44 protein-coding genes are annotated in these 40934 nt (G+C 64.9%); 17 read left to right on the forward strand and 27 right to left on the reverse strand.

From position 1 onward, the window contains the following. Positions 1-626 precede the first annotated feature (626 nt). The gene (locus YU9_RS0131895; RefSeq protein ID WP_027576435.1) at positions 627-1151 is read left to right on the forward strand and encodes a FecR domain-containing protein; all 525 of its coding nucleotides are present in this window, start codon (positions 627-629) and stop codon (positions 1149-1151) included. 60 nt (positions 1152-1211) lie between these two features. Then, positions 1212-3101 carry a CHASE2 domain-containing protein gene (locus tag YU9_RS0131900; RefSeq protein WP_027576436.1) on the forward strand — a complete coding sequence of 630 codons (1890 nt, stop codon included), beginning with the start codon at positions 1212-1214 and terminating at the stop codon, positions 3099-3101. Between the two features lie 6 nt (positions 3102-3107). Here the strand turns inward: YU9_RS0131900 and YU9_RS0131905 are convergent, their stop codons facing one another. The 4 genes from YU9_RS0131905 to YU9_RS0131920 form a co-directional block, all read right to left on the reverse strand. Then, positions 3108-4610, reverse strand: coding sequence for a glycosyltransferase family 39 protein (locus tag YU9_RS0131905; protein WP_027576437.1), 1503 nt, complete (start codon positions 4608-4610; stop codon positions 3108-3110). A gap of 6 nt (positions 4611-4616) precedes the next feature. Further along, entirely contained in the window at positions 4617-5744 is a 1128-nt protein-coding gene (locus YU9_RS0131910; RefSeq protein WP_027576438.1) for a glycosyltransferase family 2 protein, read from the reverse strand. A 240-nt stretch (positions 5745-5984) separates the two neighbouring features. Then, a complete protein-coding gene (locus YU9_RS0131915; protein WP_027576439.1) occupies positions 5985-6182 on the reverse strand; it encodes a hypothetical protein in 198 nt (65 codons plus the stop codon). Between the two features lie 150 nt (positions 6183-6332). Beyond that, positions 6333-6713 (reverse strand): hypothetical protein, encoded by a 381-nt coding sequence (locus YU9_RS0131920; RefSeq protein ID WP_027576440.1) that lies wholly within the window; start codon positions 6711-6713, stop codon positions 6333-6335. 104 nt (positions 6714-6817) lie between these two features. Between YU9_RS0131920 and YU9_RS0131925 the strand changes: the two genes are divergently transcribed. Further along, positions 6818-7654, forward strand: a complete 837-nt coding sequence (locus YU9_RS0131925; protein WP_156952257.1) for a DUF72 domain-containing protein — start codon at positions 6818-6820, stop codon at positions 7652-7654. Positions 7655-7663: 9 nt separating this feature from the next. Further along, positions 7664-8125, forward strand: a complete 462-nt coding sequence (locus tag YU9_RS0131930) for a DUF488 family protein (RefSeq protein ID WP_027576442.1) — start codon at positions 7664-7666, stop codon at positions 8123-8125. Positions 8126-8208: 83 nt separating this feature from the next. On the opposite strand, the gene YU9_RS0131935 is transcribed toward YU9_RS0131930, so the two are convergent. The 10 genes from YU9_RS0131935 to YU9_RS43065 form a co-directional block, all read right to left on the reverse strand. Next, positions 8209-9123, reverse strand: a complete 915-nt coding sequence (locus tag YU9_RS0131935; protein ID WP_027576443.1) for a PhzF family phenazine biosynthesis protein — start codon at positions 9121-9123, stop codon at positions 8209-8211. A gap of 121 nt (positions 9124-9244) precedes the next feature. Continuing rightward, positions 9245-10138 (reverse strand): amidohydrolase, encoded by an 894-nt coding sequence (locus YU9_RS0131940; RefSeq protein WP_027576444.1) that lies wholly within the window; start codon positions 10136-10138, stop codon positions 9245-9247. Positions 10139-10158: 20 nt separating this feature from the next. Then, positions 10159-11400: an MFS transporter gene (locus YU9_RS0131945; protein ID WP_027576445.1), complete on the reverse strand. Its 1242-nt coding sequence runs from the start codon at positions 11398-11400 to the stop codon at positions 10159-10161. A gap of 48 nt (positions 11401-11448) precedes the next feature. After that, on the reverse strand, positions 11449-12180 hold the full coding sequence (locus YU9_RS0131950) for a GntR family transcriptional regulator (protein WP_027576446.1): 732 nt from the start codon (positions 12178-12180) through the stop codon (positions 11449-11451). A gap of 113 nt (positions 12181-12293) precedes the next feature. After that, a complete protein-coding gene (locus YU9_RS0131955) occupies positions 12294-12503 on the reverse strand; it encodes a hypothetical protein (RefSeq protein ID WP_027576447.1) in 210 nt (69 codons plus the stop codon). 145 nt (positions 12504-12648) lie between these two features. Beyond that, positions 12649-13956 (reverse strand): adenylate/guanylate cyclase domain-containing protein, encoded by a 1308-nt coding sequence (locus YU9_RS0131960; RefSeq protein WP_027576448.1) that lies wholly within the window; start codon positions 13954-13956, stop codon positions 12649-12651. Positions 13957-14086: 130 nt separating this feature from the next. Continuing rightward, entirely contained in the window at positions 14087-15250 is a 1164-nt protein-coding gene (locus YU9_RS0131965) for an ABC transporter permease (RefSeq protein WP_027576449.1), read from the reverse strand. Then, a complete protein-coding gene (locus YU9_RS0131970) occupies positions 15247-16179 on the reverse strand; it encodes an ABC transporter ATP-binding protein (protein WP_027576450.1) in 933 nt (310 codons plus the stop codon). Before YU9_RS0131970 ends, YU9_RS0131965 begins: the two co-directional genes overlap by 4 nt. Beyond that, positions 16176-16964, reverse strand: a complete 789-nt coding sequence (locus tag YU9_RS0131975; RefSeq protein WP_036018646.1) for an HlyD family secretion protein — start codon at positions 16962-16964, stop codon at positions 16176-16178. Before YU9_RS0131975 ends, YU9_RS0131970 begins: the two co-directional genes overlap by 4 nt. Beyond that, positions 16961-17656: a TetR/AcrR family transcriptional regulator gene (locus tag YU9_RS43065; protein WP_027576452.1), complete on the reverse strand. Its 696-nt coding sequence runs from the start codon at positions 17654-17656 to the stop codon at positions 16961-16963. Before YU9_RS43065 ends, YU9_RS0131975 begins: the two co-directional genes overlap by 4 nt. A gap of 108 nt (positions 17657-17764) precedes the next feature. Here YU9_RS43065 and YU9_RS0131985 point away from each other — a divergent pair, with 108 nt between their 5' ends. From YU9_RS0131985 to YU9_RS0131995, 3 genes are read left to right on the forward strand one after another with little or no spacing between them, the layout of a single operon-like run. Then, entirely contained in the window at positions 17765-18100 is a 336-nt protein-coding gene (locus YU9_RS0131985) for a metalloregulator ArsR/SmtB family transcription factor (RefSeq protein WP_027576453.1), read from the forward strand. Beyond that, positions 18097-18558, forward strand: a complete 462-nt coding sequence (locus tag YU9_RS0131990) for an SRPBCC domain-containing protein (RefSeq protein ID WP_027576454.1) — start codon at positions 18097-18099, stop codon at positions 18556-18558. The genes YU9_RS0131985 and YU9_RS0131990 overlap by 4 nt, the downstream gene beginning before the upstream one ends. Before the next feature lie 15 nt (positions 18559-18573). Continuing rightward, complete coding sequence (locus YU9_RS0131995) at positions 18574-18987, forward strand: GFA family protein (protein ID WP_027576455.1); 414 nt, start codon at positions 18574-18576, stop codon at positions 18985-18987. 133 nt (positions 18988-19120) lie between these two features. On the opposite strand, the gene YU9_RS0132000 is transcribed toward YU9_RS0131995, so the two are convergent. The 10 genes from YU9_RS0132000 to YU9_RS0132045 form a co-directional block, all read right to left on the reverse strand. After that, the gene (locus YU9_RS0132000) at positions 19121-19531 is read right to left on the reverse strand and encodes a DUF2000 family protein (protein WP_027576456.1); all 411 of its coding nucleotides are present in this window, start codon (positions 19529-19531) and stop codon (positions 19121-19123) included. A gap of 125 nt (positions 19532-19656) precedes the next feature. Beyond that, positions 19657-20046: a DUF4189 domain-containing protein gene (locus tag YU9_RS0132005; protein ID WP_027576457.1), complete on the reverse strand. Its 390-nt coding sequence runs from the start codon at positions 20044-20046 to the stop codon at positions 19657-19659. A gap of 196 nt (positions 20047-20242) precedes the next feature. Continuing rightward, a complete protein-coding gene (locus YU9_RS0132010) occupies positions 20243-21847 on the reverse strand; it encodes an NTP transferase domain-containing protein (RefSeq protein ID WP_027576458.1) in 1605 nt (534 codons plus the stop codon). After that, positions 21844-22545 (reverse strand): XdhC family protein, encoded by a 702-nt coding sequence (locus tag YU9_RS0132015; RefSeq protein WP_027576459.1) that lies wholly within the window; start codon positions 22543-22545, stop codon positions 21844-21846. Before YU9_RS0132015 ends, YU9_RS0132010 begins: the two co-directional genes overlap by 4 nt. Before the next feature lie 2 nt (positions 22546-22547). Further along, positions 22548-22871 carry an XdhC family protein gene (locus tag YU9_RS0132020; RefSeq protein WP_007602422.1) on the reverse strand — a complete coding sequence of 108 codons (324 nt, stop codon included), beginning with the start codon at positions 22869-22871 and terminating at the stop codon, positions 22548-22550. A 10-nt stretch (positions 22872-22881) separates the two neighbouring features. Continuing rightward, positions 22882-24084, reverse strand: coding sequence for a VWA domain-containing protein (locus tag YU9_RS0132025; RefSeq protein ID WP_027576460.1), 1203 nt, complete (start codon positions 24082-24084; stop codon positions 22882-22884). Between the two features lie 115 nt (positions 24085-24199). Further along, positions 24200-25123: a MoxR family ATPase gene (locus tag YU9_RS0132030; protein WP_027576461.1), complete on the reverse strand. Its 924-nt coding sequence runs from the start codon at positions 25121-25123 to the stop codon at positions 24200-24202. Positions 25124-25183: 60 nt separating this feature from the next. Further along, complete coding sequence (locus tag YU9_RS0132035) at positions 25184-25990, reverse strand: xanthine dehydrogenase family protein subunit M (protein ID WP_027576462.1); 807 nt, start codon at positions 25988-25990, stop codon at positions 25184-25186. 27 nt (positions 25991-26017) lie between these two features. Next, on the reverse strand, positions 26018-26503 hold the full coding sequence (locus tag YU9_RS0132040) for a (2Fe-2S)-binding protein (RefSeq protein WP_027576463.1): 486 nt from the start codon (positions 26501-26503) through the stop codon (positions 26018-26020). Between the two features lie 135 nt (positions 26504-26638). Continuing rightward, positions 26639-27085: a carbon monoxide dehydrogenase subunit G gene (locus tag YU9_RS0132045; protein WP_027576464.1), complete on the reverse strand. Its 447-nt coding sequence runs from the start codon at positions 27083-27085 to the stop codon at positions 26639-26641. A gap of 171 nt (positions 27086-27256) precedes the next feature. On the opposite strand from YU9_RS0132045, the gene YU9_RS0132050 reads away from it, so the two are divergent. The 3 genes from YU9_RS0132050 (at position 27257) to YU9_RS0132060 (ending at position 29970) form a co-directional block, all read left to right on the forward strand. Further along, the gene (locus YU9_RS0132050; protein WP_027576465.1) at positions 27257-28612 is read left to right on the forward strand and encodes a 3-carboxy-cis,cis-muconate cycloisomerase; all 1356 of its coding nucleotides are present in this window, start codon (positions 27257-27259) and stop codon (positions 28610-28612) included. A 74-nt stretch (positions 28613-28686) separates the two neighbouring features. Next, positions 28687-29469 (forward strand): 3-oxoadipate enol-lactonase, encoded by a 783-nt coding sequence (gene pcaD / locus YU9_RS0132055; protein ID WP_027576466.1) that lies wholly within the window; start codon positions 28687-28689, stop codon positions 29467-29469. Positions 29470-29577: 108 nt separating this feature from the next. Next, positions 29578-29970 (forward strand): carboxymuconolactone decarboxylase family protein, encoded by a 393-nt coding sequence (locus YU9_RS0132060; protein WP_027576467.1) that lies wholly within the window; start codon positions 29578-29580, stop codon positions 29968-29970. Here YU9_RS0132060 and YU9_RS0132065 read toward each other — a convergent pair. After that, complete coding sequence (locus tag YU9_RS0132065) at positions 29932-30471, reverse strand: hypothetical protein (protein WP_027576468.1); 540 nt, start codon at positions 30469-30471, stop codon at positions 29932-29934. The genes YU9_RS0132060 and YU9_RS0132065 overlap by 39 nt on opposite strands. 267 nt (positions 30472-30738) lie before the next feature. Then, positions 30739-30912 carry a hypothetical protein gene (locus YU9_RS49310; RefSeq protein ID WP_198028333.1) on the reverse strand — a complete coding sequence of 58 codons (174 nt, stop codon included), beginning with the start codon at positions 30910-30912 and terminating at the stop codon, positions 30739-30741. 262 nt (positions 30913-31174) lie between these two features. On the opposite strand from YU9_RS49310, the gene YU9_RS0132075 reads away from it, so the two are divergent. The 5 genes from YU9_RS0132075 (at position 31175) to YU9_RS0132095 (ending at position 36273) form a co-directional block, all read left to right on the forward strand. Beyond that, positions 31175-32092, forward strand: coding sequence for a branched-chain amino acid ABC transporter permease (locus YU9_RS0132075; RefSeq protein ID WP_027576469.1), 918 nt, complete (start codon positions 31175-31177; stop codon positions 32090-32092). Between the two features lie 12 nt (positions 32093-32104). Continuing rightward, positions 32105-33424, forward strand: coding sequence for a high-affinity branched-chain amino acid ABC transporter permease LivM (livM, locus tag YU9_RS0132080; protein ID WP_027576470.1), 1320 nt, complete (start codon positions 32105-32107; stop codon positions 33422-33424). Then, positions 33421-34254, forward strand: a complete 834-nt coding sequence (locus tag YU9_RS0132085; protein WP_027576471.1) for an ABC transporter ATP-binding protein — start codon at positions 33421-33423, stop codon at positions 34252-34254. Before livM ends, YU9_RS0132085 begins: the two co-directional genes overlap by 4 nt. After that, the gene (locus YU9_RS0132090; protein ID WP_027576472.1) at positions 34251-34994 is read left to right on the forward strand and encodes an ABC transporter ATP-binding protein; all 744 of its coding nucleotides are present in this window, start codon (positions 34251-34253) and stop codon (positions 34992-34994) included. Before YU9_RS0132085 ends, YU9_RS0132090 begins: the two co-directional genes overlap by 4 nt. A 160-nt stretch (positions 34995-35154) precedes the next feature. Next, on the forward strand, positions 35155-36273 hold the full coding sequence (locus YU9_RS0132095) for a branched-chain amino acid ABC transporter substrate-binding protein (RefSeq protein WP_027576473.1): 1119 nt from the start codon (positions 35155-35157) through the stop codon (positions 36271-36273). A gap of 65 nt (positions 36274-36338) precedes the next feature. Here the strand turns inward: YU9_RS0132095 and YU9_RS0132100 are convergent, their stop codons facing one another. Beyond that, on the reverse strand, positions 36339-36725 hold the full coding sequence (locus tag YU9_RS0132100) for a response regulator (RefSeq protein WP_027576474.1): 387 nt from the start codon (positions 36723-36725) through the stop codon (positions 36339-36341). Between the two features lie 244 nt (positions 36726-36969). Between YU9_RS0132100 and YU9_RS0132105 the strand changes: the two genes are divergently transcribed. Next, on the forward strand, positions 36970-39780 hold the full coding sequence (locus tag YU9_RS0132105; RefSeq protein ID WP_027576475.1) for a PAS domain S-box protein: 2811 nt from the start codon (positions 36970-36972) through the stop codon (positions 39778-39780). Between the two features lie 58 nt (positions 39781-39838). After that, positions 39839-40837 carry a P1 family peptidase gene (locus YU9_RS0132110; protein ID WP_027576476.1) on the forward strand — a complete coding sequence of 333 codons (999 nt, stop codon included), beginning with the start codon at positions 39839-39841 and terminating at the stop codon, positions 40835-40837. Positions 40838-40934 lie beyond the last annotated feature (97 nt).

The following is a 40934-nucleotide window of genomic DNA, read 5'->3' on the forward strand; positions in this document are numbered from 1 at the left end:
CCCACCGCGCAGAACCAAGGATTCTCCCGATACGCCAGGAGCATCTGTGCTCGCGATACCCGGCTCGCCAGCTCGGTTCTCGACCGCGAAAGAGCCGCCAAAGTCGCTATCTCTTCATCACTCATTGCCAGTTCGACCGCTCGCCGCCATCCTGCCATGGTACAGCTCCTCGTTTCGCCGACCGCAAACGAGGAATCCGCCAACAACCCGTCCGTTCCACCAATTCAGCCCGCTCCATGTCCGCAGGTTTCACGGAATCGGTCGTCTAGGAAGTGTTGCGCGAGGCTGGTGTGCTCGGGCTCAGCCTTCCTCTCCCCGCTTGCGGGGAGAGGCCGGAAGTTGCGCAGCAAATTCCGGGTGAGGGGGACTCTCCGCGAATGCGACTCTCACCGAATTTGCGGCGACGGCCCCTCACCCTAACCCTCTCCCCGTAAGAACGGGGAGAGGGAGAAGGTCGGCGCACGCCGTGCCACGGCGCCGTGACTGAAAGTTGATCATTTCGGTTCTGGACATCGCAGCCACGAGAAAATAGCTGCGAACTCGGCACTTTTCAGCAGCCTCTGCGCGTGATACGGTACCGTATCATCCCGCCTTGAACTGTGCCGAGCACGCAAACGGAGGCTGGCATGAGAGGGATCGCGCGCGCGGGGTTTTTTGCCCTGGCAGGGTCGTTTCTGTTGATTGGATCTGCGACTGCACAGCCTGCGGCCAATGCGGGCTGCACGGCGTCGCCGTCGGCCGCCGGGACACAGACATGGCGCTGTGACAACGGCATCACCATCGTTGCGGAAAATGGCGCCAAGTTTGAACTTAAGGACGCCAACCGCGACGGACATATAGACTCCGTGGAGTTGAGCAGCAAAGCCCTGCTGGTTGAGGTGCCCAGGAAGCCGCGGGGCAATCCGTTCAAGGTGCTGACGCCGCAAGCGATTGCCGCAGTGCGCGGCACGAGGTGGGCGGTCGATGTCGCTGACGCCAAGACCTCCGTGTTCGTCGCTAACGGCCGGGTCGGCGTGGCCCGCAGGGCTCGTGGACGCAGCGTCGTGCTTGGACCCGGCGAAGGCGTCGACGTCGAGCCAACCGGCCCGTTGACCGTCAAGACATGGGGCCAGCCGCGCGTCGACGCGCTCATGGCGAGACTCGCGCAATAAGACTGGATCGATAAGGCCGGCCCATGAGATTTGGACAATAGAAGATTGCAAGACGACCGCATGCGCAGCCGACGCGTTCAGATCCTGGTGGCACTCGTCCTCACCGCGTTGTGGGGCGCGGGCATCTATGCCGCGCACGCCAACGGCAACTTGCGCTTTCTCGACCGCCTCGAAGCCACGCTGACGGACTGGCGGACGCAGGTCCGCGGCGTGCAGCGTCCGCCGGATCTCGTCACCATCGTCGCGATCGATGATACCGTCGTGAAGCGCGGCGGCAGCTATCCGCTGCCGCGCGCCGATCTCGCCCGCGTCGTCGACACCATCGTGCAGTTCAAGCCGAAGGTCGTCGCGATCGATCTCCTGCTCGTCGACCGCAGCGCTGCGATCGGCGATGCCACGCTGGCCAACACGCTCGCCACCGGTCCTATGGTGCTCGCCGCCGCGGCGATCTTCCCCTCCGCCAGCGAAACTGTGGCACCCAGCAGCGAAGGTCCCCTCGCCGTTCTGCCGCAGGCCGAACGCTTCCTGCAGCCGTTGCCCGCATTCGCCGAACACGCCGACGTCGGCGTCGTCAACGTCGCGACAGGACAATCGGGCTCACCGCTCTCGGTGCCGATGCTGTTCCGGACGCACGACAAGGTCGAGCTGTCGTTTCCCTTGCGCGTCGCGGCCCGCGCGCTCAACAAGCCGCTGACGGTCGCGCCCGACCGTCTCATGCTCGGCGATCGCGCGGTGCCGACCGACAGCGATTTCGCGCTGCCGATCACCTATTACGGCCCGCGCCGCACGATCCGTACCGTCAGCGCGCAGAGCATCTTCGACGGCACGCTCGATCGGGCGGCGATCGAGAACCGGATCGTCGTGATCGGCGCCTCTGTCGCCGGTGGCGGCGACTTCTATCCGACGCCGTTCGATTCCCTGATGCCCGGTGTCGAGGTGGTCTCGACCGCGATCACGCATCTCGTCGCCGGCGACGGCATCGTGCGCGACCGCCGGGTCCGTATTGCCGGCGCGCTCACTGCGACCCTGCTGCCGATGCTGCTGGTCGGCCTGCTCGCCTGGCGGCGTAGCGCGCTCGGCATCATGGCGGCTGCCGCGGTGATGATCGCCTGGGCCGGGCTCAACCTGTTCGCGTTCACGCATGGCGTCTGGCTGAACGCGGCCACCACACTCGCCGCAGCAGTGCCGCCGGTTGCGGTCTTTGCCGGCGTGCAGCTTTGGGCCGGGGGCCGCCGCACGCAATATTTCGCCGCCAAGAGCAGGTCGCTTGCGCAATTCCAGGCCCCGGCGTTGCAGGAGTGGCTGGCACGAGATCCGAACTTCCTGTCGAAGCCCGTCCGGCAGGATGCCGCCGTGGTCTTCGTCGATCTCTCCGGCTTCACCGGTCTGAGCGAGCGGATTGATCCGGACGAACTCAGGGATCTTCTGAAAGCGTTTCATGCGCTGATCGACAAGGCCGCGATCGATTGCGGCGGCATGATCACCGGCTTTCTCGGCGACGGCGCCATGATCCTGTTCGGGCTGCCGCGCGCGATGCCCGATGACGCGGCGCGCGCGCTGAGATGCGCGATCGACCTGCACCGCGGCGTCGAACGCTGGATCGCCTCGCTGCCGCCCGCGATCGCGGGACAGCTCGGCTTCAAGATCGGCGCACATTGCGGCCCCATCGTTGCGTCGCGGCTCGGCGAAAGCCATCAGCACATCACGGCGACAGGCGACACCGTCAACGTCGCGAGCCGGCTGATGGAGATTGCCGCCCAGAACGATGCGCGGCTCGCGTTGAGCGATACGCTGCTGGATGCGGCCGACTTCCAGGGCGCGCCCGACGGCGTCCTGTCAGGTCCCCTGCTCGCCCAGGTCCGCGGCCGCTCCGGTGTCGTGACCGTCTGGTTCTGGCGCGATCGGGATGGGCCGGGCCAGGCTGTTGCAAAGGCCGAGATGATCGGCTGAGGTCCGCTACCGCGCCTCCGGCGGCGGCGAGCGATCCAGCACCTCGCCCTTGGCGCCTTCGAGCAGATCGATGCCGTAGGTCTCGACCACCAGCGGCCCACGCTTGCGCTGCAATTGCGCAACCTGTGTCACCTTTGCAAAGAGCTCGTTGAGGACGGGATGCCCGTCCGGATGCAGCTCGTCGACATAGAGCAGCTTGCCGGCAAGCAGCTTGGGCTCGGGCTCGCCCATGTTGACCCAGCGGATGCGCTGGCTTTGCTGCGCGACGCAGGTGCCGCGCGGCAGGTAGAACGCGAGCCAGCTCGTGGTGCCGTAGTCCTGTGCGAGCACACAAGTCGCACCGCTGCGCGCGCGCACCGCTTCGATCTCTGCGGCGAGCTCGCGCCAGCCGACACCGACGCTGCGCACGGTGGCATCGCGACGATAGCCCGACAGCCAGCCGGTATTGGCCTGCACGATCAGCGCCGCAAACATCACGATGCCGACGGGGGCGGCCCAGCGCAGGCAGAAGTCGACGAGGCGCCGCTGGCGCGGCTTCCACTGCGCGAGGTTTGCTGCCGCGGCCGCGGCGACGACGAAGGGTGGATAGACCGGCGCGAACCAGTTGGCTTCGACGCGGGCATGCAGCGAATGCCAGACGAAATAGGCGACGATGGTCCAGAACATCGTCTCGATCAGCACGCGCGAGGCCAGCGCGCCCGCGCGCTGCCAGGTCAGCGCGTGCAGGCCCATCGCGCCGAGGATGAAGACCAGCGGCGTTGCGAACGCGATCTGGGTCGGGATCAGCTCGGCGATGAAGACGGGGCGGAAGTCCTCGATCTTGGCGCGGCCGAGCTGCTTTGCGAACGAGACCCATTGATGGTCCGCGTTCCAAAGGATCACCGGCGAGAACAGCGCTAGGGCAACGAGGCCGCCGAGATACGGCCACGGCGAGAGAAACCAGCGCCTGAGTTTTGGCACGGAAGCGAGCCAGATCAGGATCGCTGGTCCGAAGAACATCGCGGTGTATTTCGATAGCAGCGCCGCGCCGACCGCCACGCCGACCCCGAGCCACCAGGCGCCCCGGCCGGTCTCCAGCACCTTGGCGAGGAAGAACAGCACGAAGCTGGAGGCGACCAGCAGCGGCGCATCGGGCGTCACGATCAGTGTGCCGACGGAGGCCAGCAGTGTCACGTTAAGCAGGATGGCGCTGGTTGCAGCCACGCGCGCGCCCCCGAACAGGATTGCGGCTGAGCGATAGACCGCGTAGCTCATCGGCAGTGCGAGCAGGATCGAGACCAGGCGGACGCCGAGCTCGGTGTCGCCGGCAATCATGGTGCCGGCGCGGATGACGTAGGCGACCATCGGCGGGTGGTCGTAATACCCACCGGCGAGGTTCTTCGACCACATCCAGTAATAGGCTTCGTCGAATGTGATCGGCGTGAACGCGGCCGCGACGAGCCGCAGGGCCACCAGCGCAAGAATCGCCAGCGCGGTGTTGCGGACGATCCGCGCGTCAGCTCCGCCCATTGTGAGCTATTTCTTGCGCCAGACGAACAGTCCGGACATCGCGTAGTTCCACACCACGCCCATCAGCGCGCCGGCCATCCCGGCCAGCCACCAGATCGGCTCCTGGTCGTAGACCGAGAAGGCGACGCCGACATTGGCGAGCAGGCCGACGCTGCACACGATGTAGAAGGCGATCAGGCCGCGCAGCAGCGCAAAGCCCTTCAGCCGCTGGTCGCGATAGGTGAGGAAGTTGTTGAGGATGAAATTGCTGGTCATGGCGACGATGGCGCCGGCGGCCTGCGCCTCCGCGAACGGCGCCTTGAACAGCTGAAGTGCGATGAACAGCGTGGTCAAGTGCACCACGAGCCCGATGCCGCCGACCATCGCGAACAGGATGAAGCGCAGCGAGACGATGTCGTTGGTCAGCTTGGCGAAGACGAGACCAAGGAAGTCGAGCGCGACCATGGAATCGAGCTTGCTCTCGCCGTGCTGGCGGGCGCCGAAGGTGTAGGGAATCTCGACCGCCCGCAAGCTGCCGTGCGCGGTCGCGACGATGTCGAGCAAAATCTTGAAGCCGTGCACGGAGAGCTTTGACGCGAGCTGCTCGAAACGGTCGCGGCGGATCATGAAGAAGCCGCTCATGGGGTCGGCAATCTCGACCCGCAGCATCTTCTTGGCGACCTCGGTCGCCAGCGCACTGGCGCCGGCGCGCTGCTTGTTGAAACCTTCCCTCTTGTAGCCCTCGATGTAGCGGCTGCCGACCACGAGGTCTGCCTGATCGCTTGCGAGCAGCAACAGCATCTTGGGTAGCTGCGTCTCGTCGTGCTGGAGGTCGGCGTCGATCACGGCCACATAGGGCGCGCTCGAGGCGAGGATGCCCTCGATGCAGGCACCCGACAGGCCGCGCCGGCCGATGCGGCGGACGCAGCGCACACGACTGTCGCGCTGCGCCAGCGCGCGCACGACGTCCCAGGTGCCGTCGGGCGAGTTATCGTCGACGAACACGACTTCCCAGGCGACGTTGGCGAACGTCGCCTCCAGCCGCCGGTACAGCACCGTGACGTTGTCGCGCTCGTTGAAGGTGGGGACGATGACCGACAGTTCCGGCCCTTCTTGAGCCTGGTTGTCGACGCCCGGTCTGATCGCTTCATCCATGACGGCAGCGTATATCCGCCGCGTCCTGCGCTGCCAAGCCGGGGGTCTCTGGGGAACGGCCGAAAAGGGGCCTTAAATGCCAACGACCCCGGAACGGCGGACCGCGCGTACATCCGGCGCAGGTCTGAGCTATTCCAAGGTCGTCCCAGCGACGGAGTTCTTCACTCAACGTCGCCGTTAGACGCCAGATGGGGACGGCAAAAGCGCTTCGCAAGGGGCGGAAACCCTATTTTTCGCACCCTATTGGTTGGGCACTTCCCGGATGATCGGCCCGCGCGGCGCGGGCGCGGCGGGGGCTGCCGGCGCCGGGGCCGGCTCGACTTTCGCCGGCTTGGGCGGTTTGCCGTACTGGCCGATCGGCCCGAACACGACGGCGACCGCAAGCACGATCGCCGCGACGATCGCCCCCAGAATGCCACCCAACGACTCAGACGACATGCAAGTCCATCCCTGCTCCAGATCGGCCCACTGATACCATGGATGAGCGCGCGGCCGGAAGAGCTGCCGAAGCGGCAAATAGCGAGTGGCGAGTAGCGAATGAGTCGACCCGGGCTCCTGCCCTACTCGCTATTCGCCACTCCCAATTCCCTACTTCGCCGGCGGCCGGTGCTTGACGAAGGCCATCACGATGTCCTTCTGCGCCGCCTCCACCGCCCTGTTCGCGGTGGCGAGATGGGCGCCGGCATCGATGTTCGGATACTGCGTGGTGAGATAGTCGAGCAGCGCCACCCGGTAATATTGCCGCTCCGATGGACAGGCGCCCGCCACCGAGCGGCCGAAATCCTGCTCCGACAGACCCTGATTGGAGTCCCGCGAATATTCCCGCGCCAGGCAATGCCAGTAATCGTCGCGGCCCTGCTGGGCGAGCTTCTGCGCGCTTTTCGCATCGTCGTCATCTGCCAAAGCAGAACATGTCATGGCAGCAGATGTCATCATGACGAGCGCGGCTCCCATCAACAGCATCCGCATTGTTGTTCTCCTTCTTCGCGGGTCCGGTCGCGAGCTTAGATAGGACGGGCCAACTGGCCAATCACATCTGGTTTGATTAGGATGCAGCCCTCCTCCCCCCGACGATGCGAGATCCTCCCGTGGCCAAAGCAAAAACCGCGTCAAAGAAATCCGGCAACATCTTCATCGGCATCGGCGGCTGGACCTTCGAGCCCTGGCGCGGCGTGTTCTATCCGGAGAAGCTCGCGCAGGCGAAGGAGCTGTCCTATGCCGCCTCGAAGCTGACCTCGATCGAAATCAACGGCACCTATTACGGCTCGCAGAAGCCGGAGAGCTTTCGCAAATGGGCCAGCGAAGTTCCTGATGGCTTCGTGTTCTCGGTGAAGGGACCGCGCTTCGCCACCAACCGCCGCGTGCTGGCCGAGGCCGGCGATTCCATCAAGCGGTTCTATGATTCCGGCGTGCTGGAGCTCGGCGACCATCTTGGGCCCGTGCTGTGGCAGTTCGCGCCGACCAAGAAGTTCGACGGCGCCGATTTCGGCAAGTTTTTGGAGCTGCTACCGCGCAAGCTTGAGGGGCGCGCGCTGCGCCATGTCGTGGAAGTGCGCCATGACAGCTTCTGCACGCCTGACTTCGTTGCATTGATCCGCGAATTCGAGACGCCCGTGGTGTTCGCCGAGCACGGCAAATATCCTGCGATCGCCGACGTCGCCGGCGATTTCGTCTATGCGCGGCTTCAGAAGGGCAATGACGAGATCAAGACCTGCTATCCGCCGAAGCAGCTCGATGCCTGGGCCAAGCGCTTCCAGGACTGGGCTTCGGGCGGTGAACCGGACGACCTGCCGAAGGTCGACAAGGCCAAGCCGAACAAGGAGCCGCGCGACGTGTTCGCCTATGTCATCCACGAGGGCAAGGTGCGCGCGCCGCATGGCGCCATGGAACTGATCGCACGGGTGAGCTGAGGATGGTTCATGGCAAAGGCGAAGAAGCTGTTCACCATCGGCTATGAGCAAACGCCGCCCAAGGCGGTGCTGGACGAGCTGGAAGAAGCCGGTGTCAAGCTCGTGGTCGACGTGCGCGCGGTGACGTCATCGCGCCGGCCGGGCTTTTCCAAGAAGCAGCTGGCGGCGGGCCTCGACGAGCGCGGCATCGCCTATATTCATCTCGCCGCGCTCGGCACGCCCAAGGAGGGACGCCTCGCCGCCCGCAGCGGCCAATACGACGTGCTGGAGAAGATCTATTCGAAGCACCTGAAGACGCCCCAAGCGAAGGAAGAGATGGACGAGCTCTCGGCGCTGGTGAAGAAGGCCGGCCCGGTGTGCCTGCTCTGCTACGAGCGCGACCACACCCACTGCCATCGCCAGATGATCGCAGAGCTCATCGAGGAGCGCGATGGGGTGACGGTGAAGAATCTGGCGGGACGGCAGGCCTGATTGTCGTTCCGGGGCAGCCCGCGGGGCTGAACCCGGAACCTCGAGATTCCGGGTTCGCGCTGACGCGCGCCCCGGAATGACAATCACGCCTCTCCCTCCAACCTAAACGTCCCCTCCATCATCTGCACGCAGCTGCCGCCGACATGGGCGGAGACGATCTTGCCTTCCTGCTTGCGCACGCGGGTGAGGAGGATGCTCGGACGGCCCATGTCAAAGCCCTGGCCGATCGTGAGCTTCAATTCGCCGTCAGGCGTGGGATCGAGATCGGCGAACAGCGCGGCGGCGGCAACCGTCGCGCTGCCGGTCGCGGGGTCTTCGATCAGCCCGCTTGCGCCGGGAAAGAACATCCGCGCCTGACGCTCGCAAGATGCTTCGGCTGCCGGCACATCGCGCGTGTAGAAATAGACCGAGAAAGCGCCGTCGCGCGGCAGCATCCGACTGAATGCCGCGGCATCCGGCTTGGCCCGGCGCACAGCCTCGCGCGATCGCACCTCAGCGACCACGAACGGCGTTCCGACGCCGACGACTTGCGGCGCATGATGATCGATCTTGATGTCATCCGCCGTCAGAGAGATGCAGGCCGCGACCTCTTCGGCAGAACACTGTGCAAGCCGCGACAGCGGCTGCGGTGCGGTGAGCTCGGTGCTGACCACCCGGCCCTGCTCGCGCACAATATCGACCGGCACGAGGCCCGCCTTCTCCTCGAACAGCAGGCGCGGCTTGGGCTCCCTGGCAAGGCTCGCCAGCACGAAGGCGGTCCCGACATTGGGATGCCCCGCAAAGGGAAGCTCCCTCACCGGCGTAAAGATGCGTACCTCGGCATCACTGGTCTTGTCGCGCGGCGGCAGCACGAACGTCGTCTCGGAATAGTTGAACTCGGTCGCGATCGCCTGCATCTGTGCGGTCGTGAGCCCGCCGGCATCGAGCACCACCGCGAGCTGGTTGCCGCCGAAGGCGCGGCCGGTGAACACATCCACGGTGACGTAACGGCGCTGCATCTGCACTTCCCCATGCAAGTCGCGGCCACGACCGGCCGCATCGCGCAGCAGTCTACAAGCCGGCAACATCGCCCGTCATGCCCCAAAATTCGGAGCAATCGGAGCAATCGCGGGAAAGATTTTAGAAGCGGAAGAGCGAACGTGGCGAGGCCAGCACCTGCGCGCGTTCGCCGTTGTCGACGATCAGCGCGTCGAGAAACAGCCGGTTCTTCGTGTAGCTCTGCGTCGCCTCGAACTGCGTGTGGGGCCAGTCGCTGCCCCACAGCAGGCGATCGAGCCCGTAAGCATCGCGCAGCAGCGGATAGGCCGCGCTTGCAAAGTCCTCGCCGGCAGCGCCGTTGCGGTATGGCGCCGATATCTTGACCCAGACGTTTGTCGTCGCCCCCAGTCTCAGGGCCGACTGGAAGCCGGGATCGGCGACACCGAGTTTCGGGTCGGGCAACGCGTAATGATCGAGCACAATCGTGACGCCGTGATCGAGCAGCTGCGGCGCGAGCACGGCGAGATCGGAGGCATTGCGCTGAATCTCGACCTGCCAGCCCATGACTTTCAGATTTCCGAGCAGCGCCTTCCATTCTCCAGCAGCGAGATCGGGTAAGGGCTGGCCGATGAGATTGAGGCGAATGCCGGCGACGCCGGCGCGATCGAGCGCGCGTAGCTCGTTGGCAGATACGGCGGGATCGACCACGGCGATGCCTCGCAGGCGCCCATTCGCTTGTTTCAGGCACTCGACCAGATAGGAATTGTCCGTGCCGAGAAAGCTCGGCTGCACCAGCACGCCATTGCTCATGCCATTGCGGTCGAGCTGCTCCAGATAGAGCGCGAGCGGCGCGTCGGAGTCAGGTGCATAGCGCCGGCCCGGCGCAAGCTTGAGGCCGCGGTGAAACACATGAGCGTGGGTATCGATCGTCGGCAAAGCGGCCTCACTCCTGACTGTGGTCGCGACTGCTGTGGCGAGCGATGCGAGACCCGCGCCAAACTGGCGGCGCGTCAGGCCGCCCTGGGAGAATGTCATGGCAAATCTCCCATCCCGCTTCACGCACGCGTCGCGGCGGTCTGTTCGAAGACTTTGCCGCGCGTCTCGGGCAGCAGCAGCACCGCGATCAAGACCAGCGAATAGGCGAAGGCCGCATCGATGCCGATCGCAGGGCCAAGTCCGATGTGATCGCTGAGGAAGCCGACAAGGAACGGGAACGCAGCGGAGACGATGCGGCCGAAATTGTAGCAGAAGCCGACGCCGGTGCCGCGCACGCCGGCGGGATAAAGCTCGCTGAACAGCGCCGCCATGCTGGCGGGAATGCCGGCGGAGAAGAATCCGAGCGGAAAGCCGAGCGCCAGCATCTCGCCATTGGTCAGCGGCGCGAAGATGTAGATCAGCACCGTGATGATGCAGGCGGTGGCGAAGAACGCGACATTGGCCCGGCGCCCGATGCGATCGCTGATAATGCCGCTGGTCACGCAGCCGCAGAAGAAGGCAACGATGATCACGGCGAGATAGCCGCTGGAGCCCAGCACCGACAGATGGCGTACCTCACGCAAGAATGTCGGCAGGAAGGTTGTCAGCGCGGCGTAGCCGCCATGGGCTCCGATGCCGAACAGACCGCCGATCAGGGTGGAGCGCAGCACGTCGCGGTGGAAGATGCCGGAGAGCGTTGCAAAGAACGGTGTCTTCTCGGCCGCGGCTGCTCGCGGCGGCTCCTTCAGACCGCGGCGGATGAAGATGATGAGGAGTGCTGGCAGCAACCCCAGCGCGAACAAAAGCCGCCAACCGATGTCCGCCGGCGCATAGGTGAAGACGAGCGCGGAGAGCAGCACGGCGGCGCCCCATCCCACCGCCCAGGCGCTCTGCACCGAGCCGAGCGCCGTGCCGCGATGCACGGGACGGATGATCTCGGCCATCAGCACCGCGCCGCAGGCCCATTCGGCGCCGAAGCCGAGGCCCTGGATCGCTTTCAAAACCAGAAGCTGGGTATAGGTCATCGCGAAGGCGCAGGCGAAGGTCGCGAGCGCAAAGGTGGCCACGGTGATCTGGAGCGCCCTGACGCGGCCGAAGCGATCGCCGAGCGCACCGCCGAACCAACCGCCGAAGGCCCCGAAGAACAGTGTGATCGAACCGAGCAGACCGGCATCGGCCTTGCTGATGCCGAATGCCGCGATCAGCGCCGGGATGGCAAGACCGAACATCTGGACGTCGAGCGCATCGAGCGCCCAGCCGCCAAAGCTTGCCCAGAACGTGCGCCGCTCCAGCGGCGAGCTTTCGCTGTACCAGTTTGACATTTTCCTACCCCTGTACTCGTTATTGCTTGATGACGTGGAAAGGCCGCTTCACCGGATCTCGGCGTGATAGCGGAAGCGGTCGGCCGGCCCGCGCGACCTGCGCCACTCGATCGGTCGGCGCTCGAGGTCGAGCGCGAGGCGCTCGATCACGATCAGCGGGGCATGAGGCGCGAGTCTGAGCAAGCGCGCCTGCATCTCGTTGGCGGTCTCGACGGTGAGGATTTCCTCGGCCGAAACCACGACCTCGCCGCAGCGCTCCTCATAGAGCGGATACAGGAGGTCGCCGAATTCGGCGGTGTCGATCTCGAGGATCTTTGCGAAACGCGATTGCTGCAGCCAGATCTCTTCCGCGAGCAGCGGCACGTCGTCGATCAGGCGCAGGCGCGACAGGCTGATCACCGGCTCGCCGACCGGGATGCGTAGCGCGGATGCGACCGCCGATGTCGCCGGCACGCTCTTGCGGCGGATGACCCGGCTCTTCGGCACGCGCCGCTCGCCGCTCTCGGACTGGAAGCGGAAGAAGCGGAACAGCGATGAATTGAACCGCGCGCGGCGCACGAAGGTGCCGCGGCCCTGCTGCCGCTCGAGCACGCCGTCGCTAACGAGCTGGTCGATCGCCTTGCGCACGGTGCCGATGGCTACGCCGTAATGCGCAGCCAACTCGGCTTCCGACGGGATCGACTCGCCCGGCCGCCACTCATTGCGATTGATCCGCGCCGCAAGGTCGTCGCGCAGGCGCTGGTAGCGTGGCAGACGGTCGTCGAGCGGGGCGGAATTCATCTAGTCATATAGATGACTAGATGACGCGAAAGCTATCGACGACAAAGTTTGCCGTCGCCGGCCCGACGCCGGGCTGGCAGACCTCGCCAGCCCGGCTTCATCTGATGCGAGCGCTAATACGGGTACGCGTAAGCCGTGTTCGGCAGGCAAGGCGGCTGCTTGTAGGGATCAGATGCAAACGCCCCCTCTGCCGGAGCCCTGACGCAGTCCGTCGTCACGTGAGTTGCGGCGTGCCGCTCCGTGACGTTGCGGGCGGCAGCGGCTTCGGTTTGAAGGATGGCGCCGGCGATCAGGGCGGCCGCAACAAGGGTCAATCGGGTCATTGGCTTTCTCCGGATAACGAGTGAAAGCCGAGACGCTTCGGCTTGCACAGTGCAGGACCCGAAAACTAGCAGGGATATTTCATCACGCCGTCTTCAACGCAGCGCGACCCGCTTCAACGACGCGCGACTCACATTTGAAGACGCGCTACCCCAGCTGAAACACCGGCACTTTCTGCTCGTAGCCGCGCACCTCGATTTCGCCGAGTGCGACGGCATCGCGGCCGTCATCGCCCAGCGCCTCGCGCACGGACGCGGAGATCAGGAGCTGCGAGCCGAACTCCTTGTTCAGCGCCTCCAGACGCGAGGCGAAGTTCACGGTATCGCCGATGACGGTGTATTCCTTGCGCCGGGGCGAGCCGATATTGCCGGCGACGACCTCGCCGAAATGGATGCCGATGCCGATGCGAAGCGGCCAGCTGCTCTCTGCGTTGATGCGATCCATTGCCATCAGCATCTCGCGACCCGCGGCGACCGCGCGATGCGCGGCGTCCGACGCTTCCAGCGGCGCGCCGAACAGCGCAAGGAAACCATCACCGAGAAACTTGTTCACGATGCCGCCCTGACGGTCGAGAATGTCGACCAGCACGGCGAAAGCGCCGTCGAGCCGGTCGACCACCTCCTGTGGCGTGCGCGACTGCGCGCCGGCCGTGAAGCCGCGGAAATCGACGAACATCACCGCGACGCGGCGGACGTCGCCGCTTGCGCTCGTTCCCGCCGCCATCAGCCGCTCCACCACCTGCGGGGAGACGTGCTGGCCGAACAGATTGGTCACCCGGTCGCGCGCGGTCGCCGCCGCGATGCTCGCGGCAAATTGCCGCCGCAACTGCGCGCCGACGGCGCCGGCCAGCACGCCGCAGATCAGGATGACGATGCTGCGTACGGCGTGAAAATAAATCAGGGGCTCGTCGGCCTCGCCAGCCGAGTTGTAATACAGCGCGACGGCCAGAAGCCCGGCTGCGGCCACGAAACCTGTGAATGCGGAGAGCCAGAAATCGAGCCGCAGGGTCGAGAGGATGACGAAAATGAAGTACATCAGCGGCACGGCGAAGCCGAGGGCCTGGGGCGCGCCCATGGTGCGGATTTGCAGGATGAGAATCACCGTGGGCAGCGACGTCTCGATCAGCGTGCCGATATAGCGCCTGATCACCGGCACGTCGCGGTCGAGGCGGAGGTTCTTCCTGATCTGGGTGTGGACCCAGACCTCGAACAGGATGAAGCCGATCAGAAGGCCGTATATGTCGATGATCCCCTCCGTTCCGCGCCAGACCCGGTTCACCACGGCGGGATCGATCAAATAGATCGCAGTGAGGAACAGCATCATGACGCACCCCGTCATGATCAGGGCGCGCACCCGCAACAGCTCGGTGCGCAGCACCTCCCGCGTCAGCTCGCGCTCGAAGTCCTGCGATAGCACGGCATGATGCCGGACTCTCCTGCTTGCAAACCTGACCATTTCACCCCCTTGTCATTCCGGGGCGCGGCGAAGCCGCGAACCCGGAATCTCGAGATTCTCAGGTGCGCAATTGCGCACCATAGTTCACGCTTCGCGTGCCCCGGAATGACGCTCAAGGAGGCATTGTGCCTCAATCCAGCGTGCGGCGGAAGCGCGTCACGGCGATGGTCATGGCGAGCAGCATCAGAACCCCCAGAGCCAGGGCATCGAAGCGCAGGTTCTCCATGGTTGCGCCCTTCAGCATGATCGCACGGACGATGCGCAGATAATGGGTCAGCGGCAGGCATTCGCCGAGATATTGCGCCCAGGTCGGCATGCCCGCGAACGGGAACATGAAGCCGGACAGGAGAATGCTCGGCAGGAAGAACATCATCGACATCTGCATGGCCTGGAGCTGGTTCTGCACCACCGTCGAGATGGTGTAGCCGATCGACAGATTGGTGGTGATGAACAGCGTCGAGAGCAGCGCCAGCAGGATGAGGTTTCCGAGCACGGGCACGCCGAACAGACCGACGCCGATGCCGATGATCAGGAAGGCCTGGACGAAGCCGACCAGCACGTAAGGCACGATCTTGCCGAACATCACCTCGACCGGCTTGATCGGCATCGACAACAGGCTCTCCATGGTGCCGCGCTCGACCTCGCGCGTGACCGACAGCGCGGTGAAGATCAGCATGGTCATGGTCAGGATGGTGCCGACGAGGCCCGGCACGATGTTGAGGCTGGAGGCCGCGGCCGGATTGTAGCGGGCATGCGCGCGGATCTCGAACGGCATCTCCGGAGGATCGCCGATAAAGAGATCGTGCTTGAGCGCGGTCTGCACGACCATGCCGAGCGAGCCGAGCGCCGCGCTCGCCGCAACCGGGTCGGTGGCATCGGCGGCGACCAGCAGCGCCGGCCTGTCGCCGCGCCGCACCGCCCGCTCGAAGCCGCGCGGGATCTCGACGCCGAACAGCACCTTGCCGGACTTCAGCAGGTTGTCGAAATCGTCGACATCGTGCACTTCATAGAGGAAGCGGAAATAGGCGGTGTTCTCCAGCGCCTTCAGAATCGAGCGGGTGAGATCGGAATCCTCCTGGAGCAGCACGGCACTCGGCAGATGGTGCGGCGTGGTGTTGATGGCGTAGCCGAACAGCATGAGCTGCATCACCGGCAGCATCACGATCATCGCGAACGAGACGCGGTCGCGCCTGAGTTGGATGAACTCCTTGATCAGCATCGCATAGGAGCGCCGCAGGAAGCCGAAGCGCTCGCGAATTTCGCGGCCTGGAGCTGGACGATCAACGACGCTCATTGGAAATTATCCTTGGAGCGCCCCATCAGCTCGATGAACACGTCTTCGAGCGAGGGTTGCGACTTCTGCCAGTGCAGTCCGCCCTTCGCGCGCCAAGGCGCGATGCTGTCTTCGAGCGCCGCGACGTCGCGGCCGGAGACGTGCAAGGAGGTTCCGAACGGCGCCACCATGTCCACGCCCGGCTTGCCGGTGAGCGCGGCCGCGAGCCCGTTCAAATCCTCACCCGTGACGGTGTAGGTCGTGAGCGCCGACTTCGCGATCACCTCCTCCACCGTGCCGTGCGCCAGCAGATGGCCGTAGGCGATATAGGCGATTTCATGGCAGCGCTCGGCTTCGTCCATGTAGTGGGTCGAGACCAGCACCGTGAGACCGTCGGCGGCGAGCGCGTGGATCTCGTTCCAGAAATCGCGCCGCGCCTTGGGGTCGACGCCGGCGGTCGGCTCGTCGAGCAGCAACAATTGTGGATTGGGCAGCGTGCAGGCCCCCAGCGCCAGCCGCTGCTTCCAGCCGCCGGAGAGCTCGCCTGCAAGCTGCTCCTCGCGCCCAGACAGCCCGAGCCGCGTGATCATGTCACGTGCGGCGCCGCGCGCGTCAGCGAGGCCATAGAGCCGGGCGACGAATTCGAGGTTCTCGCGCACCGAGAGGTCCTGGTACAGGCTGAAGCGCTGGGTCATGTAGCCGACCTGGCGCTTGATCTTCTCGGCATCGCGGCGGATGTCGTAGCCGAGACAGGTGCCCTCGCCGCTATCCGGCGTGAGCAGCCCGCAAAGGATGCGGATGGTCGTGGTCTTGCCCGAGCCGTTGGGTCCGAGGAAGCCGTAGATCGAGCCGCGCTTCACTTGCATCGACAGATCGTGCACGACCTCGCGGCCGCCGAATGACTTCGTCAGGCCTTTGACGTCGATCGCGATGCCGTTGCCGTTGCTCATCGCTTGTCCGCCACCGGGGTCTTTGGATTGAGATGGACGTCGATTGGCTGTCCGACGCGCAAAGCATCGGGGCGCGAGGGCCGCGCCTGGATCAGGTAGACCAGCTTATTGCGCTCATCGAGGCTGTAGATCACAGGCGGGGTATACTCGGCCGAGGTTGCGATGAAATAGATCTTCGCAGTGAGATCGGCCGCGCAATTGTCGCAAGAAACACGCACCGTGTCGCCAATTGCAAGCTTCGGCAGCTCGGTCTCCGGCACGAAAAAGCGCAGCTTCATGTTGCCGGGCGGCATGATCGACAGCACGGGCCGCTGCGCCGCCACCATCTCGCCCTCGCGAAAATAGATCTGCTGGATCGTGCCGGCGACGGGCGCAAAGCCCTTGCGTCGCGCCATCCGCGTCTCCGACGTCGCCACCCGAGCTTCCGCGACGCGCAAGGCGGACACGGCGGAGTCGAGATTGGCCTGCGTGCCCGAGCCGGTCTTGCTCAGCGAAGCCGCGCGGTCATAGGTCTGCTGCGCGTTCGCGAGTGTCGCCTTGTTCTGATTGAGATCGGCGCGCTGGAGATCGTCGTCGACGGAATAGAGGTGATCGCCGACCTTGACCTCGTCGCCTTCGCGGACGTTGAGCTTGGTGACCCGACCCGCTTCGTCCGGGCTGACGAAGATCATGTCGGCCTCGATCCAGCCCTGGAAGCCGGGATCGCGCTTGTCGTTGCAGCCGGCCAGCCCGGCCGCGAGCACGATCGTCAATGCAAGACTGAAAATCGCTTGTGACGACCTCATGTCGTCCTCCGTTCGCCAAAAATCAAATCGAGATGGACGCGCAGCATATCCTGCGCGTCGAGCGGCGCATGCCGTGCAAACAGGCTCTGCCAGATCACCGCGATCATCGCGGGCGCGACCAGGATCTGCGGATAGCGAGCGAGATCCTTTTCGCGGATCTCGCCGCGGGCGATACCGAGCTCGATCAGCGCGCGCATGGCCGCGATCCCGCGCGAGACCACCTCGCGGTAGTAGAAGTCGGCGACCGACGGAAAGCGCGGGCCCTCCGCCACGATCAGGCGCACCAGATCGCCGCGCCTCGTGCCGATCACCTCCTTCAGGAAGTTGCTGGCGAAGGTCTCTATCAGCTCGCGCACCGTCCCGGTCGGCGGCGGCAGCGTCGTCAGCCGTGCGACCACGGGCACGATGACGATGCGCACCAGCTCCTCGAACATCGATTCCTTGTCCTTGAAGTGCAGGTAGATCGTGCCCTTGGCGACGCCAGCGCGCTTTGCAATGTCGTCGAGCCGCGTCGCCGCAAACCCGCGCGCGATGAATTCGTCCATCGCCGCTTCCACGATCGCCGCACGCCGCTCCGCCGCACGCGTGGCGCGGTTCGAGGCAGGCGCCTCCTCGCTGCGAGCAGGGATAGGGTCCTTCGCGCCGGCGCGAGTTGCCGATGGCAAGGCGGTTTTGGTCGGTTTCTTGGTCATTTGAGGAATATGACTGACTGGTCAGTCATGGTCAAGTCAGCGACGCAGCCCTATTCCGGGAACTAAATTAGTGTTGACTAATGCATTAGTCCCCACTAATTTAACTTCATGACTGAAGCCGCCCCGAACCCCGTCACCACCGTGATGCGCGCGCTCGCCGATCCGACCCGCCGCGCCGTGTTCGAGCGCGTGTTCGAGAGCAAGGAGATCAGCGTCGCTGAGCTGACGCGCGGCAGCGGAGTTACTCAGGGCGCGATCTCGCAGCACCTGAAGTCCCTCAAGCAGGCCGGCCTCGTCGCCGAGCGTGCAGAGGGCCGCAACGTCTATTACCGCGCCGCGCCTGAAGGACTGGAGCCTCTGGTCACTTGGATGGACCATTACGGCGTCTTCTGGCGCGAGCGCTTCCAGAACCTGCGTGACCTGTTGAAGGAGATCGATCCGTGAGTACTGCAGCATTGAAAGTCGAAACAAAGGACATCGTCGTTGACGAAGTGCTCCCTCATGCGCCGGAGACGGTCTGGAAGGCGCTGACCAGTGCCGCGTTGATCGCGCGCTGGCTGATGAAGCCGACCGGCTTCGAGGCGATTGAAGGCAACACCTTCACATTCCAGACCACCCCGGGCGGGAATTGGGACGGCGTGATCCATTGCCGGGTTCTGGAGGTCGCGCCGCACCGCCGCCTCGTCTACGCCTGGAAGGGCGGCGACGAGCGCAACACCGGCTATGGCGCACCGCTCGACACCGTCGTGACCTGGTCCCTCACCCCGGTCGAAGCCGGCACGCGGATCCGCCTGGTCCATGCGGGCTTCGTGCTGCCCAGGAACGAGGCGGCCTACACGGTCATGAGCGGCGGCTGGAAAAAGGTCGTCAGGCAGCTCGACGAGATCAGCGGCGAAGAGTGAGTGGGAGATATCGCGATGGAAAAGCCTTTTACCGGCGGCTGCGCCTGCGGCGCGATCCGCTATTCGATTCTAGGGGAGCCCCTGTTCAGCAATCATTGCCAGTGCCGGGACTGCCAGCGCGAAAGTGGCAGCGGCCATGGCTCGTACGCGACATTCGCGCGCGCCGGCGTCACGCTGACCGGCGAAGCGAAGCATTGGGACATGGTCGCCGACAATGGCAAGGTGAAGACGCGCGGCTTCTGCACTCAATGCGGTGTACCTGTGTACATGACCTTCGCAGCGCAGCCCGACGTCTTCACGATCCGGGCGGCAAGCCTCGACGACCCCGCCCGCTACAGGCCGGAGGCGGTCACTTTCGCCGCGCGCGGTCATGACTGGGATCGTCTTGATCCTGGCCTGGTGAAATTCGAAGGCATGCCGCCGGGCTGAGGTGCGCCCCCTCCCCGCTCAGTGAGAGGGTTGGGAGAAGTGCCTCCACAAAGGGCCCGTTCCTGAGAAAGCCCTCACCCGGCGCTTTGCACCAACCCCTCCCGCAAGCAAGCGGGAGAGGTGAGACCTACATTCAACTATGAAACTTCAGGCCGTCGACGATCTTGTCGATCACCTTCCGCTCGGCGCGCATCGCAACGCCGACGAGATTGAGGTCGGTGCGCGCAACCGCCCTCACCGCCTCGCGGTTGGCGGCATCGTGCGTGGTCTTGAACATGTCCTCGGTATAGACGGCTGGCGTAACGTTCCGCGTGAGCGCGCGGTCCAGCGCACGCGACAACGCCGGACCGTCGGCGCCATAGATCAGGATCGGCTGGCCGATCAGCGCGTGATATTTCGTGCCTGAGGCGTCTTCATAGGCCTCGCCGATGCAGTCCGGAAAGGCCGCGGCGATGCCGCTGGTGAGAAAGGACGCAACGTTGAGCTTCTGCCAGGCCTGAAGATCGGTACGGATCACAACCGCGATCTTGGTGTCGAACTGCATGGGATTCCCTCGGTTGTCATTCCGGGGCGATGCGCAGCATCGAACTATGGTGCGCGCTTGCGCACCTGAGAATCTCGGGATTCCGGGTTCGCGCTGCCACGGGCCCCGGAATGACAATACAAGAATCAACCCTTGGCGTCGCAGGCCCAGGCGCGGATCACGCATTCCTTGCCGCCATATTTGTAGCATTCGCGCGTGGCGGCATTGAGCGAAGCCGAGATCTTCGGCTTGACGGCGTAGCCATAGGCGCCGCAGGGGTTTGTCATATCGACCGACATCGCAGCGCAGGCGCGCTTCATCGTCACGGTCGTGCAATCGCCCTTGCATTGCTTCTGCGCCGCCGCACGCGCCTCGTGCTCGTGGCCGTAGTCAAAGGCCTGGCCATACGCGCCGCACTTGCCGACCGCAAACGCGCCGGCCGCGTGCGCATCCGTGATGTGGCGAGCGCCGGCGATGCAAACGGACAGCGCAAAGAAAAACATCGCGCAACGGCGCGCGACGACGTTCGAAGCCATGGAAAAACCCCTCCCCCCAAGGCAGGTCGGGGGAACTCTAAGCCCCGGTCGTTTCCAGATGGTGAATGAGGCGTTGAAATCGAGAGGATGGGGAGGTGCGGTAGGGCGGGCAAAGCCAAGCGTGCCCACGAATTGTCGATCGCAACGACGAGCGGTGGGCACGGCGCTGCGCGCCTTTGCCCACCCGACGGCAGCGTCATCCGTGTCTTGCCGCTTCCAGCGCCTGCGGCGTGTCGATGTCGAGGAAGGCGCTCTCGCCGTCGACAGGCACTTCGGCCACCGCCTCGGTGTGCTTGGCGATCAGATGGCGCGCGCCGATATCGCCTTCGAGCGTCATCAGCTCCTTGAAGAAGCGGCGCGACCACAGCACCGGATTGCCGCGGCGGCCTTCGCTGACGGGCACGACGATGAGATTGCCACGGTCCGGCGCAAAACTGTCGATGAGACGGTCGATCAGGCCGGCATCGATCAGCGGCATGTCGCCGAGACAAACTACGGCGCCGTCGCAGGTTTCGGGCACGGCCGCGATGCCGGCCTTGACCGAGCTGGCGATGCCGCCGGCGAAATCCGGATTCCTGACGAACTTCACCTTCAGGCCTTGAAGAGCCTGCTCGACCAGCTCCGCCTGATGCCCCGTAACGACGATCACCTCGGATGCCTTGGAGGCCAGCGCCTGCTCGGTCGCGAGGCGCACCAGCTTCTTGCCGTCGAGCTCGGCGAGCAGCTTGTTCGTCCCGCCCATGCGCGTGGAACGGCCGGCCGCGAGTACGATGGCCGCGACCTGGCTGTTGCCCTCGGTCTCCGGCTGTGCGCGCGGCTGCGGCCGCGTCACGATCTCCATCAGCAGGCCGCCGACGCCCATGCCCATCAGCTCGGAGCGGGTCACCTTGATGCCGGCGAGGAGCCGCATCAGGACCCAGTCGAACCCGTTCTCGACCGGCGAGCGTGCGCAGCCCGGTGCGCCCAGCACCGGCACATCGCCGGCGCGGGCAATCAGCAACAGATTGCCGGGATCGACCGGCATGCCGAAATGCTCGATCTCGCCGCCGATGCCGCTGACGGCCGCCGGGATCACGTCGCGACGGTCAGCGATGGCAGAGGCGCCGAACACGATGACAAGCTCGGCACCGAGGCCGAGCAATTCCTTGATCGCGGCCGACAGCTCGCGCTCGTCGTGCTGGACCCGCCGCTCCGCGATGATACTGGCGCCTGCCGGCGCGAGCCGCTCTGAGGTCACGCGCAGCGTCTTGTCGACGACCTTGGATGAAAGGCCGGGCAGCAGCGTCGAGACCACACCGACGTGCTTGATCACATAGGGCGCGACCTTCAGCACGTCCTTGCCCGCCGCCTTCACCGCGGCATCGCGCAAGGCGCCCTCGACGCCGAACGGGATGATCTTGACGGTGCCGACCATCTCGCCCTCGACCACCGGCTTGAAAGCGGTGAGCGTCGCAAAGGTGATGGCCTCGTCGATATTGTTGATGCGGTCGACCGCGGCGCGGTCGATCACCAGCACGCCCGCTCGCGCGGCGAACAGATTGGCGCGGCCGGTGAAGGCGCGCTCGACATGAATGCCCTCGCCGCCGACCGCAAGCGCGATGCTGGCGGCCGCGACGTCCTCGGAGACGTCGCCCTCCTCCATGCGCACCACGACGATGTCCTTGATGCCGGCGCGCGTGAGCGCCTCGACCTCTGCAGGTCCAATGGTCGTGCCCTTCTTCAGCACCAGCGGTCCCTGACGCAGGGTGTGGACGGTCACCCCGCCGATTGCATCCCTGGGACTCGCCGGGCCGAACTTCATGCCGCTTCTTCTTTTTCTTTTGGTGGCAGCCGGAGCACCGCCGTGATCTCGGCCATGATCGCCACTGCGATCTCGGATGGCGAGACCGCGCCGATCGCAAGGCCAATCGGCGCGTGGATACGCGCGATGTCACTTTCCTTGGCGCCCTGCGCCCGCAACCGGTCGCCGCGCTTGGTATGCGTCTTCCGCGAGCCGAGCGCGCCGATATAGAAGCAGTTGCGCTCGAAGGCGTGCAGCAGCGCGGGATCGTCGATCTTGGGATCGTGCGTCACCGCAACGAACGCGGTGTAGGCGTCGACATTGAGCGGCGGCAGCGCCGTGTCCGGCCATTCGGCGATCAGCGGAATGTCGGGGAAACGCTCAGGGCTCGCAAAGGCCGTGCGGGGGTCGACGACGGTGACGTCATAGCCGAGCGAGCGCGCCAGCGGCGCCAGGGCCTGGCTGATATGAACCGCTCCGACAATCACGAGCTTTGCCGTCGGCGCGTAGACGTTGAGAAACAGCTTCTTGCCGGCAACTTCGACATTGGCGCTCTTGCCCATGCGAAGCTGCTTCTCCAGCTCGGCGCGTAGCGGGTCCTTGGCAAAGTCTGCGGCCTTCACCAGGCGCTGCTCGCCAGTCTCGGTATCGGTCACCAGGATCACGGGCCGGCGCGCGGCGCGCTCGGCGTTGAGTTCGTGCAGGATCGCGAGCTTCACGGCTAGCCGACCTTCTCGACGAAGACGCGGATGGTGCCGCCGCAGGACAGCCCGACATTCCAGGCGGTCTCGTCGGCAACGCCGAACTCCAGCATCCTCGGTTTGCCGCTCTGGATCACATCCATGGCCTCGGTCACCACGGCGCCCTCGACGCAGCCACCGGAGACGGAGCCCAGGAAGGTGCCTTCGTCATTGATGACGAGGCTTGAGCCCGCCGGGCGCGGGGCCGAGCCCCAAGTCTCCACCACCGTCGCCAGCGCGACGCCACGGCCGGCCTTCTGCCAGTCCTCCGCCGCCTTCAGAATATCCTCGTCGCGATCGAGCATGGGGTGCCTCTCAAGCTGCGGAGCGGATCAGGCTGCGGTGATGCGGCGGCAGCGGCTGGGAGAGCGTCGTGATCAGCTCCTGGATCGAACTCAAATTATGTACCGGGCGGAATTCGTCAACGTGGGGAAGCATCATTTTGATGCCCTGCGCCTTGGCCTCGAAGCCGCCAAACCGCAACAGCGGGTTGAGCCAGATCAGCCGACGGCAGGAGCGGTGCAGTCGGTCCATCTCGAAGGCGAGCCTCGAATCGGCCTCCCGCTCCAGCCCGTCGGAGATCAAGAGCACGATGGCGCCCTGGCTCAGCACGCGCCGGGCCCACAATTTGTTGAAGTTGTGCAGCGAGGCCGAGATCCGCGTGCCACCGGCCCAGTCCTCGACCGAGGCCGAGCAGCTCGCCAGCGCCTCGTCGGGATCGCGCTGGCGCAGCGCGCGGGTGACGTTGGTCAGCCGCGTGCCGAACAGGAACACCGAGACGCGCTTGCGCGCGTCGGTGATCGCATGCAGGAAATGCAGGAACAGGCGGGTGTATTCGCTCATCGAGCCAGAGATATCGAGCAGCGCGACGATCGGCGCCGGCTTCTCGATCCGCCCAAGCCGATGGAGGTCGATGATGTCGCCGCCGGTGCGTAATGACGCGCGCAGCGTCCGGCGCAGGTCGAGGCGCAAGCCCCGCGGATCGGGCCGCTGCCGGCGCGTCAGGAGCTCGGCCTGCGGCAGATGCATCCGCTCGACGGCTTGGAGTGCCTCGGCGATCTCCGCCGCACTCATCTGCGCAAAATCCTTTTTCTGAAGGATCTCCTTGTCGGAGACCGACAGGCGCAGGTCTTGCTCCTGATGCTGCGGCGTCTCGGTCATGCGCGGCTGCGACATCGCCTCCTGGACGCGGCGGGCGCCGGCCTGCGGCTTCTTCTTCGCCTGCTCCGGCAGCGGCACCGAATCCAGCATGTGCTTCCATTCTTCCGAGGCGCGGAAGAACAGGTTGAAGGCTTGGCTGAAGATCAGCGCATGCTCATGGCGCTTGACGAAGATCGCCTCGAGTGTGGTGAAGACATCCGACCGGTTGCCGATGTCGATCACCTGCAGCGCGCTCATGGCATCGATGACGGCGCCCGGCCCGACCGGCATGCCGGCCGCACGCAGCGCGCGGGCGAATCCGACGATGTTGTCGGCGAACTGCTCGGTCCGCTCGGGGGCAAGGTGGTTGATGGCCATGGTCTATCCTCGCTCCGTCATTCCGGGGCGCGAGTGAAACGAGCGAACCCGGAATCTCGAGATTCCGGGTTCGCGCTGACGCGCGCCCCGGAATGACGAACTCAATGGACGCGTATCAATTCTCGCTCGTCGCTTCCTTCAGCACCTTCTGCAAGGCGTCGCCCTGCATGCGGGTAATGTCGTCCTGGTATTTGAGCAGCGCGCCCAGCGTGTCGCCGACCACTTGCGGGGTCAGCGAGCGGGCATCCAACTCCGACAGCGCGGTGGCCCAGTCGATGGTCTCGGCGACACCCGGCGACTTGTAGAAGTCCTGGTTGCGTAGCGCCTGCACGAAGCGGACGACCTGCTGCGACAGCTTGGCGGAGATGCCGGGCACGCGCGTCTTGACGATCGCAAGCTCGCGCTCGGCGGCGGGATAATCGACCCAGTGATAAAGACAGCGCCGCTTCAGCGCGTCGTGGATCTCGCGGGTGCGGTTGGAGGTGATGATGACGATCGGCGGGTGCGGCGCCTTCACGGTGCCGAATTCGGGGATGGTCACCTGGAAGTCACTGAGGATTTCGAGCAGGTACGCCTCGAACGCCTCGTCGGCGCGGTCCAGCTCGTCGATCAACAGCACCGGCGGGCCGGCGACATCGGGCTCCAGCGCCTGGAGCAGCGGCCGCTTGATCATGTAGCGATCGGCAAAGATGTCGCTCGAGAGCTGCTCGCGATCGGTGTCGCCGGCGGCTTCCGCCATCCGGATCGCGATCATCTGCGCCGCGCTGTTCCACTCGTAGACCGCGGAGGAGACGTCGAGACCTTCGTAGCACTGCAGGCGGATCAGCTTCCGCCCCAGCGCCGCCGAGAGCACCTTTGCGATCTCGGTCTTGCCGACCCCGGCCTCGCCCTCCAGGAACAGCGGCCGGCCCATGCACAGCGACAGATAGGTTACCGTCGCCAACGACCGCTCGGCGAGATAGCCGCGCGACGTCAGGAGTTCGAGCATCGCATCGACCGATGCCGGCATGGCACCGGAAGTATTGGCCGCTGAATTCATGAAAAGCCAGTCTCGTTTACGCCCGCACCGGGCAAATATTGGGCCGATGAGTGAGGCCCATCATTCCTTGGCATTGGCAGCGTCGACGGCGCGCCGCGTCATCACCCCGATGAGGTGCGCGCGGTATTCGGCGCTGCCGTGGATATCGCTGTTGAGGCCTTCCGCCGGCACCGCGATGCCTTCCAGCGCCTTCGAGGCGAAGCGCTTCTTCAGGGCCTCCTCGAATGCGGTGACACGGAACACGCCTTCAGACCCGGCGCCGGTGACGGCAACACGCACGTCCGAAGGACGCCGCGCCACGAACACGCCGACCAGCGCGTAGCGCGAGGCCTGGTTGCGGAATTTGATGTAGGCCGCCTTTTTCGGCAGCGGGAACATCACCTTGGTGATGATCTCGTCGGCTTCGAGCGCCGTCGTGAACAGGCCCTGGAAGAACTCTTCCGCCTTGAGACGGCGCTTGTTGGTAACGATGGTGGCCCCCAGCGCCAGCACCGCAGCCGGATAGTCCGCGGTCGGATCGTTGTTGGCGAGCGAGCCGCCGATCGTGCCCTTGTGACGCACGGCGGGATCGCCGATCCCGCCGGCAAGGTTCGCCAGCGCCGGGATCGCCTCACCGACGACCGCGGAGGTCGCGACCTCGGCGTGCTTGGCGGTGGCGCCGATCACCAGCGAGCGGCCCTTCATCTCGATCGTGTTAAGCCCCTCGATGTGGGAGAGGTCGACCAAATGCGGCGGGCTTGCGAGGCGCTGCTTCATGACGGGAATCAGCGTGTGACCGCCGGCGATCACCTTGGCGTCCTCGTTCTTCACCAAGAGGTTGGCCGCCTGGCGAACGGTCCCAGGGCGATGATATTTGAATTCGTACATCTGAATGTCCTGATCGCGGGATGCGCGTTACGCGAGATCGGATTTCGCCATCGCCTTGGCGCCGGCGGAGATCGAGGTGACGATGTTCTGATAGCCCGTGCAGCGGCAGAGATTGCCTTCGAGCTCCTCACGAATTGTATGGTCGTCGAGCTCGTGGCCCTTGCGGTGCACGATGTCGATCGCGGTCATGATCATGCCTGGCGTGCAGAAGCCGCATTGCAGGCCGTGGTGCTCGCGGAAGGCCTCCTGCATCGGATGCAGCGGCGCGCCGTCGGCGGCCAGTCCCTCGATCGTCTTGACCTCGTGACCATCGGCCATCACGGCAAGCGTGGTGCAGGACTTCACGGCCTTGCCATCAAGATGCACGACGCAGGCGCCGCACTGCGAGGTGTCGCAGCCGACATGGGTGCCGGTCAGCCGCAGATTCTCGCGCAGGAACTGCACCAGAAGCGTGCGGGGATCGACATTGGCCGTCACAGGATTGCCGTTCACGATGAGGGAGATTTTTGCCATAAGCACTCTCTATCAGCGCCCCGACGGGTCCCGTCGAAGCGGTTCTTATAATTATTCCAACCCATCATATGGGCCATTGTCCCCTGGGGCAACATCACCCCGGACGCAAGCCGCCATGCCGAAAGGCGATAGGTTTCAGCCCTGTACCGCCTTGGCGAAGTTCGCAAAAAATTCGTCGGCCAGCTTCTTGGCGGCACCATTGATGAGGCGCTGGCCGAGCTGCGCCAACTTGCCGCCGATCTGCGCCTCGACGTCATAGGAGAGCAGCGTACCGCCGTCCTTCTCCGCGAGCTTGACCGCGGCCCCGCCTTTGGCAAAGCCGGCCACCCCACCCTCGCCTTCGCCAGAGATCTTGTAGCTGTTCGGCGGGTCGAGATCTGAGAGCATCACCTTGCCCTTGAAGCGCGCCGACACCGGACCGACCTTCATTTTTGCCGTTGCGCGAAAGCCGCCGTCGTCGGTCTTCTCCAGCTCCTCGCAGCCGGGGATGCAGGCTTTCAGGACCTCGGGATCGTTGAGCTTGGCCCACACGGCCTCGCGCGGCGCCGCAAGCTGGACTTCGCCGTTCATCGTCATGGCCATGAGGTGCCTCCCGGATCGCGTAACTATAGTGCTGATCAAGTAACGCAGGGACGCGGCAAAGGAAAGGGCGCGGCCGGGTCACGTGCAATGCATATTCGCAACTGCAAAAAGACGTGTGCGGGCGGTTGGGGATTGGCACAGCCGGGCCTTGATGATTAGGTCGCGCGCACCATGAGCACATCCCTCTCCCCCCTGCTCGCGCCGATGCTGTCGAGCGCCGCCATGCGCGCGGTCTGCGACGATCGGTCTACCCTGCAGAACATGCTCGATTTCGAGGCAGCCTTGGCACGCGCCGAGGCTGCCACAGCTGTGATTCCGGCATCCGCAGTGGGCCCGATCGAGGCGGCGTGCAAGGCCGATTCCTTCGACATGGCCGCACTGGCCGAGGCCGCGACGCGATCGGGCAATCTCGCGATTCCCCTGGTCAAGACGCTGACCGCCAATATCGGCAAGAAAGATGCGGAGGCCGCGCGCTACGTGCATTGGGGCGCGACCAGCCAGGACGTCATCGACACCGCAACCATGCTGACGCTTCGCGCCGGCATCGCGGCGCTGGACGTCGACCTCAGCCGCGCCATCAAGGGCTTTGCCGCACTGGCGCGCAGCCATCGCAACACCGCGATGGTGGCGCGGACCTGGCTCCAGCACGCGCTGCCGATGCCGTTCGGGCTGAAGGCGGCGGAATACGCGTCAAGCCTCGCCCGCGCGCGCTGCCGCCTGCGGCGGCTCTCCCGTGACGGCCTCGCGCTGCAATTCGGAGGTGCTGCCGGCACGCTCGCCGCACTCGGCGGCAACGGGCTCGCGGTGGCCGAACGGCTGGCGCAGGAGCTCGATCTGCCGCTGCCCGAGGCGCCCTGGCATACCCATCGTGACCGCGTCGCTGAGGCTGCCTCCTGTTTCGCAATTCTCGCCGGCAGCTGCGGCAAGATCGCACGCGATGTCTCGCTGCTGATGCAGACCGATGTCGCCGAGGCGTTCGAGCCTGCCGGCGAAGGTCGCGGCGGCTCATCGACCATGCCGCACAAGCGCAACCCGGTCGCCGCCGCAAGCGCGCTCGGCGCAGCCAACATGGCGCCGCAGCTCGCCGCGACGATTTTCGCTGCGCAGGTGCAAGACCACGAACGCAGCGCCGGACCCTGGCACGCGGAATGGCCGACGCTGCCGCAATTGATGCTGGTCACCTCGGGCGCGCTGGCCGCCATCGTCGATATCGCCGAGGGTCTCGAGGTCGATGCGGCGCGCATGCGCAGCAATCTCGATGCGACGCACGGGTTGATCATGGCCGAGGCGGTCACCTTTGCGCTCGCCGAGAAGATCGGCAAGAGCAATGCACATCATCTCGTCGAGGCCGCCAGCAAGCGCGCGGTCGCCGAGAAGAAGCATCTGCGCGAGGTGCTGTCAGGCGATTCGCAGGTCACCGCGCATCTGCCGCCGGAAAAAATTGCGGTATTGTTCGAGCCGATGGCCTATCAAGGGGCGTCACAGGCACTGATCGATCGCCTGCTCGACAGCCTCGATCAAGACTAATCATTTGAGCATGATCTATTCGGAAAACCCGCTCCACACTTTTCCGGATCATGCTCTAGATACGGAGACGCCGCATGCCCATGATCGATGCCGACGGTTGCCTGCTCAACGTCTCCGTTGAAGGCCGCGACGGCGGGCCGACCTTGATGCTGTCGAACTCGCTCGGCTGCACGCTGCAGATGTGGGAGCCGCAGATGAAGGCGCTGACGCAGGTATTCCGCGTCATCCGCTACGACCGCCGCGGCCATGGCAAGTCCAATGTTCCGCCCGGCCCCTACACGATGGAGCGCTTCGGCCGCGACGTGCTCGCGATCCTCGACGACCTCAACATCGAGAAGGTGCATTGGTGCGGCCTGTCGATGGGCGGCATGGTCGGGCAATGGCTCGGCGCCAATGCCCCTGAAAGGTTCGGCAAGCTCATCCTCGCCAACACCTCCTGCTATTATGCCGAGCCGACCAGATGGCTGGAACGGATTGACGCTGTGAAGAAGGGCGGCATCGCGGCGGTCGCCGATGCCGTGCTCGCGGGCTGGCTGACACAGGATTTCCGCGAGCGCGAGCCTGAGATCACCGCGAAGATGAAATCGATGCTGCTGGCGTCGCCGGTCGAGGGTTACCTTGCCTGCTGCGAGGCGCTGTCGACGCTCGACCAGCGTGAGTTGCTGCCCAAAATCATGAGCCCGACGCTGGTGATCGCCGGCCGCCATGACATGGCGACGCCGATCTCGGCGGCCGAGCTGATCCGCTCGAACATTCCCGGCGCGAGCATGACCATCATCGACGCCGCGCACATTTCCAACGTCGAGCAGCCGCATGCGTTCACGGATGCGGTGGTGGGGTTCTTGACGCAGCGTTGATCGCGCCCATTGTCATTCCGGGGCGCCTCGAAGAGGCGAACCCGGAATCTCGAGATTCCGGGTTCGATGCTTCGCATCGCCCCGGAATGACTGATCCGGAGAAACAACATGGACGACCAGAAGCGCCGCGATGCCGGCATGAACGTGCGCCGCAAGGTGCTGGGCAATGCCTGGGTCGACAAGTCGATCGCGAACCGCAACGCCTTCAACACCGATTTCCAGGACCTGATCACCCGTTACGCCTGGGGCGAGATCTGGACGCGACCGCATTTCGACGAGCGCACGCGGCGCGTGCTGGTGATCGGCACCATGGTCGCGCTCGGGCAATGGGACGAATTCCGCCTGCATGTGCGCGCGGCGCTCGCCGAGGGCGGCTTCACGCCCGACGACATCAAGGAGATCCTGCTCCAGCAGGCGATCTATTGCGGCGTGCCCGCGGTAAACCACGCCGTCAAGGAAGCCTCAGTGATTGTGCAGGAGCTCGGCCTGCTCAAGTCGTAGCGGCTCAAGACTTGGTGGCGCGGCGGACTCGGCGGTCTTTGGTGCCGCCTCCGGCCGCTCGATCACCAGCACGATCGCAGCCCCCAGCAGCAGCAGCAGCTCGGTGGCATGCAAGCGGAGGGCGGCCATCTCGCCGACCTTCGAGGCCATGACCATGCTCGCAAACGAGATCAGGCTGCCGATCGCCAGCGCAATGCCGAGCGCCTCGTCACTGCCGCCATTGCTGCGGGTCCGGGGAATGCACAGCAGCGCGAGATGGATCGCAAAGAACGCCACCACCGTCAGCCGTCCGAGCGCCAGCAGCCAGGCGGCACGCACCGTGTCCATCCCCGCCATCTGGAGATGGTCGCTCAGAAACAGCGCCACGGCGACGCTCGGCCGCTCGTAAAGGCCGTGCACCGGTGCAACAAAGATGTTGAAGGCAACGAGGGCCCAGGCCGGAATGAAATAGGCCGCCAGCAGCGCGCCGTTGACCGAGCCGATCCGCCAATTCCTGAACATGCCGCTACCCGTGTCGTTGGCCAAAGCCTTCGAGGGAAGGCTTTGCCGGGAGCTAACTCGCATCAGACTGTGGCGGCAATTTAAACCCTTTGTTTACCTTAACTGGCCCCGCAGACTCCGTCATTCCGGGATGGTGCGTTAGCACCAGACCCGGAATCTCGAGATTCCGGGTTCGGCTCTTCGAGCCGCCCCGGAATGACGGAGTAACACGCAAAAGAAAAAGACCCCGCCTTGCGACGGGGCCCTTCCTACTCCTGGGCTCTCAAACTATTCGCCCTGACCGCGCTGGCCACCCTGCTGCTGACCGGGACGGTCGCCCTGGCGCATCGGGTCCTGCTGCTGCTGTCCGGGTTTCTGGCCGCCACCCTGCTGCTGTTGCGGGTTGCGTTGGCCGGGGTTCTGACTCTGCTGACCCGGATTCTGGTTCTGCTGCTTCGTCATTCGGGGAAACTCCCTTGTTGGACGTCAGAGGGAAGACAACGGCCAGCATTCACTTTGGTTGCCCCGGAAACCGGTTCCGTCCCCGACGGGAACCCGAGCGCGAAATGATTTCTGTACAAGCCTTTGTGCCGAGGCTTGGCCAGTTGCAGCCGCCAGTTCCCTCCTGTTACAAAACCGGAAGAACGCTCAAGGGCTGCCGGGGCCCAAGAACTCTCTGCAAGAGCTCCCTTTGAGCCGCGACAAGTTTGGGTAACGGCAGCTTATGGATTATTTCGCCCAGCAGCTCATCAATGGCCTCGTGCTCGGCTCGATCTACGGCCTGATCGCGATCGGCTACACGATGGTCTACGGCATCGTCGGCATGATCAACTTCGCCCATGGCGACATCTTCATGATCGGCGGCTTCATTGCGCTGATCACCTTCCTGATCCTGATCTCGCTCGGCCTCACGGCCATCCCCGTGATCCTGCTCGTTGTGCTCTTGGTCTCGATGGCGATCACGGCGCTCTATGGCTGGACCATCGAGCGCATCGCCTACCGGCCGCTGCGCCATTCATTCCGCCTCGCCCCGATGCTGTCGGCGATCGGCATGTCCTTCGTGCTGACCAATTATTCGCAGGTGACGCAAGGCGCCCGCGTCAAGCCGATCCCGCCCTTCATCACCGGCGGCTACACGCTCCATGAGAGCCCGGACGGCTTCGTGATCCAGCTCTCCAACATCCAGATCATGGTGGTCATCACCACCATCGTGCTGCTGGCGATCTTCACCTGGCTGGTCTCGCGCACCCGGCTCGGCCGCGACATGCGCGCCTGCGAGCAGGACCAGACCATGGCGGCGCTGCTCGGCGTCAATGTCGACCGCACTATTTCCATGACCTTCGTGATCGGCGCGGCGCTCGCCGCGGTCGCGGGCCTGATGTACCTGCTCTATTACGGCCTGGTCGATTTCTTCATGGGTTTCGTCGCCGGCATCAAGGCCTTCACCGCCGCCGTGCTCGGCGGCATCGGCTCGTTGCCCGGCGCCATGCTCGGCGGACTTGCGATCGGACTGATCGAGACGTTCTGGTCGGCCTATTTCTCGGTCGAGTACAAGGACGTCGCGGCGTTCTCGATCCTGATCGTCGTGCTGATCTTCATGCCGACCGGCCTGCTCGGCCGTCCCGAAGTCGAAAAAGTCTGACGGACCGGCCGCGTGACAGCTCCCTCGACCAATACGGCCAAACCTGCAACGGGCATCGCCGCCCTTCTCAAGACCGCCTTCACCAACGCCCTGGTCGCGCTGGTGCTGTTCTCGCTGATGGTCGGCATCCGCACCGAGGCGGGTTCCTCCGGCCAGCTCACCTACTGGACCCGATTCGGCGAGCTCGCCTCCCTCGTCGCCGTGGTGTTCGGGGGCTCGATCGTGATCGAGCTGCTGCGGCAATGGATCGGTCCGACCGGCGCCGAGAGGCTGGTGCCGCCAGCAGTGCAGAGCGGCATGTCCTTGATCGGCGGCTACCTCACGCCGGCGCTCCTGATCTTCACGCTGCTGGTGCCCGTGATCTTCTATGACCAGCGCTACATCCTCGATCTCGCGATCCTCGTGCTCACCTATGTGATGCTGGGCTGGGGGTTGAACGTCGTGGTCGGGCTCGCCGGCCTGCTCGATCTCGGCTACGTCGCCTTTTATGCAGTCGGCGCCTATTCCTATGGACTGCTCGCCACCAATTTCGGCTGGTCGTTCTGGGTCTGCCTGCCGCTCGCCGGCATCCTCGCCGCGTTCTGGGGCGTGCTGCTCGGCTTCCCCGTGCTCCGCCTGCGCGGCGACTATCTCGCCATCGTGACGCTCGCCTTTGGCGAGATCATCCGCCTCGTCATCATCAACTGGCAGGAGCTGACCGGCGGCCCGAACGGCGTCTCCGGCATTCCCCGCCCCTCCTTCTTCGGCATCCCGCTCGACAACAGCGATGACGGGTTCGCCGCCAAGTTCGGCATCGAATACTCGCCGACCCACCGCATCGTCTTCCTGTTCTATCTGATCCTGGCGCTTGCGCTCCTCACCAACTGGGTGACGATCCGCCTGCGTCGCCTGCCGATCGGGCGGGCATGGGAGGCCTTGCGCGAGGACGAGGTCGCCTGCCGTGCGCTCGGCATCAACACCACGACCACCAAGCTCACGGCGTTCGCGACCGGCGCCATGTTCGGCGGCTTCGCCGGTGCGTTCTTCGCCACCCGCCAGGGCTTCATCAGCCCGGAATCCTTCACCTTCCAGGAATCGGCGCTGGTGCTCGCGATCGTCGTTCTCGGCGGCATGGGCTCGCAGCTCGGCGTGGCACTTGCCGCGCTCGCCATGATCGGCGGCTTCGAGCTGTTCCGCGGCCTCGAGACCTACCGCATGCTGGTGTTCGGCATGGCGATGGTGCTGATCATGATCTGGCGGCCGCGCGGCCTGATCGGCCACCGCGCGCCGACCGTGTTTCTGACCAAGGCGCAGGCGATCTCCTCCGACCTCGTCAAGGAAGGGCACGGATGAGCGGCGACAAGATTCTCAGTGTCGACCGGCTGACCATGCGTTTCGGCGGCATCGTCGCCGTGCAGGATCTCTCATTCGCCGCCGAGCGGAAGAAGATCACCGCGCTGATCGGGCCTAACGGTGCCGGCAAGACCACGGTCTTCAACTGCATCACCGGCTTCTACAAGCCGAGCGGCGGCACCATTCGCCTCACTCATGACGACGGCCGTGTCATCGCGCTGGAGCGGCTGAACGATTTCCGCATCGCCAAGCAGGCCAAGGTCGCGCGCACGTTCCAGAACATCCGCCTGTTTCCCGGCATGACCGCGCTGGAAAACCTGATGGTGGCGCAACACAACGCGCTGATGCGCGCCTCCGGGTTTACCTTGCTCGGTCTTGTCGGCGTCCCCGCCTACCGCGACGCCGAGAAGCGTGCGATCGATCTCGCCACCGACTGGCTCAGGCGGGTCAACCTGCTCGACCGCGCCGACGACGCGGCCGGCAATTTCGCCTATGGCGACCAGCGCCGGCTGGAAATCGCGCGCGCAATGTGCACCGAGCCCGCCCTGTTGTGCCTGGACGAACCCGCGGCCGGCCTCAATGCGCGCGAGAGCGCGGCCTTGAGCGAGCTCCTGCTCTCGATCCGGGACGAGCTCGGCACCTCAATCCTGCTGATCGAGCACGACATGTCGGTGGTGATGGAGATCTCCGACCACATCGTGGTGATGGACCATGGCGAGAAGATCGCGGAAGGCACGCCGCGCGAGGTCCGCGACGATCCCAAGGTGATCGCCGCCTATCTCGGCACCGACGAGGACGAGGCCGTGGCCGTGATGGAGAGCGGGACGTGACATCGGCGACCACTCCCCTGCTCGCAATCCGCGGTCTTCGCGCCGCCTACGGCAAGATCGAGGCGCTGAAGGGCGTCGACGTCGAGATCAATGCCGGCGAGATCGTGGCCTTGATCGGAGCCAATGGCGCCGGCAAGTCGACGCTGATGATGACGATCTTCGGCAAGCCGCGCGCCCGTGCCGGCCAGATCCTCTATGAAGGCCGCGACATCACCGACGTGCCCACCCACGAGATCGCCCATTTGCGCATCGCGCAATCGCCCGAGGGCCGCCGCATCTTCCCGCGCATGAGCGTTGCGGAAAACCTTCAGATGGGGGCCGACTCCACCGGATGCACCGAGGCCGAACGCGAGGCGATGCTGCAACGCGTGTTCACGCTGTTTCCGCGGCTGAAGGAGCGCTATGCCCAGCGCGGTGGAACCTTGTCCGGCGGCGAGCAGCAGATGCTGGCAATCGGCCGCGCGCTGATGAGCCGCCCCCGCCTGCTCCTGCTCGACGAGCCCTCGCTCGGGCTGGCACCGCTGATCGCACGCCAGATTTTCGATGCGATCCGCACCTTGAACCGGCAGGACGGCCTGACCGTCCTGATCGTCGAGCAAAACGCCAACCATGCGCTCAAGCTCGCCCACCGCGGCTATGTCATGGTCAATGGCCTGATCACGCTGGCCGGGACCGGCAGCGAATTGTTGCAGCGCCCCGAGATTCGCGCTGCCTATCTGGAAGGCGGCCGCCACGGCTGACCGAGCCCTAAGGCGGTCGAGTGCGGCCGAATGTGGCGAGATATCTCCGCCAATGCTCGTATTTTGCCGGTGACTTCTCCTCGAATTCATTCAAGAATGGCGGCGGTTTGAACCGGGCATTCCCGGCAACTTCCACAGGCGACCACCCGCGAGGTATCTCATGAAATCACTGAAGCTCATCGGTCTGGCATTCGGCGCATCGATCGCGCTGTCGAGCGCGGCATTCGCGCAGGATGTCACCGTCGCAGTCGCAGGCCCGATGACCGGCGGCGAGTCCGCCTTCGGCCGCCAGATGAAGAACGGCGCCGATATGGCCGTGGCCGATATCAATGCCGCCGGCGGCGTCAACGGCAAGAAGCTCGCGCTCTCCGTCGAGGACGACGCTTGCGATCCCAAACAGGCGCGCTCGATCGCCGAAAAGATCGCCGGCGCGAAAATCCCGTTCGTGGCCGGGCACTATTGCTCCTCGTCGTCGATCCCGGCTTCGGAAGCCTATGCCGACGGCAACGTTCTGCAGATTACGCCGGCCTCGACCAACCCGCTGTTCACCGAGCGCAAGCTCTGGAACGTGGCTCGAGTCTGCGGCCGTGACGATCAGCAGGGCCTGATCGCGGCGCAGTACATCGCCAAGAACTTCAAGGGCAAGAACATCGCGATCCTCAACGACAAGACCACCTACGGCAAGGGTCTTGCCGACGAGACCAAGAAGGCACTCAACAAGGCCGGCATCACCGAGAAGATGTACGAGTCCTACAACAAGGGCGACAAGGACTTCAACGCGATCGTCTCGCGCCTGAAGCGCGACAACATCGACCTCGTCTATGTCGGCGGCTATCATCAGGAGAGCGGCCTGATCCTGCGCCAGATGCGGGACCAGGGCCTCAAGACCGTACTGATGGCCGGCGACGCGCTTGCCGACAAGGAGTACGCCTCCATCACCGGCCCTGCCGGCGAGGGCACGCTGTTCACCTTCGGCCCCGACCCGCGCAACAAGCCGACCGCGAAGAAGATCGTCGAGGCTTTCAAGGCCAAGAACATCGACCCCGAGGGCTACACCCTCTACACCTATGCGGCGATGCAGGTGTGGTCGCAGGCGGCCAAGAAGGCCGGCACCACCGACGCCAAGAAGGTCATGGCGGCGATAAAGGCCGGCAAGTGGGACACCGTGATCGGCCCGATCGAATATGACGCCAAGGGCGACATCAAGCAGATCGACTACGTCGTCTACAAGTGGGATGCGAAGGGCGGCTACGCCGAGATCGTGGGCGGCGGCACCTGAGACAGCAAGCGCCTTTCATCGAATCACGCCAGACGCCCCGGTTCGCCGGGGCGTTTTCGTCTTGATTAGACAGCCGCCTGTTCGTCGGCGCCCGCCCGGCTTCGGGCCGCCTTGAGCGCCCACAGCAGATCGTTCGGCCGGAACGGCTTTTGCAGGCACACCACGTTGGCGAGATCTGGCGCCTCGCCGATGAAATCCAGAGCGGTCATGCCCGAAATCGCAACGATCGGGAAGCCGGGAGCCTGGTCGCGGATCGAGGCGATGACACCGATGCCGCTGGTGTCATTCAGGAAAATGTCGACTATCGCCGCGTCGAAAGGGTCCTCAGCGAAGGCCTTCAGGCCGGCCGCGCCGCTCTCCGCCTCGACCACGTCATAGCGGTTGACCCGGAGCACGATGGCGACCATTGCGCGGACGTCCTTCTGATCATCGATAATGAGAACACGAGCCATGGGAGCAACTCCCGGATCTTGAGATCAAATCGGATGATTCAAGGCTGGAACCCGCCGCAACGGAAGGGCATTATCGCACCGCTCAGTAAAGCGCCTCTTACCTATCCCTATTCCACGGTCTCGCCAGAGTTAAGTAAGCTTTAACCTTCGGTTGAGTCTCTCGGCCGCATTGGATTGAGGATGCGGCCCCCGGAACTGGCTACCATGGAGATCAGGGCTGCCGGATCAAATGGAATTCGCAGGAATGGTCAAAACCGGTCTGCAACAGGTGAAGGTGCCTTCGATCGACCGAAGCACATGTCTTTCGACCCTGCCGGCCGCTCCGCGCGATCGCACCGCAGCATTGGCGATCGTCGGTGTTTCCTCGATCCTGTTCGCGCTTGCGGTGCCCTTTGCCGGCGTGCCGCTCGAGCGGGTGCCGGCCTTCATCGCGAGCTATCAATCAGCACTCGCTGTCTGCGACATCATCACCGCAGTCCTGCTGTTCTCGCAATTTGCGGTATTGCGGACCCGCGCATTGCTGTGGCTTTCGAGCGGCTATCTGTTCACAGCGGCAGCCGCCGTGGTCCACGCGTTCAGCTTTCCCGGCCTGTTCGCGCCGGGTGGGCTATTTGGCTCCGGCCCGCAGACAACCGCCTGGCTCTATATGATCTGGCACGGCGGCTTTCCGCTGTTCGTGCTGGCCTATGTCTGGTGGAAGGGCGCGAACGGGAGCGTCGAAGTCTCGGGTTCGATCCGAAAGGCGATCATCGGCAGCTTGCTTGGTGTCGGCGCCGCGGTGATGGCCTTCACCTGGATCGTTACCGCCCGGCACGACCTGCTGCCGGCACTGCTGAAGCAGGGCGGCGGCTTCACGACGGCGCAGGTGGGCGTGATCTCCTTCGTGTGGTCGTTGAGCTTTGCCGCCCTGGTCGGCCTGTGGTTCAGGCGGCCGCATGCGGTAATCGACGTCTGGCTCATGGCGGTCATGTGCGCCTGGCTGTTCGACATCGCCCTGTCGGGCATCTTCAACAGTGCCCGCTACGACCTCGGCTTCTACGCCGGCCGCCTCTACGGCCTCTGCGCCGCAATCTTTGTGCTCGCGGTGCTGTTGATCGAGAATGTCCGCCTCCAGGCGCGTACGGTCGGCCTTCTCGGCAGGCTGCGCGAGCAGTCGGCTTCGGAACGCGACTTCTACGGCAAGCGCCTTGCGCTCTACGGTGCCGTCGTCGAGTCCTCGAACGACGCCATCATCACCAAGTCTCTCGATGGCGTCATCACCGGCTGGAACAATGCCGCCGAGCACCTGTTCGGCTATTCCGCTGCGGAGGCGGTCGGCAAGCCGATCGACATCATCGTGCCGCCGGATCGCAAGGGCGAAGTCAGGAGCATCCTCAACCGGATCGCCAGCAACGAATCGATCGCCCAGCACGAGACGGTCCGAATCCGCAAAGACGGCCGCCCGCTCGACGTGGTCCTCAACATTTCACCGCTGCGGACCGACGAGGGAGAGATCATCGGCGTCTCCAAGATCGCCCACGACATCACCGAAGAGAAGCAGGCAAGAGAGAAGCTGCGCCGCGAAACCGAAGAACGCCAGCGCATCTTCGAGACATCGCAGGACCTGATCCTGGTCACCGACGGCTATGGCAATTTCGTCCAGGTCAGCCCGAGCGTGAAGGACATCCTCGGCTACAGCCCCGAGGACATGGTCGGGCACATCGCGACCGAGTTCATCCACCCCGACGATCTCGAGAAAACCCGCAACGAGATGCGCGCGGCCCGGCGCGGCCAGAACAAGCGCAGCTTCGAGGCGCGCTACTACCACTATGACGGCCACGAGGTCACGCTGAACTGGATGGGCACCTGGTCGGAGCATGTGAAGCGCCATTTCTTCATCGGGCGCGATCTCACCGAGAAGCAGGCCGCCGAAGCCCGGTTCCGGCAGGTCCAGAAAATGGACGCCATCGGCCAGTTGACCGGCGGCGTCGCGCACGATTTCAACAACGTGCTCACCGTCATCACCGGCACGATCGGCATCCTATCGGACGCCGTCGCCGATCGCCCCGAGCTCGCCGCCATCACCAAGTTGATCGACGATGCCGCCGAGCGCGGCGCGCAACTGACCAAGCATCTGCTCGCCTTCGCCCGCAAGCAGCCGCTTCAACCCCGCGACATCGACGTCAACGCGCTGGCGCTCGAGGCTGCCAAGCTTCTGCATCCGACACTGGGCGAGCAGATCACCATCACCCCGCAGCTCACCGAGGATGCCTGGCCGGCGCTGGTCGATCCGAACCAGCTGTCCACCGCGATCCTCAATCTCGCGCTGAACGCGCGCGATGCGATGCCCGACGGCGGCACCCTGGTGCTGGAGACGCGCAACGTCTTCCTCGACGACGGCTATGCCAGCATGAATGCCGACGTCACCGCCGGCAATTACGTGATGATCGCGGTCAGCGACACCGGCAGCGGAATCCCTGCGGAGCTGATCGACCGGGTCTTCGATCCCTTCTTCACCACCAAGGAGGTCGGCAAGGGCACTGGCCTCGGCCTCAGCATGGTGTTCGGCTTCGTCAAGCAGTCGGGCGGCCACATCAAGATCTATAGCGAGGAAGGCCACGGCACGAGCGTGAAGATCTACCTGCCGCGCTCGACCGGGGTGCAGGAGACCGAGTTCGAGGCGCTCCAGAACGCGCCCGTCACCGGCGGCGACGAGAAGATCCTGATCGTCGAGGACGATGCGCTGGTGCGGCAGTATGTCGTGACGCAGGTCAAGAGCCTCGGCTATACTGCGCTCGAGGCCGCCAACGGCGCCGAGGCCTTGGCCATCATCGACAGCGACGAGACCATCGACCTGCTCTTCACCGACATCATCATGCCCGGCAACATGAACGGCCGCCAGCTTGCTGACGAAGCGGCCCGGCGCCGCCCCGACCTGAAGACGTTGTTCACCTCGGGCTACACCGAAAACGCCATCGTTCATCACGGCCGACTGGATTCCGGCGTGCTGCTATTGGCAAAGCCCTACCGCAAGTCCGAACTCGCCAAGATGCTGAGAATCGCGCTCGCCAGTTGAGCCTGCGGCATCGCTGCGCTATCGCAGATCGCGAATTGCTCTCAACGACGAGGCCGTCTTGAAGAACCTTCTCACCGATATCGCCGGCGTCAGGGTCGGCCATGCCGAAGACGCGAAAGTCGCGTCCGGCGCGACCGCAATTATCTTCGATTCTCCCGCGATCGCCGCGATCGATGTTCGCGGCGGCGGCCCCGGCACACGCGAGGATGCACTGCTCGATCTTGCCAACACCGTCGAGCGCGTCGACGCGATCGCGCTGTCGGGCGGCTCTGCCTTTGGCCTTGATACCGGCGGCGGCGTGCAGGCCTGGCTCGCCGAGCAGGGCCGCGGCTTTCGCGTGCGCGAAGCGCTGATCCCAATCGTGCCGGGCGCCATCCTGTTCGACCTGCTCAATGGCGGCGACAAGGCCTGGGGACGCTTCTCGCCTTATCGCGACCTCGGCTACGCCGCAGCGGCCGCTGCCACCAGCACGGACTTCCCGCTTGGCAGCGTCGGCGCCGGCTTCGGCGCCACCACCGCGACGTTCAAGGGCGGCCTCGGCTCGGCGTCGGCCGTGACGCCGAGCGGAATCAAGGTCGCAGCGATCGTCGCCGTCAACGCCGTGGGCAGCGTCACCGTCGGCAGCGGTCCGTGGTTCTGGGCGGCGCCGTTCGAGATGGACGGCGAGTTCGGTGGACGCGGCCTGCCCGACAAGTTCACCGAGGACATGCTCCTCATGCGTATCAAGGGCGGTCCTGCGGCGAGCGCGCGCGAGAACACCACCATCGGCGCCGTGGTCACCGATGCGGCGCTGACCAAACCCCAGGCGAAGCGGCTGGCGATGATCGCACATACCGGCTTCGCCCGCGCGATCTATCCGGTGCACGCGCCGACCGACGGCGACGTGCTGTTCGCCGCCGCCACGTGCGAAAAGCCGATCGAGCCGCTGGTCGGCCTCACCGAGCTCGGCACGATCGCCGCCAATGTGGTCGCACGCGCGATTGCCCGCGGCGTCTACAGCGCGACGGCCTTGCCGTTTCCCGGCGCGCAGCCGGCGTGGAAGGATCGGTTCGGCTAGAGCATTTCCTCGCTTGATTGAATCGGAGGGATTCCGGTTTTTGGCGGATTGTGATTCAAGATGCTGACTGGATTGGAGGCCAGCATCGCATGACCCG

It is taken from the genome of Bradyrhizobium sp. WSM1743, assembly GCF_000473065.1.
Lineage (GTDB): Bacteria > Pseudomonadota > Alphaproteobacteria > Rhizobiales > Xanthobacteraceae > Bradyrhizobium.

Bases quoted from the DNA above. Each gene is read 5' to 3' on its own strand.
- YU9_RS0131995 (WP_027576455.1), top strand. From the start codon at position 18,574: ATGGAAAAGCCTTTTACCGGCGGCTGCGCCTGCGGCGCGATCCGCTAT.
- YU9_RS0131970 (WP_027576450.1), bottom strand. From the start codon at position 16,179: ATGAGCAACGGCAACGGCATCGCGATCGACGTCAAAGGCCTGACGAAG.
- YU9_RS0132030 (WP_027576461.1), bottom strand. From the start codon at position 25,123: ATGAATTCAGCGGCCAATACTTCCGGTGCCATGCCGGCATCGGTCGAT.
- YU9_RS0132045 (WP_027576464.1), bottom strand. From the start codon at position 27,085: ATGGCCATGACGATGAACGGCGAAGTCCAGCTTGCGGCGCCGCGCGAG.
- YU9_RS43065 (WP_027576452.1), bottom strand. From the start codon at position 17,656: ATGACCAAGAAACCGACCAAAACCGCCTTGCCATCGGCAACTCGCGCC.
- YU9_RS0131925 (WP_156952257.1), top strand. From the start codon at position 6,818: ATGCGAGATCCTCCCGTGGCCAAAGCAAAAACCGCGTCAAAGAAATCC.
- YU9_RS0132100 (WP_027576474.1), bottom strand. From the start codon at position 36,725: ATGGCTCGTGTTCTCATTATCGATGATCAGAAGGACGTCCGCGCAATG.
- YU9_RS0131985 (WP_027576453.1), top strand. From the start codon at position 17,765: ATGACTGAAGCCGCCCCGAACCCCGTCACCACCGTGATGCGCGCGCTC.
- YU9_RS0131935 (WP_027576443.1), bottom strand. From the start codon at position 9,123: ATGCAGCGCCGTTACGTCACCGTGGATGTGTTCACCGGCCGCGCCTTC.
- YU9_RS0131955 (WP_027576447.1), bottom strand. From the start codon at position 12,503: ATGACCCGATTGACCCTTGTTGCGGCCGCCCTGATCGCCGGCGCCATC.
- YU9_RS0131965 (WP_027576449.1), bottom strand. From the start codon at position 15,250: ATGAGCGTCGTTGATCGTCCAGCTCCAGGCCGCGAAATTCGCGAGCGC.
- YU9_RS0131920 (WP_027576440.1), bottom strand. From the start codon at position 6,713: ATGCGGATGCTGTTGATGGGAGCCGCGCTCGTCATGATGACATCTGCT.
- YU9_RS0132105 (WP_027576475.1), top strand. From the start codon at position 36,970: ATGGTCAAAACCGGTCTGCAACAGGTGAAGGTGCCTTCGATCGACCGA.
- YU9_RS0132010 (WP_027576458.1), bottom strand. From the start codon at position 21,847: ATGAAGTTCGGCCCGGCGAGTCCCAGGGATGCAATCGGCGGGGTGACC.
- YU9_RS49310 (WP_198028333.1), bottom strand. From the start codon at position 30,912: ATGACGAAGCAGCAGAACCAGAATCCGGGTCAGCAGAGTCAGAACCCC.
- YU9_RS0132025 (WP_027576460.1), bottom strand. From the start codon at position 24,084: ATGGCCATCAACCACCTTGCCCCCGAGCGGACCGAGCAGTTCGCCGAC.
- YU9_RS0131895 (WP_027576435.1), top strand. From the start codon at position 627: ATGAGAGGGATCGCGCGCGCGGGGTTTTTTGCCCTGGCAGGGTCGTTT.
- YU9_RS0132050 (WP_027576465.1), top strand. From the start codon at position 27,257: ATGAGCACATCCCTCTCCCCCCTGCTCGCGCCGATGCTGTCGAGCGCC.
- YU9_RS0131905 (WP_027576437.1), bottom strand. From the start codon at position 4,610: ATGGGCGGAGCTGACGCGCGGATCGTCCGCAACACCGCGCTGGCGATT.
- YU9_RS0132035 (WP_027576462.1), bottom strand. From the start codon at position 25,990: ATGTACGAATTCAAATATCATCGCCCTGGGACCGTTCGCCAGGCGGCC.
- YU9_RS0132075 (WP_027576469.1), top strand. From the start codon at position 31,175: ATGGATTATTTCGCCCAGCAGCTCATCAATGGCCTCGTGCTCGGCTCG.
- YU9_RS0131910 (WP_027576438.1), bottom strand. From the start codon at position 5,744: ATGGATGAAGCGATCAGACCGGGCGTCGACAACCAGGCTCAAGAAGGG.
- YU9_RS0131950 (WP_027576446.1), bottom strand. From the start codon at position 12,180: ATGAATTCCGCCCCGCTCGACGACCGTCTGCCACGCTACCAGCGCCTG.
- YU9_RS0131960 (WP_027576448.1), bottom strand. From the start codon at position 13,956: ATGGTCAGGTTTGCAAGCAGGAGAGTCCGGCATCATGCCGTGCTATCG.
- YU9_RS0131915 (WP_027576439.1), bottom strand. From the start codon at position 6,182: ATGTCGTCTGAGTCGTTGGGTGGCATTCTGGGGGCGATCGTCGCGGCG.
- YU9_RS0132060 (WP_027576467.1), top strand. From the start codon at position 29,578: ATGGACGACCAGAAGCGCCGCGATGCCGGCATGAACGTGCGCCGCAAG.
- YU9_RS0132020 (WP_007602422.1), bottom strand. From the start codon at position 22,871: ATGCTCGATCGCGACGAGGATATTCTGAAGGCGGCGGAGGACTGGCAG.
- YU9_RS0132095 (WP_027576473.1), top strand. From the start codon at position 35,155: ATGAAATCACTGAAGCTCATCGGTCTGGCATTCGGCGCATCGATCGCG.
- YU9_RS0131945 (WP_027576445.1), bottom strand. From the start codon at position 11,400: ATGTCAAACTGGTACAGCGAAAGCTCGCCGCTGGAGCGGCGCACGTTC.
- YU9_RS0131900 (WP_027576436.1), top strand. From the start codon at position 1,212: ATGCGCAGCCGACGCGTTCAGATCCTGGTGGCACTCGTCCTCACCGCG.
- YU9_RS0132065 (WP_027576468.1), bottom strand. From the start codon at position 30,471: ATGTTCAGGAATTGGCGGATCGGCTCGGTCAACGGCGCGCTGCTGGCG.
- YU9_RS0132085 (WP_027576471.1), top strand. From the start codon at position 33,421: ATGAGCGGCGACAAGATTCTCAGTGTCGACCGGCTGACCATGCGTTTC.
- YU9_RS0132005 (WP_027576457.1), bottom strand. From the start codon at position 20,046: ATGGCTTCGAACGTCGTCGCGCGCCGTTGCGCGATGTTTTTCTTTGCG.
- YU9_RS0132000 (WP_027576456.1), bottom strand. From the start codon at position 19,531: ATGCAGTTCGACACCAAGATCGCGGTTGTGATCCGTACCGATCTTCAG.
- YU9_RS0132040 (WP_027576463.1), bottom strand. From the start codon at position 26,503: ATGGCAAAAATCTCCCTCATCGTGAACGGCAATCCTGTGACGGCCAAT.
- YU9_RS0131940 (WP_027576444.1), bottom strand. From the start codon at position 10,138: ATGACATTCTCCCAGGGCGGCCTGACGCGCCGCCAGTTTGGCGCGGGT.
- YU9_RS0131930 (WP_027576442.1), top strand. From the start codon at position 7,664: ATGGCAAAGGCGAAGAAGCTGTTCACCATCGGCTATGAGCAAACGCCG.
- pcaD (WP_027576466.1), top strand. From the start codon at position 28,687: ATGCCCATGATCGATGCCGACGGTTGCCTGCTCAACGTCTCCGTTGAA.
- YU9_RS0131975 (WP_036018646.1), bottom strand. From the start codon at position 16,964: ATGAGGTCGTCACAAGCGATTTTCAGTCTTGCATTGACGATCGTGCTC.